The organism is Streptomyces sp. NPDC048441 (genome assembly GCF_043200235.1).
Lineage (GTDB): Bacteria > Actinomycetota > Actinomycetes > Streptomycetales > Streptomycetaceae > Streptomyces.
On sequence record NZ_JBICXM010000010.1, the window covers coordinates 238224 to 295190 of the forward strand.

At 69.2% G+C, this 56967-nt stretch carries 49 protein-coding genes, 1 tRNA gene and 1 pseudogene (1 of these 51 cut by a window edge); 29 read left to right on the plus strand and 22 right to left on the minus strand.

Going from position 1 to position 56967, the window contains the following annotated elements:
- Positions 1-39: the beginning of a dioxygenase gene (locus ACGFSB_RS25145; protein WP_393403349.1), read on the minus strand. Its footprint begins 744 nt before the window's first position; only the first 39 of its 783 coding nucleotides appear in the window; it begins with the start codon at positions 37-39; its stop codon lies off the left edge, out of view.
- A 119-nt stretch (positions 40-158) separates the two neighbouring features.
- Here ACGFSB_RS25145 and ACGFSB_RS25150 point away from each other — a divergent pair, with 119 nt between their 5' ends.
- Entirely contained in the window at positions 159-674 is a 516-nt protein-coding gene (locus ACGFSB_RS25150) for a MarR family winged helix-turn-helix transcriptional regulator (RefSeq protein ID WP_393403352.1), read from the plus strand.
- 20 nt (positions 675-694) lie between these two features.
- Here the strand turns inward: ACGFSB_RS25150 and ACGFSB_RS25155 are convergent, their stop codons facing one another.
- Together ACGFSB_RS25155 and ACGFSB_RS25160 are read right to left on the minus strand one after the other, a co-directional pair.
- On the minus strand, positions 695-2203 hold the full coding sequence (locus ACGFSB_RS25155; RefSeq protein ID WP_393403356.1) for an MFS transporter: 1509 nt from the start codon (positions 2201-2203) through the stop codon (positions 695-697).
- Positions 2204-2332: 129 nt separating this feature from the next.
- Positions 2333-2995 (minus strand): TetR/AcrR family transcriptional regulator, encoded by a 663-nt coding sequence (locus tag ACGFSB_RS25160; RefSeq protein ID WP_393403358.1) that lies wholly within the window; start codon positions 2993-2995, stop codon positions 2333-2335.
- Between the two features lie 370 nt (positions 2996-3365).
- On the opposite strand from ACGFSB_RS25160, the gene ACGFSB_RS25165 reads away from it, so the two are divergent.
- Positions 3366-4649, plus strand: coding sequence for a M6 family metalloprotease domain-containing protein (locus ACGFSB_RS25165; RefSeq protein WP_393403361.1), 1284 nt, complete (start codon positions 3366-3368; stop codon positions 4647-4649).
- A gap of 9 nt (positions 4650-4658) precedes the next feature.
- On the opposite strand, the gene rho is transcribed toward ACGFSB_RS25165, so the two are convergent.
- A complete protein-coding gene (gene rho, locus ACGFSB_RS25170; protein WP_393403364.1) occupies positions 4659-5885 on the minus strand; it encodes a transcription termination factor Rho in 1227 nt (408 codons plus the stop codon).
- 727 nt (positions 5886-6612) lie between these two features.
- Between rho and ACGFSB_RS25175 the strand changes: the two genes are divergently transcribed.
- From ACGFSB_RS25175 to ACGFSB_RS25210, 8 genes are all read left to right on the plus strand, one after another.
- Positions 6613-7206: a hypothetical protein gene (locus ACGFSB_RS25175; RefSeq protein ID WP_393403367.1), complete on the plus strand. Its 594-nt coding sequence runs from the start codon at positions 6613-6615 to the stop codon at positions 7204-7206.
- Between the two features lie 142 nt (positions 7207-7348).
- On the plus strand, positions 7349-8152 hold the full coding sequence (locus tag ACGFSB_RS25180; protein WP_393403369.1) for a 3-hydroxybutyrate dehydrogenase: 804 nt from the start codon (positions 7349-7351) through the stop codon (positions 8150-8152).
- Between the two features lie 80 nt (positions 8153-8232).
- Positions 8233-9669 carry an MFS transporter gene (locus ACGFSB_RS25185; protein WP_393403372.1) on the plus strand — a complete coding sequence of 479 codons (1437 nt, stop codon included), beginning with the start codon at positions 8233-8235 and terminating at the stop codon, positions 9667-9669.
- A 72-nt stretch (positions 9670-9741) separates the two neighbouring features.
- The gene (locus tag ACGFSB_RS25190) at positions 9742-11682 is read left to right on the plus strand and encodes a helix-turn-helix domain-containing protein (protein ID WP_393403375.1); all 1941 of its coding nucleotides are present in this window, start codon (positions 9742-9744) and stop codon (positions 11680-11682) included.
- A gap of 89 nt (positions 11683-11771) precedes the next feature.
- The gene (locus ACGFSB_RS25195) at positions 11772-11912 is read left to right on the plus strand and encodes a hypothetical protein (RefSeq protein ID WP_393403378.1); all 141 of its coding nucleotides are present in this window, start codon (positions 11772-11774) and stop codon (positions 11910-11912) included.
- Positions 11913-11929: 17 nt separating this feature from the next.
- Positions 11930-12319 carry an ArsR/SmtB family transcription factor gene (locus ACGFSB_RS25200; RefSeq protein ID WP_393403381.1) on the plus strand — a complete coding sequence of 130 codons (390 nt, stop codon included), beginning with the start codon at positions 11930-11932 and terminating at the stop codon, positions 12317-12319.
- Positions 12312-12974 carry an SRPBCC family protein gene (locus ACGFSB_RS25205; protein ID WP_393403384.1) on the plus strand — a complete coding sequence of 221 codons (663 nt, stop codon included), beginning with the start codon at positions 12312-12314 and terminating at the stop codon, positions 12972-12974. Before ACGFSB_RS25200 ends, ACGFSB_RS25205 begins: the two co-directional genes overlap by 8 nt.
- Before the next feature lie 116 nt (positions 12975-13090).
- Positions 13091-13163: transfer RNA gene (locus ACGFSB_RS25210), tRNA-Arg, on the plus strand.
- Between the two features lie 796 nt (positions 13164-13959).
- On the opposite strand, the gene ACGFSB_RS25215 is transcribed toward ACGFSB_RS25210, so the two are convergent.
- The 4 genes from ACGFSB_RS25215 to ACGFSB_RS25230 all read right to left on the minus strand — a co-directional run bounded on the left by ACGFSB_RS25215 (position 13960) and on the right by ACGFSB_RS25230 (position 16960).
- Entirely contained in the window at positions 13960-14244 is a 285-nt protein-coding gene (locus tag ACGFSB_RS25215) for a DUF6959 family protein (protein WP_393403386.1), read from the minus strand.
- Between the two features lie 191 nt (positions 14245-14435).
- Positions 14436-15125 carry a WbqC family protein gene (locus ACGFSB_RS25220; protein WP_393403533.1) on the minus strand — a complete coding sequence of 230 codons (690 nt, stop codon included), beginning with the start codon at positions 15123-15125 and terminating at the stop codon, positions 14436-14438.
- Between the two features lie 46 nt (positions 15126-15171).
- Complete coding sequence (locus ACGFSB_RS25225; RefSeq protein ID WP_393403388.1) at positions 15172-15840, minus strand: YdcF family protein; 669 nt, start codon at positions 15838-15840, stop codon at positions 15172-15174.
- A gap of 22 nt (positions 15841-15862) precedes the next feature.
- Positions 15863-16960: a helix-turn-helix domain-containing protein gene (locus tag ACGFSB_RS25230; RefSeq protein WP_393403391.1), complete on the minus strand. Its 1098-nt coding sequence runs from the start codon at positions 16958-16960 to the stop codon at positions 15863-15865.
- Positions 16961-17115: 155 nt separating this feature from the next.
- On the opposite strand from ACGFSB_RS25230, the gene ACGFSB_RS25235 reads away from it, so the two are divergent.
- From ACGFSB_RS25235 to ACGFSB_RS25255, 5 genes and pseudogenes are all read left to right on the plus strand, one after another.
- The gene (locus ACGFSB_RS25235) at positions 17116-17544 is read left to right on the plus strand and encodes a hypothetical protein (protein WP_393403394.1); all 429 of its coding nucleotides are present in this window, start codon (positions 17116-17118) and stop codon (positions 17542-17544) included.
- An 8-nt stretch (positions 17545-17552) separates the two neighbouring features.
- Positions 17553-17960 (plus strand): ATP-binding protein, encoded by a 408-nt coding sequence (locus ACGFSB_RS25240; protein WP_393403397.1) that lies wholly within the window; start codon positions 17553-17555, stop codon positions 17958-17960.
- Positions 17957-18559 (plus strand): hypothetical protein, encoded by a 603-nt coding sequence (locus ACGFSB_RS25245; RefSeq protein WP_393403399.1) that lies wholly within the window; start codon positions 17957-17959, stop codon positions 18557-18559. Before ACGFSB_RS25240 ends, ACGFSB_RS25245 begins: the two co-directional genes overlap by 4 nt.
- Positions 18489-19626 (plus strand): annotated as a pseudogene (locus ACGFSB_RS25250) (adenosylhomocysteinase). Before ACGFSB_RS25245 ends, ACGFSB_RS25250 begins: the two are co-directional and overlap by 71 nt.
- Before the next feature lie 5 nt (positions 19627-19631).
- A complete protein-coding gene (locus ACGFSB_RS25255) occupies positions 19632-20174 on the plus strand; it encodes an NUDIX hydrolase (protein ID WP_393403402.1) in 543 nt (180 codons plus the stop codon).
- 190 nt (positions 20175-20364) lie between these two features.
- Here ACGFSB_RS25255 and ACGFSB_RS25260 read toward each other — a convergent pair whose 3' ends face one another.
- A complete protein-coding gene (locus ACGFSB_RS25260) occupies positions 20365-20973 on the minus strand; it encodes a LysE family translocator (RefSeq protein WP_393403405.1) in 609 nt (202 codons plus the stop codon).
- A gap of 127 nt (positions 20974-21100) precedes the next feature.
- Positions 21101-21622 (minus strand): YbaK/EbsC family protein, encoded by a 522-nt coding sequence (locus tag ACGFSB_RS25265; RefSeq protein ID WP_393403407.1) that lies wholly within the window; start codon positions 21620-21622, stop codon positions 21101-21103.
- Between the two features lie 101 nt (positions 21623-21723).
- Between ACGFSB_RS25265 and ACGFSB_RS25270 the strand changes: the two genes are divergently transcribed.
- Positions 21724-22818: a DUF5937 family protein gene (locus ACGFSB_RS25270; RefSeq protein WP_393403536.1), complete on the plus strand. Its 1095-nt coding sequence runs from the start codon at positions 21724-21726 to the stop codon at positions 22816-22818.
- A gap of 336 nt (positions 22819-23154) precedes the next feature.
- On the opposite strand, the gene ACGFSB_RS25275 is transcribed toward ACGFSB_RS25270, so the two are convergent.
- A complete protein-coding gene (locus ACGFSB_RS25275; protein ID WP_393403410.1) occupies positions 23155-23559 on the minus strand; it encodes a MerR family transcriptional regulator in 405 nt (134 codons plus the stop codon).
- Positions 23560-23644: 85 nt separating this feature from the next.
- Here ACGFSB_RS25275 and ACGFSB_RS25280 point away from each other — a divergent pair, with 85 nt between their 5' ends.
- Positions 23645-24571, plus strand: coding sequence for an MBL fold metallo-hydrolase (locus ACGFSB_RS25280; RefSeq protein ID WP_393403413.1), 927 nt, complete (start codon positions 23645-23647; stop codon positions 24569-24571).
- 5 nt (positions 24572-24576) lie between these two features.
- On the opposite strand, the gene ACGFSB_RS25285 is transcribed toward ACGFSB_RS25280, so the two are convergent.
- On the minus strand, positions 24577-25386 hold the full coding sequence (locus tag ACGFSB_RS25285; protein ID WP_393403415.1) for a helix-turn-helix domain-containing protein: 810 nt from the start codon (positions 25384-25386) through the stop codon (positions 24577-24579).
- Positions 25387-25392: 6 nt separating this feature from the next.
- Between ACGFSB_RS25285 and ACGFSB_RS25290 the strand changes: the two genes are divergently transcribed.
- Positions 25393-25776 (plus strand): hypothetical protein, encoded by a 384-nt coding sequence (locus tag ACGFSB_RS25290; RefSeq protein ID WP_393403417.1) that lies wholly within the window; start codon positions 25393-25395, stop codon positions 25774-25776.
- Positions 25777-25850: 74 nt separating this feature from the next.
- Here the strand turns inward: ACGFSB_RS25290 and ACGFSB_RS25295 are convergent, their stop codons facing one another.
- The 3 genes from ACGFSB_RS25295 to ACGFSB_RS25305 all read right to left on the minus strand — a co-directional run bounded on the left by ACGFSB_RS25295 (position 25851) and on the right by ACGFSB_RS25305 (position 30921).
- Positions 25851-26567, minus strand: a complete 717-nt coding sequence (locus ACGFSB_RS25295) for a hypothetical protein (RefSeq protein ID WP_393403420.1) — start codon at positions 26565-26567, stop codon at positions 25851-25853.
- Positions 26568-27005: 438 nt separating this feature from the next.
- Positions 27006-28877: a protein kinase gene (locus ACGFSB_RS25300; protein WP_393403422.1), complete on the minus strand. Its 1872-nt coding sequence runs from the start codon at positions 28875-28877 to the stop codon at positions 27006-27008.
- Between the two features lie 85 nt (positions 28878-28962).
- The gene (locus ACGFSB_RS25305; RefSeq protein WP_393403425.1) at positions 28963-30921 is read right to left on the minus strand and encodes a P-loop ATPase, Sll1717 family; all 1959 of its coding nucleotides are present in this window, start codon (positions 30919-30921) and stop codon (positions 28963-28965) included.
- 502 nt (positions 30922-31423) lie between these two features.
- Between ACGFSB_RS25305 and ACGFSB_RS25310 the strand changes: the two genes are divergently transcribed.
- From ACGFSB_RS25310 to ACGFSB_RS25320, 3 genes are all read left to right on the plus strand, one after another.
- Positions 31424-32287 carry a calcium-binding protein gene (locus ACGFSB_RS25310; RefSeq protein ID WP_393403427.1) on the plus strand — a complete coding sequence of 288 codons (864 nt, stop codon included), beginning with the start codon at positions 31424-31426 and terminating at the stop codon, positions 32285-32287.
- A gap of 211 nt (positions 32288-32498) precedes the next feature.
- Complete coding sequence (locus tag ACGFSB_RS25315; RefSeq protein ID WP_393403429.1) at positions 32499-34517, plus strand: transglycosylase domain-containing protein; 2019 nt, start codon at positions 32499-32501, stop codon at positions 34515-34517.
- 28 nt (positions 34518-34545) lie between these two features.
- Positions 34546-35181, plus strand: a complete 636-nt coding sequence (locus tag ACGFSB_RS25320; protein WP_393403432.1) for a hypothetical protein — start codon at positions 34546-34548, stop codon at positions 35179-35181.
- On the opposite strand, the gene ACGFSB_RS25325 is transcribed toward ACGFSB_RS25320, so the two are convergent.
- Positions 35178-37040 carry a glycosyltransferase family 87 protein gene (locus ACGFSB_RS25325; RefSeq protein ID WP_393403435.1) on the minus strand — a complete coding sequence of 621 codons (1863 nt, stop codon included), beginning with the start codon at positions 37038-37040 and terminating at the stop codon, positions 35178-35180. The genes ACGFSB_RS25320 and ACGFSB_RS25325 overlap by 4 nt on opposite strands.
- Positions 37041-37274: 234 nt before the next feature.
- Complete coding sequence (locus ACGFSB_RS25330; RefSeq protein WP_393403438.1) at positions 37275-39380, minus strand: D-alanyl-D-alanine carboxypeptidase; 2106 nt, start codon at positions 39378-39380, stop codon at positions 37275-37277.
- Between the two features lie 674 nt (positions 39381-40054).
- On the opposite strand from ACGFSB_RS25330, the gene ACGFSB_RS25335 reads away from it, so the two are divergent.
- The 3 genes from ACGFSB_RS25335 to ACGFSB_RS25345 all read left to right on the plus strand — a co-directional run bounded on the left by ACGFSB_RS25335 (position 40055) and on the right by ACGFSB_RS25345 (position 42496).
- Positions 40055-40837: a GPP34 family phosphoprotein gene (locus tag ACGFSB_RS25335; protein ID WP_393403441.1), complete on the plus strand. Its 783-nt coding sequence runs from the start codon at positions 40055-40057 to the stop codon at positions 40835-40837.
- A gap of 372 nt (positions 40838-41209) precedes the next feature.
- Positions 41210-42067 (plus strand): helix-turn-helix domain-containing protein, encoded by an 858-nt coding sequence (locus tag ACGFSB_RS25340; protein WP_393403443.1) that lies wholly within the window; start codon positions 41210-41212, stop codon positions 42065-42067.
- Between the two features lie 219 nt (positions 42068-42286).
- Complete coding sequence (locus ACGFSB_RS25345) at positions 42287-42496, plus strand: DUF397 domain-containing protein (protein ID WP_393403445.1); 210 nt, start codon at positions 42287-42289, stop codon at positions 42494-42496.
- A gap of 190 nt (positions 42497-42686) precedes the next feature.
- On the opposite strand, the gene ACGFSB_RS25350 is transcribed toward ACGFSB_RS25345, so the two are convergent.
- Positions 42687-43574 carry a hypothetical protein gene (locus tag ACGFSB_RS25350; RefSeq protein ID WP_393403447.1) on the minus strand — a complete coding sequence of 296 codons (888 nt, stop codon included), beginning with the start codon at positions 43572-43574 and terminating at the stop codon, positions 42687-42689.
- Between the two features lie 90 nt (positions 43575-43664).
- Between ACGFSB_RS25350 and ACGFSB_RS25355 the strand changes: the two genes are divergently transcribed.
- Together ACGFSB_RS25355 and ACGFSB_RS25360 are read left to right on the plus strand one after the other, a co-directional pair.
- Positions 43665-44453, plus strand: coding sequence for an SDR family oxidoreductase (locus ACGFSB_RS25355; RefSeq protein ID WP_393403449.1), 789 nt, complete (start codon positions 43665-43667; stop codon positions 44451-44453).
- Positions 44454-44763: 310 nt separating this feature from the next.
- Complete coding sequence (locus ACGFSB_RS25360; RefSeq protein ID WP_393403453.1) at positions 44764-46350, plus strand: sodium:solute symporter family protein; 1587 nt, start codon at positions 44764-44766, stop codon at positions 46348-46350.
- An 85-nt stretch (positions 46351-46435) separates the two neighbouring features.
- Here the strand turns inward: ACGFSB_RS25360 and ACGFSB_RS25365 are convergent, their stop codons facing one another.
- Positions 46436-47554, minus strand: coding sequence for an ADP-ribosylglycohydrolase family protein (locus ACGFSB_RS25365; protein WP_393403455.1), 1119 nt, complete (start codon positions 47552-47554; stop codon positions 46436-46438).
- A 360-nt stretch (positions 47555-47914) separates the two neighbouring features.
- Here ACGFSB_RS25365 and ACGFSB_RS25370 point away from each other — a divergent pair, with 360 nt between their 5' ends.
- Positions 47915-49321, plus strand: a complete 1407-nt coding sequence (locus tag ACGFSB_RS25370; RefSeq protein ID WP_393403458.1) for an FG-GAP-like repeat-containing protein — start codon at positions 47915-47917, stop codon at positions 49319-49321.
- A 46-nt stretch (positions 49322-49367) separates the two neighbouring features.
- Here the strand turns inward: ACGFSB_RS25370 and ACGFSB_RS25375 are convergent, their stop codons facing one another.
- Together ACGFSB_RS25375 and ACGFSB_RS25380 are read right to left on the minus strand one after the other, a co-directional pair.
- Entirely contained in the window at positions 49368-52004 is a 2637-nt protein-coding gene (locus ACGFSB_RS25375; RefSeq protein WP_393403461.1) for a bifunctional FO biosynthesis protein CofGH, read from the minus strand.
- A gap of 36 nt (positions 52005-52040) precedes the next feature.
- Positions 52041-52943 (minus strand): TIGR03619 family F420-dependent LLM class oxidoreductase, encoded by a 903-nt coding sequence (locus tag ACGFSB_RS25380; protein ID WP_393403463.1) that lies wholly within the window; start codon positions 52941-52943, stop codon positions 52041-52043.
- 133 nt (positions 52944-53076) lie between these two features.
- Here ACGFSB_RS25380 and ACGFSB_RS25385 point away from each other — a divergent pair, with 133 nt between their 5' ends.
- Both ACGFSB_RS25385 and ACGFSB_RS25390 read left to right on the plus strand, forming a co-directional pair.
- Positions 53077-53499 carry an ankyrin repeat domain-containing protein gene (locus ACGFSB_RS25385; RefSeq protein WP_393403465.1) on the plus strand — a complete coding sequence of 141 codons (423 nt, stop codon included), beginning with the start codon at positions 53077-53079 and terminating at the stop codon, positions 53497-53499.
- A gap of 156 nt (positions 53500-53655) precedes the next feature.
- Entirely contained in the window at positions 53656-55197 is a 1542-nt protein-coding gene (locus ACGFSB_RS25390; protein ID WP_393403467.1) for a CehA/McbA family metallohydrolase, read from the plus strand.
- A 72-nt stretch (positions 55198-55269) separates the two neighbouring features.
- Here ACGFSB_RS25390 and ACGFSB_RS25395 read toward each other — a convergent pair whose 3' ends face one another.
- Positions 55270-56835, minus strand: coding sequence for an APC family permease (locus ACGFSB_RS25395; RefSeq protein WP_393403469.1), 1566 nt, complete (start codon positions 56833-56835; stop codon positions 55270-55272).
- Positions 56836-56967: the final 132 nt, after the last annotated feature.

Here is a 56967-nt window from a genome sequence, read left to right on the forward strand (position 1 = left end):
GAGGTACAGGGCGGGCATGCGCTCCTGGGTTCCGGTCATGACGGCGCCTCCGACGAAACGTTGATTGCTCGACTTGCTTTAACTCTCAAGTAGATCCGGTACACAAGGTACTCGCACTTTGTTTAATGTTCAAGGAAGGCTTGCGTACAGTGGACTACATGGACACGGCACCCACCTCTCCCCCGGACGGGGACCCGCGCTGGCTCGACGACGAGGAACAGCGCACCTGGCTCGCGTACCTGCACGCCACCACGCTCCTGGAGGATCACCTCGACCGCCAGTTGCAGCGCGACGCGGGGATGCCGCACATCTACTACGGCCTTCTCGTCCAGCTGTCCGTCGCCCCGCGCAGGAGGCTGCGGATGACCGAGCTCGCCAAGAACTCCAAGATCACCCGGTCCCGTCTGTCGCACGCCATCGCGCGCCTGGAGAAGAACAGCTGGGTGCGCCGCGAGGACTGCCCCTCCGACAAGCGCGGCCAGTTCGCGATCCTCACCGACGACGGCTACGAGGTGCTTCGCAGGACCGCGCCCGGCCATGTCACCGCCGTACGCCAGGCCCTCTTCGACCGGCTCAGCCCGGAACAGCAGAAGTCCCTCGGCGAGATCATGATGATCGTCGCCGAGGGACTTCAACCGAAGGAGGCGGGCGCGGACCTGCCCTGGCTCCGCTGAGCCTCTTCTGGATCAGGGGGTCAGTGCGCGACCACCGGGATCCGGACCTCGTCCTCCACACCCTCGGTGTCGCCCGAAGCGGCCGGAGTGCTGCTCGGCGCGCCGGTGGTGATGAGGGTGAAGGCGATCGCGGACGCGACCACCAGGATGCCGACCGCCCACCAGGTGGCAGCGGCGTAACCGTCCACCTGGGCCTGCGCCGCCAGGAGCTGCTTCGCGGCCGCGGTGTTGGCGCCCGCCGAGTGCGCTGCCACGTAGGCCGTCGTGGCGGAGGCGGCGATGGTGTTCAGGAGGGCCGTGCCGATCGCGCCACCGACCTGCTGCGAGGTGTTGACCATCGCGGAGGCGACACCGGCGTCACGCGGCTCGACACCGTGCGTGGCGAGCGACATGGCGGGCATGAACGCCGTACCCATGCCGAGGCCGAGCAGCAGCAGCGCCGGCAGGACCAGCGCCGCGTACGAGGAGCCGATCTCCATCTGGGTCAGGAGCAACATGCCGACCGCGGCGACCAGGAAGCCGGGACCCATCAGCAGGCGCGGCGCGACGCGCGTCATCAGGCGGGCGCCGATCTGCGTGGAGCCCGTGATCATGCCGACGATCATCGGCAGGAACGCGAAGCCGGTCTTCACCGGCGAGAAGCCCTGCACGATCTGCAGGTAGTAGGTGAGGAACAGGAACGTGCCGAACATCGCGATGACGGCGAGCCCCAGGGACAGGTAGACACCGCCACGGTTGCGCTCGGTCAGGACGCGCAGCGGCAGCAGCGGCGCCTTGACCTTGGACTCGGTGACCAGGAAGGCCCCGAGCAGCACCGCCGAGCCGACGAACATGCCGATCGTCAGCGCGTCCGACCAGCCGGCGGACTCGGCGCGGGTGAAGCCGTAGACCAGGGCGACCAGGCCCAGGGTGGACAGGAGCACACCGGGGATGTCGAGCGGGGAGCGGTTGCGGCCCTCGGCCGGCTCGCGGATCACGAAGTACGCGCCCGCGGCGGCGACGATCGCGAAGGGGACGTTGACGAAGAACGTCCAGCGCCAGTCCATGTACTCGGTGAGCAGACCGCCGAGAATGAAGCCCACGGCGCCACCGCCACCGGCGATCGCACCGTAGATGCCGAACGCCTTGGCGCGCTCCTTGCCGTCGGTGAACATCACCGCGAGCAGCGACAGCGCGGCCGGCGCGAGCAGCGCACCGAACACGCCTTGCAGGGCGCGGGCGCCGAGCATCATGGCCTCGCCGTTGGCCGCGCCACCGAGCACGGAGGCGACGGCGAAGCCGACCAGACCGACGAGGAAGGCGCGCTTGCGCCCCCACAGGTCGGCTATGCGGCCACCGAAGAGCAGCAGGCCACCGAAGGCCAGGGCGTAGGCCGTGATGACCCACTGGCGGTTGCCGTCCGAGATGCCCAGGTCCTGCTGGGCGGAGGGCAGCGCGATGTTCACGATGGTCGCGTCGAGCACGACCATGAGCTGCGCGAGCGCGATGAAGATCAGCGCTTTCCAGCGCCTGGGATCTGTTTCTGACATGGGAGTAGCCACCTAGCGATACGAGTGGTGAATAAACGACGAAAAGGACACGTGCTGCGTGCTGCGTGCTGCGTGCTGCGAAGTGAAATGGCGTGAAGTGAAATGACGTGAAGCGAGGTCGGGCGGGACTCAGGACTCCCGGAGGTCCTCCAAGGTCGCCGCCTCACCGGGCAGCTCGGAGCGGGCCGGCGCCATCAGGCCGTCGAGGAACAGCTGCAGATGACGGTGGACGAAGCGGTCCATGTTCAGGCACGCGGTGCCGGGCAGCGGCCTGGTGAGCTGGGAGAGGGCGACCATCAGGTCTCCGACGGCGATGTCGGTGCGCAGCTGCCCGGCCGCGCGCGCCCGTTGCATGAGCCCGTCGGTCACGGCTTCGAGCCGCTCACGGGCATCGACCAGATCCGGATGATCGGGGTCGAAGGCCGTCTGGAGCATCGGACACAGGGCACCGATGCGCTCGTCGGCGGATGCGTGCACGAACCGGCGCAGGGCGTCGAACGCGGCGCTCTTGTCGGCGTCGGCCGCCGCGATCGCCTCCTCGGCGTGTGCCGAGACGCGGTCGGTGACCAACAGGACGACCTGGTGGACCAGTTCGGAACGGTCGGCGAAGTGCCGGTAGACCGTGGCGTTGCCGACGCCCGCGCGGCGCGCGACCTCGTCGAGCGGCACATCGGGGCCGAACTCGACGAACATCTCGCGTGCGGCGGCGACGATCCGCTCCCGGTTGCGCAGGGCGTCGGCCCGCGGGCGGGTCACGCGGCGCTGCGCAGCGGTGGCGGTGGCGGTTTCCACGGCGGCACTCCTCAAGGGATGGGCGATGCAACGACTGAGCGATGCAAGGCACTGAGCGGTACAAGGACTGGCGATGCGGGGAATCACTCCCCGTTTCACTCGAACGTAGGTCTAAACGGGGAGACAGTCCCCGGATATTTCCCGCCACCCACATTTCTTCCTGTGACCTGGGCCACACCCACTCCGGCACTTTCTGACGGCGCCTCCTGACGCCTCCCTGACACCGCTCCCCTCCGCGGACACCGCTCCCCTCCGCGAGCGAGAAACCCACGATCGGTCGCACCCAGCGAGCGCCCTCGCCGCCCCCGACAGAGGGTGATCGAACAGGGTGCAGCCAGGACCGGCGGCTGCCGCGAAGGGAGGGCCACGCATGGAGCAGCCGACCTGGAGGCGGATACGCGGAGCCCGTCGTGGCGCGGCACTCGCCGTGTGCGCGGCTCTCGCCCTCACGGTCACGACATCGGCGAGCACCGGCCGCCTGATGGAGAAGTCCCCCACGGCGGCGGGCCCCGTGTCCCTGGCCCGTGCGACGACGCTCGGCCCATGCATGATCAGCGGCGCGATGGGCGTCCAGATGTCGGAGGGCGTGCCCACGTCGGCCGGATACTCCCGGTCCACCGGCACCGTCCGGGCCCTGAACCTCATGATCGACTTCTCCGACGCGCCGGGCGACGGCAGCGCGCTCGACCGTCTCTCGGAGTTCTTCCCGCAGACATCGGACTGGTTCCGCACCAGCTCCTACGGGCGTCTCGACTACCGCCCCGAGTCCCCGATCCCCGACTGGCTGCGGATGCCGAAGAGCTTCAAGGAGTACGGGATAGAGCGGGGCGCCCCCTTCGATCCCGGCTACCGCGAGCTGGTCAAGGACATCGTGGCGGCGGCCGACCCGGACGTGGACTTCCGGGAGTACGACCTGGTGAACATCCTCATCACGCCGAACGCGGGCCCTTCCGCGCTCGACACGGTCCTCTCGGTGACCTTCGCGGGCAACACCGAGGCCCCCGTCGCGGACGGCGTCCCCGTCTCCAACGCGTCGTTCGTCTACAGCCGCCAGGACGACGGCTCCGGCAGCTACCGCGAGAACGGCTATCGCGTACTCCCGCACGAGAACGGCCATGTCTTCGGCCTGCCCGACCTCTACACACAGGAGGGCGGCGGCGCGGTCGGCCACTGGGACATCATGAGCGAGGACTGGGGCGCCAATAACGACCTGCTCGCCTGGCACAAGTGGAAGCTGGGCTGGCTCGGCGACGACCAGGTCAGCTGCGCGTCGAACTCCGGCACGACCGAGCACACGCTGAGCCCGCTCGCCGGGCCCGGCGGCACCAAACTGGCCTTCGTCCCGCTCGACGCGAAGACGGGGTACGCCGTCGAGGTCCGCACCCGCGGCGGCAACGACGAGGCGGTCTGCAAGCCCGGCGTACTCATCTACCGCGTGGACGCCGAGGTCGACACGGGCCGCGGCCCGGTCACCGTCGCCGACTCCACGAAGGACAGCGGCGGCTGCACACGCCGGCCGAACGTCCACGCGGAACTCTCCGACGCGCCCTACGAGCCCGGCCAGACGTTCACGGACAAGAAGGCGGGCGTGCGCATCACGGTGGCGGGCATCGACGCGGAGGGGCGGTACAGAGTGAACGTCACTCGCCCGTAAGGCCACGCCTCAGCCGCCGTTGACCTTGGCGGAACCGGAACCGGAACCGGAGCCAGCGCCGGAGCCTGCGCCCGGCACGGTCTGCTGCACCTGGCGCAGGAAGGCGGCGTTGTCCGGGGTCTTGCGCAGGCGTTCGATGATCGCCTCCAGATTGCTCTGCGCGTCCCTGCCGTGCAGGGCGCGCCGCAGCCCGCGTACGGCGGTCAACTCATCGGCGGGGACGAGCAGTTCGTCACGGCGCGTGCCGGACGGGGTGACGTCGACGGCAGGGAACACCCGGCGCTCGGCCATGCCGCGGTCGAGGCGGAGCTCCATGTTGCCGGTGCCCTTGAGCTCTTCGAAGTAGTAGTCGTCGGCGCGCGACCCGGTCTCCACGAGCACGGTGGCGAGCATGGTCAGCGACCCGCCCTCCTCCGCGAGCCGCGCGGCACCGAAGAGCCGCTTCGGGCCCTGGATGGCGGCGGCGTCGACACCTCCGGAGAGGGTGCGGCCACCGCTGGACGCGGCGTTGTTGTAGGCGCGGCAGAGGCGCGTGAGGGAGTCGAAGAGCATGACGACGTCCCTGCCCTCCTCGGTGAGCCGCTTGGCGCGCTCGACGGCCAGTTCGGCCAGGGCGATGTGCTCCTTGGCGGGCCGGTCGAAGGTCGAGGCGAGCACTTCACCTCGTACGGAACGCTTCATGTCCGTGACTTCTTCGGGCCGTTCGTCGAGGAGTACGACCATGAGGTGCGCCTCGGGATGATTCGCGCTGACCGCTGCGGCGATCTGCTGGAGCAGTACGGTCTTGCCGGTGCGGGGCGGCGCGACGATGAGGCCGCGCTGGCCCTTGCCGACGGGGGCGACGAGGTCGATGAGCCGGGTCGCGACGCTGCCGCCACCGAGGCTGCCGCCGCCGACGCCCTGCGTTTCGAGACGGAGCCGCTCGCGGGGGTGCAGCGGGGTGAGCTCCCCGAACCGCGCCCGCCTGCGCAGGGCTTCGGCGGAGTGCCCGTTGACCCGCTCGACTCCGGTGAGGGTGCGGGCCTTGCCGCAGCTGCCCTGCACCATGTCGCCGGCCCGAAGGCCGAGTTGACGGATGAGGGCGGCGGGGACCTGCACGTCGTTGGGGGTGGGAAGGCAATCGCCGGTACGGAGATGGCCGTTGGAGTTGTGCCCCACGTCGAGGATGCCGGAGGCGGCGACGACGGGGGTGGCTGTGGTGGTGGACTTGTTTCGGGTGATGGTTGCGGTACTCATGATGGGGTCCTTTCGCGAACACGCGAACATGCGAATGACGGGCCCGGCGGAACGGTGTGATCACGTCCCGTACTACGGGCGGAGAAATGAACTGCAGCAAGGGGCTTCGGAGAACTACGGAAGAAGTTCGAAGCTTCGGAGCTACGTGAGCCTCAGCGAGGCGGAAGAAAGAAGATCGGCACCGGCGCCGCAGAAGGCGGCGTACACACGTGCTGTTCGCAAGGTAGCACAGCTTGCGGGGTGCCGGGCGTGACGTGGGTCACGGCGGCGGTGGCGGCCGGGGTGCCGGGAGCGGGGAGCGGGGACTCCGCCTGCCGAGTTCACGTCGGTGATTGCCGCGTAGCCTCGTGGAGTAGCGGCATAGGTACGGGGGGGCGCCGTACCCGGCGTGGACCTGAGAGGTGGACGCTTTACCCGAGGGCAATTCCCGGCCTACGAGTACGTCAAGTCGATGGAATGCGCCTCCTACCGCCCCCGGGCCACCCGGAGGCCTTGCCCGGAGGCCTCTGCCACGCCGGAGGAAGTGCGCTGCCACGCCTCGCTGATCCGCACGCAGATCAGCGATTACAAACCTCTGGTGAAGCCGAACTAATCTGCGGAACATATCCAGTTGGCCTGGAATCCCGTTTGCTTCGTGTGACACGCTCGGTCGCGTTCGTGGACGTACCGAACATGAATTCCCACCTTCCCCGCAATGCAAATCCAGGCCGACAGGAAATCAACTCCCGTGCGCAGAACTACCATTTCCGTGGCGGCCACTGCCGTCGCCGTACTCGCCCTCACCCTGAGCGGCTGCGGCAGCGACAGCGCCGGTGACAAGGGTGGCGACGCGAAGGCGGCAGGCACGTCCGAGCCCGGTGGCTCGGAGAGCGCGAAGCCGTCCACTTCCTCGCCCAAGTCGACGATCACGGCCAGCGCAGGCAAGACACGCGCCGCCACCACGAAGCCCCCCACCTCCACCCCGCGCCCGACCAAGGCGAACCCCTCCCCCGCCCGGACAAGCGCGGCCGCCCAGCCTCCCTCCCCGCGGACGCCCAGCGGCAACAGTGGTGTTCAGGGCACCTGGTACCACATTGCCCGTGGCTCCGCCGACGAGGTTCTGGTGCTGACCGTCAACGGGACTTCCGTCACCATGAAGGCGGGCGAGAAGTCCTGCTCCGGGAGCATCAGCGCCACCATGGCCATGAGCCTCAACTGCGGTGACGGCGACATGACCGCCACGGGAAAGGCCGTGGCCACCGGAAGCGGCACCGCCCAGAAGCTCGCCTGCACCTGGTCGGACGGCAGCACGGACCGCTTCGCCCGCACGAAGCCCGCGTAGCCCTTCCAGAGTCGCCAGCCCCCTAGCCCCTCCCCCAGGGTGCTCATGGGGGAGAGGCTGACCACGCGCACATAAAGCCGCCGCCCGTTATGTGCGTCCCACACATGGGAACGCCGCGCGCGGCGCCCTTACGTTTCCGGCCATGACGAGCAGCGTGAACGGAAGCCGCCCCGCCGGGACAGCCGGGACAGCCGGGACAGGCACCGACCTGACCGGACGTACCGCCATGGTCACCGGAGGCGGCAGCGGCATCGGGCGTGCCTGTGCCGTGGCGCTCGCCGCCGCCGGTGCCTTCGTCCATGTCGTCGACCTGGACGCCGAGTCGGCCAAGGCGGTCGCCACGGCGGTCGGCGGCGAACCTCACGCCGTGGACCTCGCCGACCCCGCCGCGCTCGAATCCCTGCCCACCCGCGCCGACGTCCTCGTCAACAGCGCCGGGCTCCAACACGTCGCCGCCATCGAGGAGTTCCCCCCGGAGCGCTTCGACCTGCTCCAGCGGGTCATGGTCACCGCCCCGTTCCTCCTCCTGCGCAGGACCCTGCCGCACATGTACGCCAACGGCTGGGGCCGCGTCGTGAACATCTCCAGCGTGCACGGCCTGCGGGCCAGCCCCTTCAAGTCCGCCTACGTCGCGGCCAAGCACGCCCTGGAGGGCCTGAGCAAGGTCACCGCCCTGGAGGGCGCCCCGCACGGCGTCACCAGCAACTGCCTCAGCCCCGGCTACACCCGCACCCCCCTCGTCGAGGACCAGATCAGCGCGCAGGCCGCTGCCCATGGAATCGCCCCCGAGCAGGTCCTCACCGACGTACTGCTACGGCGTTCCGCGGCCAAGCGCCTGATCGAGCCCGAGGAGATCGCCGCCGCCGCGCTCTGGCTCTGCGGCCCGCACAGCGGCTTCGTGACCGGCGCCTCGCTCCCCCTGGACGGCGGCTGGACCGCCAGCTGACCCCCGCGTTCCGCCCGCTTGAACCCACCCCGCATCCCGCCCGCTCCACACCACGTCCCCATCGAGAAACGGATCACGCCATGGCAGCCGCGACCCCACCGACCCCACGTCCCCCGGGCAAGGCCCCCGCCAAGCCGGGCATCGCCCGCATCATCAGCGCGAGCCTCATCGGCACCACCGTCGAGTGGTACGACTTCTTCCTCTACGGGTCCGCCGCCGCCCTGGTCTTCAACACCCTCTTCTTCCCCGACAGCGACCCCCTGGTCGGCACCCTCCTCTCCTTCCTCACCTACGCCGTCGGCTTCGCCGCCCGACCCATCGGCGGCGTCGTGTTCGGCCACTTCGGCGACAAGATCGGCCGCAAGAAGCTCCTTGTGCTCAGCCTGATGATGATGGGCGGCGCCACCTTCGCGATGGGCCTGCTGCCCACCCACGCCACCCTCGGCGTCGGCGCCCCGATCCTGCTCACGGTCCTCCGCCTGATCCAGGGCTTCGCGCTCGGCGGCGAGTGGGGCGGCGCCGTCCTGATCGTCTCCGAGCACGGTGACGACAAGAACCGCGGCTTCTGGGCCTCCTGGCCGCAGGCCGGCGCTCCCGGCGGCAACCTCCTGGCCACCGGCGTCCTCGCGCTCCTCGCCGCCGTCCAGTCCGACGAGGCGTTCCTCGCCTGGGGCTGGCGCATCCCGTTCCTGCTCTCCGGGGTGCTCGTGATCATCGGCCTGTGGATACGGATCTCGGTCTCGGAGTCGCCGCTGTTCCTGGAGGCGCAGGCTCGCGCGCAGGCAGCCGAGGCTTCGAGGGAAACCACCAAGGGGGAAACCACCAAGCAGGACGCCCCGGTCATCGAGGTCTTCCGGCACAACTGGCGCGGTGTCCTCACCGCCATCGGCACCCGGCTCGGCGAGAACGTCTCGTACTACATCCTCACGGCCTTCGTCCTCGTCTACGTCACCGTGCACCTAGAACTGCCCAAGAGCACCGCCCTGAACGCCGTACTCATCGGCTCCGCCGTGCACTTCGTGACGATCCCGCTGTGGGGCGCGCTCTCCGACCGCATCGGCCGCAGGCCCGTCACCCTGATCGGGTCGATCGGCATGGCGGCGTGGGCGTTCGCGTTCTTCGCGCTCCTCGACAGCGAGTCCTTCACCGTGATCACCCTCGCGGTCACGGTCGGCCTGCTCTTCCACGGTGCGATGTACGGGCCGCAGGCCGCCTTCATCTCCGAGATGTTCGATACGAAGGTCCGCTACTCCGGAGCCTCGATGGGCTCGCAGCTCGCGTCCATCATCGGCGGTGCGCTCGCCCCGATCATCGCGGTCGAGCTGCTCAAGGACTACGACTCCGCGACGCCGGTGGCGCTGTACGTCTGCGTGACGGTGGTGATCACGACGCTCACCGTCCTGGTGGCGAAGGAGACGCGGGGCCGTTCGCTCGCCCAGGAGCGGCATTCGACTCCCGAGGATTCCGCTCCCGAGGATTCCTCGACCACCACCCCCTCGGCGACAATCTCCTCCTGAACCGCACCACCAGCATGAGCACACGAGCAGTACGAGCAGCACGAGCACCCGCTCCCGGAGGCGACCCGTCCGATGCCAAGCTCCGCAGACGCCACCCACCGGGAGCAGGCGTGTACCGCTGCCGCTCTGCGCGAGCTGCTCGACCTGCTCGCCGAGGACGCGCCCGCCGAACAGTTCGCCGGTCCTGCCGCCGCTGCCCGCGCCGCCGGAGCGACCTCCACCGAGCTCACCGCGGTCGACGAGGCCACGCAGACCGCGCTGCGTGTGCGCCGCACCCTGAACCAGCACCAGCGCCGCGAGGCCGAGCTCACCGCGCTCTTCGACACGGCGGGCGACCTCGCGGCGCTGCGTGACCTGGACGCGGTGCTCCGCGCCATCGTGCACCGGGCCAAGCTGCTCCTGCGTACGGACGTCGCGTACCTCTCCCTCAACGACCCGGCCGCAGGCGACACTTACATGCGCGTCACGGACGGCTCGGTCTCCGCCGCGTTCCAGAATCTGCGCCTGGGCATGGGCGAGGGGCTCGGCGGTCTCGTCGCCCAGACGGCCCGTCCGTACGCCACCGGGGACTACGAGGTGGACCCCCGTTTCCAGCACACCACGCCCATCGACAGCGCCGTACTGGAGGAGGGTCTGCACGCCATCCTCGGCGTACCGCTGCGGCAGGGCACGCACGTCATCGGTGTCCTGTACGCCGCCGACCGCACCGCCCGCGCCTTCACCCCGGACGAGGGCGCGCTGCTCTCCTCGCTCGCCGACCACGCGGCGATCGCCATCGACAGCGCGCGCCGGATGGAGGAGACGAGGGCCGCGCTCGTCGACCTGAACGCGGCATCGCAGACCATCCGCGCGCACAGCGAGGCCATGCTCCGGGCCGAGGACGCGCACGACCGCCTGACCGATCTAGTGCTGCGCGGTGGCGACTTCACCGAGGTCGCCACCGCCATCGGCGCACTCCTTCGCGGCGGCACCCTCATCCACGACGCGGACGGCACCGAACTCGCCCGCGTGGACGCCGCCCCCCGCACACCCCCGGCCAAGGCCGTCGCCGCGTCACGCAGCAGCGGCCGGGCCGTGCCCCTCGACGGCACCTGGGTCTGCGCGGTCCTCGCGGGCCCGGAACTCCTCGGCAGCATCGCCCTCACCGACAGGTCCGACCTGGGCGAGGCCGATCGCCGCCTGTTCGAACGCGCGGGGGTGGTCACCGCACTGCTCCTCCTCCTGCGCCGCTCGGCGGCCGAGGCCGAGGACCGCGTACGCGGCGAACTCCTCGGCGACCTGCTCTCCCTCTCCGGCACCCCGGGCCGCCTCACCGCGCGGGCCCGCCGCCTCGACGTCGATCTGGCGCACCCCCACTCGGTGTTCGTCGCCCACAGCGAGGCGGCATCGCGCCGGCTCCTGCTCTCATCGGCCGCCCGCGCCGCCCGCACCCGCCACGGCCTGTCCGGCCTGCACCACGACCACGTGGTCCTGGTCCTCCCGGCCGACGACACCGGCTCGCGCGCCCGCGCACTCGCCGCCGAGCTCGGCCAGGCCGCGGGCGCCCCGGTCACGGTCGGCGCGGCGGGCCCGGCCACCGGACCCGCCGCCCTCGCCCAGGCCCACGCCGAAGCCTTGCGCTGCCTGTCCGCCCTGCGCGCGCTCGGCCACACCGGCCAGGGCGCGGACCTGCCCGACCTCGGCTTTCTCGGCGTACTCCTGGGCGACGACTCGAGCGACGGCACGAGCGACGGCACGAACCTGGACTCCTACGTACGCCGCACGCTGGGCCCCGTACTCGATTACGACACGAAGCGCGGCACCGAACTCATCCACACCCTGCGGGCCTACTTCGCCTGCGGAATGAGCCAGTCCAAGGCGAAGGACTCGCTCCACGTCCATGTGAACACGGTGGTCCAACGCCTGGACCGGATAGGGCACTTGCTCGGCCCCGACTGGCAGTCCCCGGAACACGCCCTGGAGATCCAGCTCGCCCTGCGCCTGCACGCGTACACCGGGGCGGGGGCGGACTGAGGACTGCTCCGGCAACCAATCCGCCCGGTGGTGGCGACTGCACTGCGCAACGCAGACGCACCCCACTATCGCCAGGGCGGATGAGGCACATGAGAGCAACCCGGCACGATTACGAGCACGCACACGCACCCGCACCCGCACCCGCACCCGCACCCGACCAGGACACCCTCCTCCTGGACACGGCGGCCAAGGACAAGCTGGGCCGGGCGTGTCAGCTCTGGCTTATATAAGCCAGAGCTGACATGCTATGTCGGTGCACGCATTCGATGTGTTGAGCGATCCGGTCCGGCGCCGCATCCTGGAACTGCTGGCGGAGGGCGAGCAGACCTCCGGGGCGGTGACCGCCGCGATCCGGGAGGAGTTCGCGATCTCCCAGCCGGCCGTGTCCATGCATCTGCGGGTCCTGCGCGAGAGCGGGTTCACTACGGTGCGCGCCGAGGGTGCGCGCCGCCTCTACACCGTCGACGCGGCACCGCTGCGCGAGGTGGACGCCTGGCTCGATCACTTCCGCGGCTTCTGGGAGCAGCGCCTTGACGCGCTCGGCACGGAACTCGCCAGGGGCAGGCGGGCCCGGCGGCCGGGCCCACGCACTGCCAGAGAAGAGAACGAGGACAACGAGGAGACCCCCGGTGGCTGACGTCGTCGACCAGATCAATGCCATGCACCGCAAGGTGCGGGACACCGAGACCCCCAAGGGCAAGGGCCGCAGCATCATCATGCGCCGCACCTACGACGCCGCGGTCCACGACGTCTGGGAGGCGTGCACGGACGCGGAGTGCCTAGGCCGCTGGTTCCTGCCTGTCACGGGCGAGATGAAGCTCGGCGGTCACTACCAGCTGGAGGGCAACGCGGGCGGTGAGGTACTGCGCTGCGAGCCGCCCCGGCTGCTGCGGGTCAGCTGGACCTTCGGGGAGCCGAAGGAGGGCGATCTCAGCGAGGTCGAGGTGCGCCTGACGCCAGAGGGCGAGGGCGAGGAGCGCACCCTCTTCGAGCTGGAGCACGTAGCGATCGCCGACGACCCGACGTTCTGGGACACCTACGGTCCCGGCGCCGCCGGTGTCGGCTGGGACCTGGGCCTCGTCAGCCTGGGGATGTACCTCACCGAAGGCGAAGCGTTCGATCGCGAGGCGACCCAGGCGTGGAGCGAGTCCGAGGAGGCGGGCAAGTTCATGGCCGCCAGCAGCGAGGCCTGGGGAAGGGCGAACGCAGCGTACGGCACGCCTGCCGGGACGGCCGCGGCGATGACGTCGGCCACGACGAACTTCTACGTGCCGCCGGCCGCCGAGTCCTGAGCCCTGAGTCATAAGCGCTGAGCCATAATCCCCGCGCCCGACTCCCGGCCCCGCACCGCCGCCCCACCCCGATCCGCTACCCTGTCTGAAACCGCCATCCGTGGCGGTACCGGTCCGCCTTCGTAGCTCAGGGGATAGAGCACCGCTCTCCTAAAGCGGGTGTCGCAGGTTCGAATCCTGCCGGGGGCACAAGATAAAAGGCCACCTACCGATCTTGGTAGGTGGCCTTTGACATCTAGATCTGACATCAACGGGGCTGGCTTCCGAAGCTGAGCATCCGTCTGCCGCACACTCAAAGGTCCAGTTCAGTCGACCTTCTTCCAGGTCTTGCACCCGCTGGACGTGAACGCCTTGTCGCCAGGCTCGATGGTGACGGTAGTGCGCCCTCTGGTGCTCTCATTAGCGATGATGTCGCCCGGTTCGCCGGACGCACTTCTCAATCTTGCCCAGTAGCAGTCCGTGATGAGCCCTCCCTGAGGCCCGTCCGTCCGGTATGTGCCGGGCTCGAGGTCCTTGCCGACTATGTGCGTACCGTCACCAGGCACCTCACCGGAACGCGGGCGCTGGGTGGTTTCGGACTGACCGTCCCGCGAGGCCCCTGTAGCAGTTGATGTCGCTGTGGCGGTCCCCGTCGCCGGAGTGTCTGCGGAGTTGTCGGCTACGACATATCCGGCCACGGCTCCAACTGCCAACCCCGCCACGGCAACCGTCACGTGCGTCAGGACGCCCCTGCTCAGCCTCCACCGCCGGAGTGGAGGAGGGGGGGGCGTCTCCCAGCCCTTCTCGCCGCAGGGGACCTCCCGGAGGCCCTGCTGGATCGTCGGCCTTCATGCCCTCAGCTTGCGCCTGCCCAACACCGTCCGCATCTCGCCCCCCGCGAGAGGAAATCGCCCTGCTCACAGCAAGTGAGCGCGGCCGCAGCACGGCAGACCCGCACGACAACCCCAGGTCAGCGCCCTAACCGTCCCCAGAATGAGGCAGTCCCTTAGTAACCCCTTAGCCGGGTTTGAACGCCCCGTGCATGACGAACGCGACAAGCGTCCCGCCGTGCAGGCTCGGCCCGGACCGCCTCGCCCAAGTTCCCTCCAGCGCACAGCTCGACCACCTCGGCTACATCGGTCTGCAGCGCATGGAGCGAGTCCCCCTGGATCACGACGCCAGGGAAGCGGCGACCAGGCAGGCGTACAACCGCGTCGTTCCCACCGTCGGTGAACAGCTCTACCTCTATCCGCTCCATCGGTGCATTTGACCTGACATCCACAGCGGACATCAACGACCTTGCATAGCCAGAGACTTAGGCACCCTCGACCGGAGCCCGAAGCCCCCAAGAAGCCCGGCACACCCACTGACCATGAGCTCCTAAAGCGAGTGTCGCACGTTCGAATCCTGCCGGGGGCACCGAGAAATACAGGGCCTATGCCGTCCGGCACGGATTGGGCAAACATCACTGCCTCGGTGGTGTCAGGCCGCGAACTCCAGTGCGTCATGGGCGAATGCAAGGGCCCGGAACCGTGCTGCCACAGCGTCCGGGCCCCGGGATGCTATGGCCCACAGGGCGCTGATCCGCCGTCCCGATGCCCACATCCCGGTGGTCGGCGACAGGAACGGGACGACGTCCACGCCCCGCTTGGTGAAGGAGGCGGGGTCGAGGTAGGTCATGCCGCCGGTTCCGCACAGATACGCGCGTGCGCGAGTGGTGGCGGCCAGATCGGCCAGCCGTTCGGATCTGCCTGTGCATGCGGGCAAGGTGCTGCTGGTGAGGATCTGGCCCTGCCAGCCGAGCAAGTCGAGCAACGCGTGGGTGGAGGCGGTGGCGACCGCTGCGGTCCGTCCCGTGTCGAAGGCGTCCCAGACTGGGCGGAGGGCCTGGTCCAGGACGGGCCAGTGGGCGCTGGCCCCGTACTGCTGACGCAGGATCGACGCCGTGCGGCGCCGGATGGCGGCCGGATCGACGATAACGGTGTCCCTGACGAGCGTGGGGCGACCGGACGGCCGGTGAGTGGGGATGGTCAACCAGCGGCACCGGTCGACGTCGTCGAGTGCGGCGAGGCGGGCACGGTGCTGGTAGTCGCGGCGGGTGAACTGGACGTCGTCCAGGACGATCCAGTGGTCCGCCGCGAACAGCTTGGCCAGCGTGGTCAGCCTGGGCAGGAGGTTGGGCTGGTGGATGGCGCACAGGCCACCCGGGGCGGGGAGTTCAGGAAGCGATGAGGCGGCTGGTGAAGCCGTCGCGGATGAGGGATTCGTACGCGGCATGCACGTCCTCCGGGACCTCCTGCTCGATGGCGAACCCGAGCTTCGGATACTCGATCACCCGCTGGAGGTCGCCGACGAGCATGTCCACCACGAGCTTCTCGTCGCCGATGCTCTTCAGGTAGTCGTCGAACTCCAGCGGTTCCGAGGCGCACACGATCTCGACCTCGGGCCACAGCTTGCGGGCGGTCGCGAACGACCGGCGTTCCATATAGGGCTTGGAGATCAGCAGCACCGTGGTCGGGGTGACGCCGGCGGCTGCAAGGACCACCCGGGAGAGCGTGATGTTCTGCCCGGTGTTCGCCGCGTTCGGCTCCAGCAGGATCGCGGAGGCAGGGACGCCGAGGTCGATGGCATGCTCGCGGAAGTGCACCGCCTCGCCGCGCGGGAAGACCCTGGCAGTGGTGGGGCTGTTGCCGCCGGTGAAGACCAGGACGGGGAAGAGGCTCGCGTGGTACAGCTCGGCGGTGCGGGTGGCGACGCCCAGATCGTGACTGCCCAGGCCGATCGCCACGTCGACGGGCCGGGCATCGTGGTGCATCTGGTGGTAGTCCCAGATCAACGTGGCCTGGTGCCACTGGTCTTCGGTGATGGCCTGCTGGTTGTCACTCACGCGTTCGTCTCCCTGGTCACCGTTACCGGGGCCCGGTCGGCCCCTCGCTGCTGGCCTTGACGCTCTCGATACTGCGCAGTTGGTGCACGAGTCCGTACTGCGCGGCCGTCTGTGCGGCCTGGTCGAGGACGCGGAGTCCATCATCCCGGGTCGCGTCGTCGGAGAGCAGGATGTGGCCGTGAGCGGTGTCCAGTCGTACGCGTTGCATCGGTGAGTCGGCGCTCCCGCTGCTGCGGGCGATGTCGATGAAGTGCAGGGCCTGGGTGAGGTCGCCGATGCCGCGGCGGGCGAGGGCGAGCTTCTGGTGGGCCACCGACCAGTCGTCGGGTTCGGTAAGGTCTTCGAATTCGCGGGTCGCGGCCTGCATGACGCGGGTCGCGTAGGCGTGGTTGCCGTCCTTGCTCAGCGCGGTTCCCACCCACAGACGGGCCCTTGCGCGGTCGCGGCGTGAGAGCCGGTCGTCGACGGCGAGGGTCTCGTAGTTGCGGGCGGCTGTCTCCAGTTTGCCGGACATCTCCGCGACGACCGCGAGGGACAGGTCGAGCTGGGCGACACGGCGGGGAATGTCGAGCTGGGCGAAGATCGAGCGAGCGCCCGCGTAGGAGGGATAGGCGGACAGCGGTCCGAGCACGGCACCCTGGTCGCGCTTGAGGTCGCCGAGGAGCGCGGTGGAGCGGGCGTAGAGGTACAAGCCCTTGTCGTCGAGCTCGGCGGCCTTGAAGCGGTTCAGCCATCTGCCCAACAGGCTGTCGGCGAAGGTGAAGTTCTGCCGGGACAGGGCGACGACGGTGCGGTCCAGGTCGTCGGTCCACGACTCGTACTCCCAGGCTCTGGGGCCGGAGGCCGTCACCCGGCGTCCGGCCGCCACCTGCGCGGGGCCGGCCATCTCCGACAGGAGCGTTTCGAACCGCAGGTGCACGGAGGCGTCCGCACGGCCGAGTGCGGTATCGAGGATGGCCTGGGTGTCGGGCCGGGGCTCGGTCGCGGACAGGAGCTTTTCCCACTTGGAGACGGTCGCGACGGCGAGACCGAGACGCTGGGCGAAAGCCCGCACGCTCATGCGCAGGGCCAGCCGCAAGGCTCTGGCTTCCCGGCCGGTCCAGTGGTGCACGGTCGCCACGCGTCGCTCCCTTCCATCGGCCATGGAAGCAGAAGCGTGCTGCCGGTGGGGCGGAAGTAGAGCGCAAGTGGAACAGCCGGTGATTCCCTGCGAGTTGAGCAGCGGCCACGCTCAAGAGGTCACCACTTCGTCGAGCCTCTTGGACGGTCGCAAGCATGGAACCCCTCACGGAGCATCGCCCGGTCAACGGCCCTGTCGTGTACGGCTTTCTGCGGCTGGTGCGGGTTTCAGTCGCCCGGCAGACGGCACTGCGCGGATCGCTGGTGGAGTACTGCCGTTCCCATGAACTGCAGCTCTCCGGCGTCTTCACGGACCGGTGCATGACGACCGATATCGACAGTGTCGCGTTCACGGGGCTGCTGGACGTGCTGGTCCTTCCGGACGTCTACGGCGTCGTCGCCCCGGCCCTCTCCCACCTGGGGCCAAAGCCCATAGCCGCCAAACGCGCACGCCACATCGAGGGGGCCGGAGCCCGTCTGCTGCTGGCTCGGCGACCCCGCACCACGCGTCCGTCCGCTTCCCGTTGCGAGCCCGCTCTCCGCCGCCGCCCGGGTCCCGTCCGTGTCCTGGGCGCCGAGTCATGAGGCATGCGATGTCCGAGTCGATCCAACAGTTCTTCGACGCCCGACCCGAATCAGTCGGCAAGGCAAGGGAGTTCGCCGTCCAGGCGCTGGACGGCTGGGGTCTGCGGGCCCGTGCCGAGGACATTCGACTGTGTGTGTCCGAGCTCGCCACGAATGCCATCGTCCACGGCGCCGCTCCGGGACACGGCTTCCTCGTCCGACTCGACTCCGACGACGACGTCGTACGCCTGGAAGTGCACGACAGCCGTCGCCAGCAGCCTGTCGTGCGTGAGCCGGCCGCAACGGATCTCTCAGGACGGGGCCTCACGCTGGTGGCCGCGCTCTCCGACGGGTGGGGAATGGAGGACCGTGCCCCGGCCGGGAAGATCGTCTGGTCCTGCTTCAAGGCCGCGGGCACGGGAGGGGCGGCAGCATGAGCGCCGTCCTCACCTCATCCAGCCCCGAACTCCGGCTGCTGGTCTCGCTCGCCGCCTGGACCTGGCCCGGCTCCGGACCGGACGGCCGCGAGATCGCCCACATCCTGATCACCCACAGCCCGGCCTTCGTCGTCCCCGGCACGGTCGACATGACCGCGACCCGCATGCGGCGTCTCGCCGACAGCCTCGGCGGGCTGGGAGAGGCCAGGGACCCGATCCCGGATGCCGGCCGGTGTCTGCAGATCGTCGTCGGCCAGGTGCTGCTGCACTTTCCGGGCGCCTCCCGCCGGTTACGGCTGCCGACCCGCCCCGACTGGACGGAACTGGTCGCCCGCACCGGTGAGGCCGTTCTCCTCCTCGGCCTTGATCCGCTGCCGCAGTCGGCCGACGCCGCCCGGTCGACGCTTTCCTGGACACGGCCCTGGTCGCCGATCGGCTGCTGTTCGGCCGCGCCCGTATTCGCTGACCTGCTGCAACTTCCCCGTACGGACCCGCTCCGGATGGGCGGATGGATGAGAGGGAACTGCCATGGAGACCTTCGAACGCGCTCGCCTGGACGCCTACTTCGCCCGGATCGCGGCCCAGTTCACCCCTGCTGAGCACACCGCGTCGTTCCTGATCACGCACCTGCTGGCCGAGCGCCCCGCGTTCGTCCGCGCGGTCGCCACGATGACCCGGCTCACCGCGGTGCTGCCCAAGCCGAAGTCCGTCAACGCCGCCGCCCGCCGCGAGGTCGAGCAGACCCATCCCGTCGACACACTCTCCCGCGAGCAGTTCACCGGCGCCGACTGCGCCCTGGACTACCTCGAATCCCGGGCCGCGGGCGAGACGGTGAGCCTGCTGGACGTAGGCGGCTACTTCGCACCCACGCTCGCCGATGTACACGGCCGCTTCACCGGCCGCCTCGCGGGAGTCGTCGAGGACACCGAGAACGGCCACCGCCGCTACGAGAACCTCGACAAACTGCCCTGCCCCGTCATCTCGGTCGCCCGCTCACCGCTGAAGGACCCCGAGGCCAATAGGAATTAAGAGGGGCCTGGTCGGCCAGTCCGTGGTCTTCTCCGCCGAGGCCGTCATGCGCGACCGCGGCGACATCCTCCACGGCCGCCCCGCCCTCGTGATCGGCTTCGGCAAGCTCGGCAGCTCCATCGCCCGCCTTCTGCACGCCAAGGGGGTCCAGGTCACCGTCTTCGACATCGACCCCGTGCGCCGTACCCAGGCTCTCTCCCAGGGCTTCACCGTCGCCCGCGACCGCGAAGCCGCCCTGACCGGCGCTGGTCTGGTCCTCTGCGCCACCGGTGCCGTCTCCCTGCGTGGCGAGGACTTCAGCCACCTCCGCAACGGCGCCTACGTCGCCACCGTCACCTCCAGCGAGGACGAACTCGACCTCGCCGGGCTCCCCGACGTCTACACCCGTACGCAGGTCGGCGAGCACGTCACCCGGTACCAGACCACCGGCCACTACTTCTATCTGGCGAACGGTGGCAATGCCGTCAACTTCCTCCACGGCGCCAGCGTTGGACCCTTCATCTTCCTGGTCCAGGCCGAGATCCTCGCCGCGATCAGGATGCTCACCTGCGGCGACCTCGCCCCCGGCATCCATGAGGTCCCCGCACCCGACCGCGAAGCCATCGCGGCGACCTGGCTCTCTTACTTCAACAGGTGATCACCATGGCCATCACGGCAGACCACATCCGCACCACCCTGACCGCCTACCTCGACCAGCACCCCGACGACAAAAGCGCCCTCGACGTCGTACGCGGCCTCCTCGACGACGGGGACGACCTCACCCATCGCGCGACCCTGCCCGGCCACACCACCGCCGGGGCGATCCTCGTCGACGCCGACCACCGCGTCCTGCACATCCACCACCTCGCCACCGGAAAGTGGCTCCTGCCGGGTGGCCATCTGGAACCCGCCGACGGCACCCTCCTGCAGGCCGCCGGGCGCGAACTCGCAGAGGAGACCGGCATCCAGCCCCATCTCGTCACTCCGCACGGCGAGACACCGCTCCACATCGACGTGCACCCCATCGACGCCAACTCCGCCAAGAACGAACCCGCCCACCAGCACTTCGACTTCCGCTTCCTCTTCCGCACCACCGCCGTCATCGGCAAGCTCCAGACCGAAGAGGTCTCCGACGCCGCCTGGCGCGACATCACCGAGGTCGCCGACCCCCAGCTCCGGCAGCGCATCTCCGACGCTCTTCGCTGACCCGCACCAAAAGGCCGCCCTCGCGTCCGCACGTTGAGCACACGCGAGGGCAGCCCTCGGCAAAAGAGCGACCTGATGCCTCCGACGAGAAGGAGCGCGCGTCCTTCCTGGCCGCACGCCGAGCGGCGATCGTGGCGGCCGTGCAGCGCTTGTTCCCCGCAGCGGCGGACTAGGGGCGCCCGTAGGCCGGTCAGTGGCGGGTGGCGGCGACGGTGACGCCGAGGCCGATCATCGAAAGGCGGCGGTCCGATCCGGCGAACCATGCACGGGCGGCCGAGGCGCCCAGGCCCCACACGGTGTCGCAGAGCAGTCCGACGGCTGCGGGGACCAGACCCAGAATCATCATCTGAAGCGGGACGCCACCCGCGTCGTCGTTCACGAACTGCGGCAGCACCGCCGCGAAGAAGACCAGGCCCTTGGGGTTGGTGACGCCGACCAGCAGCCCGTCCACGACGGTCCGTAGATCACTCCGCTTCCCGCTCTCCCGGTCCGTAATGTCCGCGCGCAGCTGGTCGCGATGCCGGATCGCCTGGACGCCGAGATAGACGAGGTAGGCGGCGCCGACGAGTTTCACCACGGTGAGCACCTGGGGTGCGCTCTGGACCACAGAGCCCAGGCCGAGGGCCACGATGACGACCAAGGCGTAGCAGCCGAGCAGGTTGCCCAGCACCGTGGCGAGCGCGGTGCGGCGGCCGTGCGCGAGGGCGCGGCCGATGACGAACAGGACGCTCGGCCCAGGGACCGCGATCACCACGAAACACATCGCCGCGAACGCCACAAGGTTCGACGTGGACACCATGAGCGGGTGGCGCCTTTCCAGAGGATGGGATGAGGGCTACGCGGTGAATGCCGTACGGCGTCCGCGCGAGGGCAAGGGGAGCGGGCGGACAGCTTCCGCCCGCCCGCGCCCAAGAGGGTGTCGGGCGTTATCGGCGCAGCTGGGTCACGTGCGCACGCGGGAGCCTGGCGAGCACAGCCGGCTCTACTTGGAGGGTGCGGTCAGCGGATCCAGCACCGCAGAAGACCGGCTGCCCCACCTCGATGACCGCAGTGTCGATCCAGCACGGCACACCGGGCCGGTGGCTGACTGGCGGGATGCCCCCGGGAACCAGTCCCTCCGCGCCGAGCGCCTCGGCATCGGTGGCGCGCAGCTGCGAACGGCTGGCGCCAACGGCGGCCGCGAGGCGCGCGAAGTCGATACGGTCCTCCGCGCGCAGAGCCACGAGCAGAAGCGGGGTGTCCGCGGTGGTGAAGGCAAGCGTCTTGACCGCCTGCGACCAGGGGAAAGGCAGCGCCTGACGCTCGGCGACGCTGTGTGCGGGCGCGTGCTCGTGGACCGTATACGCGCCCCCGTCCGCGTCGAGCACGGACCGCCAAGCAGCCTCGCCCGTGCTCGTACGGAACCCGCCGCCTTCGTCAGGCGAGAGGTCTTGACGATCGATGTCCATCGGGCTGCCCAAGGTTCGGTGGCGGAGGGGTCTGCTCGTGAGCCTGAAGGACCCGGCGAGATCTGATCAACTGATTGTGAAATCCTGCAATCGTGATCACGATGCGCTTCGGCGACAGCGCCGAGGAAGACCTCGCCTTCTCCGTCTCCCCGCTGCTCGAAGCGGCCCACTCCTGGCACGTACTCACCGACCCCGGACATCACGCCCTGCACGTGCCATGGGTGCGGCGCTGCCGCCGCCTGCCCGCCGCGGTACGCCGCCAACTCCGCGAGCACAGTTTCGTCGTCGCCGACTACATCCCAGCCTTCTTCGAGAGCGGGGCAGGCGACCTGGAGGCGGACTTCGCCGGACAGATCACGGCGGTGCGGGCGCTGCCGCCCGAACAGCTGGCCGCCGAGCTCGCCCAGACCCTCGTCGACACCACCCGCTACGACGGGCCCGCGCTGGTCGAGGACGCCGCCACCCGGGACGCCGCCCTCACCGAACTTCGGCAGTCGGACCCCGAGCAGGCCACGCGGCTCGGCGCCATCCTCACCGACCCGCTCCCGGCTCTGGACGGCGTGCTCACCACGCTGGAGGACTACTGGGACGTGGCCTTCGCCGACGAATGGGAACGCATCGAACCCGCCCTGTACCAGGCGATCACGGCGGCAGGCCAACGCATCGCCCACCAAGGCGTCTTCCCCATGCTCCGCACCCTGGTCCCGCAGATCCGCATCGACCCCGCCCAGCGCACGCTGCGCCTGGACCGCCCGCACGACCACGACATCACCGTCACCCGCGTCCGCCCCGTCACGCTCACCGCCAGCCACTACGTCTGGCCCCACGTACGCGTCACCTGCGACGCCCCCTGGCCTCTTCGCATCACCTACCCCGCACTCCCCCTCACGCCAGCCGCCGCACCCCGCCCCACCAGCCAGGCCGACCTCCTCACCGCACTCCGCGCGTTGGCCGCCGCCCCGCGCCTGCAGATCATCACCCACCTCGCCGCACAGAACCGCAGTACCCAGGAACTGGCCACTCTCCTCGGCCTGTCCCCCTCGGTGGTCTCCCGCCACCTCAAGGAGCTGACTCAGGCAGGGCTGACCACCACCCGCCGGGACGGCTACTACGTCCTCTACTCCCTCGACCACACCCGCCTCGACCAGATCTCGGCAGCCCTCACCGGACTTACCGCCCCGCCCCCATCCCTGTGATGCAGGCGGGTCGCGCCCACTCGGGGCAAAGAGGTCAGCCACCACCACGAACCACAATTGACTGACAACCCGTCAGGAAGTTGCCCTGGCAGAACGCGTCCAGCACACATGGGGCCGGGAAACCCCGCGAACACGTGAGAACCACAGAGGGGAGTTTTCCGGGCCAGGTCTGCCGCGGCCGACGTTTGCGCAGGTCACGGCCTTGATCAGGGAAAACTCCTAAAGCGCGTGTCGCAGGTTCGAGTCCTTTCGGCAACCCCCAACGACTCCACAGACGCGAAGAAGCGCGAGTTCACCACGGCCGTGCCGCATGCACGCGTCCTCACGCTGAATCAATCACTGGGCGATCGCTGACCGCGCGCCCCGCTCCACCAGGGCGGAGCACTCCGGGCAGTCGGAGATGACCGGGTGTACGCAGCGCACCAGGTGGGCCAGGAAGCGGTCAGCCAGTTCGAGGTTCGCGATGTGTTCGGCGATCCGGGTGCGCTTCGCGTTGACCAGGCCGATGCGGTCGGACCGTTCTCCCGCGGCGAGTTCACCGATCTCGGCGAGTGAGAGACCGGCCCGCTGGCCGATCTGGATGAGGTGGGCCTGGCCGATGCTCTGGCTGTCGTAGACGCGATGCCCTGAGGGAAGCCGGTGTGGGGTGAGCACTCCGATGTCCTCCCAGTGTCGGAGGACATGGGTGGCCACCCCGAGCAGGGCGGCCGCATCGCCGATCTTCAACTCCGCTGCGGACATCGCGCTCCTTTACTTCAGGTCGACCTGAAGTTATACCGTCCGGCCATCGAACGCACCACCCGAACGCGAGAGGGACGACGTAGCCGTGTCTGACGCCGTGAAATCACCGACGCTGGCCGCATGTTGCGGCGCCGTCGCAAGCCTGGCAACGGGTCTTGTCCGTCCCCGACGCCCCGACCAGCGGTTTCTGCGCGGCTTGACCGACGCGGGGCTGCCGGACACGGCGGTGTCGGTCACCGTGTCCGCGCTGCGACAGGTGCCACGTTCCGTGCCCACCGCCCTGATCGTGGAGGGGCTGCGGCAGCCGCGGCGTATCGAGAATTCGCTGCTGTCGTTCGTGATCACCCACCCGGAAGCGACGTTCATCGTGGACCCGAGTGTCTGCCTGGATGTCGGCAGTCGCGCGGTTGCCGACTTGCCGGCGTTCCTACGGGTCGCGGTGCGTCCCCCGGCCGACACCGTCGCCACCGTCACCGCGCTGCGTGAGCGGCCGGGTTCCGGTGGTCTGGATTTCGCGCTGCCGACGCACACTCATTGGGACCATGTGTGCGGGCTCCTCGATCTTCCCGAACTGCCGGTACATCTGCACGGCCGCGAACATGACTGGGTCATGCAAGGCTCGATCGCACCCGTGGGTGGCGTCCGCGAGGCCCTGCGCGGCCGGGGCATTGTCCGGTACGAACTGGACGGCCCGCCGGTCCTCACGTTCGCCGCCAGCCACGACCTCTTCGGCGACGGTTCCGTCGTACTCGTCGACCTCGCAGGACACACCCCTGGCAGCGTCGGAGTTCTGGCGCACACGGCAACGGGCTGGGTGCTGCTCGCAGGCGACGCTGCCTGGCACACCGCCCAGATCGACCTCATCCGGCAAAAGGCCGGATTCCCCGGTGAGTTGGCCGACGATGACCGGCACGAGACCTTTCTGACGCTGCACCGCCTGCACGCCGTCAAGGACCGAGTCACGATCATCCCTACGCACGACCACCACGCGGCCCAGCAGCTGCCGACCTGACCTGATCACTTGAAGGAGGCGGGCGTACGCCCGATGAAGTCCCGCGCAGTGCGGGTGAGATGGGCCTGGTCGGCGAAGCCTGCGGTGGCCGCGGCCAGGGCGGCAGTCGAATTCGACAGGTCGGCGATCGCGGCGCGGAGCCGGCCCCATCGGCGCAAGCGAGTGAGCGCGATGCCCACGTCCTGCCGGACCAGGGCGCGCAGCCGAGGGGCCGACAGGCCGATCTCGTTGGCGATGGTGGAGATGGAGGAGGGGATGGAGGAGGAGGGGATGGAGGAGGTGGAGGAGGAGGTGGAGGAGGAGGCAATGGCTTCGGTGGGCGGGGCCGGGGCGTGCCGCGTGCACAGGTCTACAGCGTGGGCGACTCTCGGATCGAGCGGGGCAGGGCACCCGGCGAGTGTCCGCAGCTCGGCGTATCCGGCGGCCAGGTCCGCGTCGGTGCCGGGGCCGTCGACATCGGTGGTGCCGAGCGCGGCGAGCAAACGGCGGACCTCGCCTGCATCGAGCGGTATCGACCCTGGGCAGGACGGCAGCAGCCAGGGGTCGATGAACAGGGCGGTGTAGGGCGAGGTCACCGCGCAGGTGTGGGCAAGCTGGGGCGGAACGATCAGGCCGGGCGCCGTCACCATGGGCCTTCCCGGCTGGCGGAGTTGGGCGCAGCCGCCGATCGGCAGCACGGCTTTCCACGCGGGCAGCCGGTGTTGTGCGACGCGGAGCGGGTGGGACTCGGCGAACATCGTCGCTTCGGGGCCGGAGGCGAAGACGATGCGGCGATCGTTTTGTTCAAGTGCCCAGGCACGAGGTGAACGGATCATCGTGCCATGCACGCTATCGCTATCGCCATCGCTGCCGTCGCCTTGGCAATGTTCCTGGTCGTCACGGGGGTCATGCATTTCCTGGCGCCTGGTTACTTCCACATGCTTATACCCCCATGGCTCCGCCGGGGGCGGCTCCTCGTGGCCGTCAGTGGGGCGGCGGAGGTCGTGGTGGGTTCGCTGGTCCTTGTTCCGTGCAGCAGGCAAGTCGGGAGCTGGGCCGCCGCCGTCCTGATCACCTGTTACCTGGTGTCCCACGTGGACGCACTGCGCCGCGCGCGGCCGGACCGGCCCCGGCTCCTTGACCGGCCGGCCGGTGCGGTGGCCCGGCTGGTGGTGAACGTCCTGTACATCGCCTGGGCGGTCGCAGTGGCCAGATCCGCGACCTGACGCGACCTGACGCCGGTGCGCGGCGACCCGTTGTCCTAGGTGGTGCCGAAGCCGCCCGCGGCGGTACCTCGTGCTCAGGCGCGGATGCGGACTCCATGGCGGGTACGCATCCGGTGCAGTTCCCACAGGGCCACCGCGGTGACCGACACCGGGCCGCCGAGGACCGAGCACCACTGAGCGGCCGGGGGCCCGTGCGGCAGTCCGCCGTCGAGCGCGACGCTGAAGAGCGTCAGCTCCCAGACGAGTACGACGGTGAGCGCGGCCGGGAGCGCGGCGTGCACATGGGATGTGTTGAAGGCATAGCGGGCGGCGTAGGCGGAGGCGAAGAAGAGGAAGGGCAGGAGCCAGACGATGCCGATGAGCAGGGCGAGCGCCACCAGGCCGTTCACCATCGTGCCGTAGTTCTGCTTCAGGAGAACCGCGCTGCCTGCCAGTACGAGGCCCACGCCCACCAGGATGCCGACGTACCAGCCCACGGCCTTGAGCGGCGCGCGCAGTCGGGAGCGGAGCACGCGTCGCTGTGCGGCGGGCGCGTAGCGGATGAAGCCGAGGACGACCAGCGGGCCGGTGAAGATGAGCAGCAGCGGGGCCATGAGCACCTTCACCACGCCGTCGTTGGCGGCGCCGCTCCAGCCCTCGTCCGCGCCGTAGACGTAGATCAGGAGGAGGGTCGCGACCCCGCCGAGGATCGCTCGCCACAGCTGTACCCGCGTCACGAGCCGGTCCTCGACACGGCCTGCGCCAGGCTGGTTGAAGATCGCCTCTGCGCGGCGGCGGGCGGAACGGATCACCGGGATGACCGGCGAGACGAGGAAGAGCGCGCAGCCGTAGCGCTGCCGTCGGACCGGCTGAGGCCTGTACGGCTGGGGTTGGGGCTGAGGGTAAGGGTTCGGGTTCAGATGTGGGTTCAGATGTGGGTTGGGGTGTGGGTACGGACTTGGTGGTGGCGGGCCGTACGGGTCCGGGGCACCGCCACCCGGTGGCTGGCCGTTTCCCGGCCCCCAGCCCTGATATCCCCCGTGTGCCACGGTTCCCCCTCGCCTCCTGCGCCACTTCTGAGCGCGCGCAGTTTACTGGCTGGAACTGGACGGCGTCACCGGTGCCGAGATGCCGAGACAGGCCCCTCTCCCAAAGCCAGGTGGCGATTCTCCCCAAGCCAGGTGGCGATGGCTCAGCGTCTGCCCCGTCACGCGGGCGGAGGCGGCGCTATGCCGTCAGCGGGAGCGGCGCTATGCCGACATCCCCGCATCGCTCGTTCCACCGTCATTTTTTTTCCACGATGGGCTCTCGAACGACTCCAACGCTTCCAACACGTCCTGGACCCGCGAGACTTCGGCATTCACATCCTCCCTCTTCCGCAGCACGATCTCGAGCTCGCGCCTGCCCTCCTCGAGCGTGCGCTCGGCCTCGCGGGTCGCCTCCGCCTTGACCTCCCCGGCCTCCCTGATCATCGCTGACCTCTTCTGTTCGGCTTCCTTCAGGAGCCCCTCGGCCTTCCTTACGGCGCTGATACGCACCTTCCCAGCCTCGGAGCTGGCTTCCGAGACGATGTCCCGGGAAGTCGCCCTCGCTTCCGCCAGCTGCTCTTCGGCGGCCTTGACGAGTGCGTCGCAGCGTTCGCCCGCCGTCTTCATCGCATCGGCGGCCTCGCGGCGGGCCCGCTCATGCAGTTCCTCGATCTCCGACTCGACGCGATCGCGCATCGCCACGGCACGCTCCCGGATCGCGGCGGCTTCCTTACGTTCGCCGGCGACCCTCTCGGCATCCTCGCGGGAACGGTCCAGGGTTTCCTCGGCCAGCGTGCGCAGCCTCGTCGCCCGCTCGATGGCCTCCTCACGGACCCTCTCGCTGTCCGTCGTGGCGGCCTGGCGCAACTCGTCGGCGTCCGCCTTGGCCTTCGCCAGCAGCTCCTCGGCGGACTTGGCCGCCTCCTCGATCTGCTGGACGGCCTCGCGCCTGGCCTCACCACGGATGCGCTCGCCCTGGGCGACCGCGTCGGCGCTCGGTTGCCCGGCCTCGGGGTGCGGCCGGTCCGCCTCGGCCCCGGCGATGATCTTCTGGGCCTCGGCATGTGCCCGGTGCAGCAGATACTCGGATTCGCCACGGCTTCGGTCGGCTTCCTCGCGTACGGACGCGCTGTGCCGTTCCGTCGACACCCAGATCTGCCACGCCCTCTCCAGGACTCGCCCGGCGAGTGGATCGATAAGCCCCAACTGGGTTACGTCCAGAGGATTTTCCTCAGGCAGAGTGACCACGTGATCGACCAGCAGCGTGCTCAGGGTGGCGTACACGGTGGCAGCGTCCGCCGGGCGGTCCTCCGGCCGTTTGGCGAGCAGGCTCATGATGAGGTCGCTCAGTGAGCGAGGGAGGCCCGGGGTCCGGTCGCTCGGCGCCACCGGTGTCTTGTCCACCTGCATCCGGAGAACCGCCAGTGGACTGGTGGCGGTGAAGGGCGGCTCGCCGGTCACCGCGTGGTAGAGAAGGCAGCCCAGAGAGTAGAGGTCGCTGCGGTGACCCACCTCCCGGTCGCCCTCGGCCTGTTCCGGAGACATGTACGGCGGAGAGCCCATCAGGGCACCAGTGGCGGTGAGTTCATGGATGGTCAGCGTGTCACCGATGAACTTGGCGACCCCGAAGTCGAGGACCTTGATCGTGCCTTCGGGGGTGAGCAGGACATTGGCAGGCTTGATGTCCCGGTGGATCACACCTCGGCTGTGCGCGACATGGAGTGCCTGGGCGATCTGCCTGGCCCACCCGACGGCAGTCGGCCAAGGGGGCCGCTCGGACTCCTGGAGCTTCCGACGGAGGGAGACACCCGGAACGAGTTCCATCACGACATAAAGTGTCCGGCGCCCGCCGACCAGTTCCTCACCGTGGTCGTGAACCGTGACGATGTTCTGGTGGGAGAGTCGCCCCGCCAGATGCACTTCGCGTTGGAATCTGGCTTGTGTATCACCCTCTTCCACACGCAACGCCTGGACGAGTTTGACCGCCACGTCCCGCCGCATCCGCGCGTCCTTGGCTGACCACACCTCACCCATCGCGCCCGAGCCAAGACGCTCGCTGATACGAAACCGCTCGGCAAGCAGTACGCCCCGCACCCATTCCCTCCATCACCGGGACCGGGCCGCCGTGGTGCGACAGCCTGTCCAGGAACCGCTTCAGTATCCGTCGCGACCGAGCGGTTCAGGTACCCGCCGAGTCGCCCGAACTCCCATATGAGCCGCCCGCCAATCGGCGCAGGCCCCGGACCACTTCCTCGATGCGATGAGCGACGTCCTCGGCGCCCACCGCGCGCCCCGCGCCGACCGCGCCATCGAGGCCGCTGTCCAGCAGTTGCCCTGCAAGGCCGGTGAAGTAATGGGCGACTGTGAGGAGATGATCGTCGACGTCGACGAACCGTCCTGCCGTGACCATGCCGTTGACGTCGCGCAGCACACGTTCCACCTGCTCGGTGATCTCGTTCCTGACCTCGTGTGTCACCCCCGTCGCTCGGCCGACCTGGTCCAGAATGGAGTGACACGATCGGATGAGTTCACGTAGCAGTCGGACGTCACGGGTGACCGCTGTGGTGCCCGAAGCCGCGGGGCTGATGTTGCCCGTGACGATGCGGGTGCCCGCCGACAACGGCTCGTAAGGCCGCAGGTCGATCGCGCTGGTCGCCCCGAGCGCCTCGCGAAAGCACGGGTGGACGTGGAATTCCATCTCGTGCGGCTGCACCGGGAGGCCGTCGCCGCCGGCGAACACCACGTCGTTCCCCCGCCGCACTCCGAGGAATCCCACGCCGTACATGGCATCGATGACCCCTGCGGGGGTCAGCGCGTCGACGTACGCGGGGAACAGCCGGTGGAGCGTCTCGGCCGCTGCCTCGAAACGGGCACCGAGAGCGGCCCGCGTCACCACGTATCCGGTGTTCTGGAACAGCGGAAAGAGCCGCTTGAGGAAAGGATGCGCGACCAGATACTCCATGGCCAGGTCGTTGAGCTTCCAGTCGGAGAACTGCTGGTTCGCCAGGAGGACGTCCTCCTCCGTGATCCGGTCCCGGCCGTTCAACAGCCAGGCCCTTTCCTGACACAGGTTGAGAAACTGGATGGCGTCCCGGGGCCGTGGCAGACAACGGCTGAAGAGGTACTTCGCGGTCTCCTCGCCCCGCACGGTCTCCGGGAAGATCTCCTGCCACAGCTCCTCCGCGCTCAGTGCCTCGCCGACGGATGCCCTCGCACGAGCCAGGGCGAGGTCCCGCAGGGACTGTTCCGTCCAGACGATGCGAAGTTCGTCACCGTGGAACTTGTCCCCCTCCCCGAACGACAGCGAGTCGTAGATGTCGGAGCGCAGAAACAGGAGCGGCCGTACGGCTCCCCCGTAGAGGCCGGCGGCATGTTTCGCCGCCAGCAGCAGTCCGATCACCATCGAGTTGCTGTCGGATTCCGCGGACCACACCTGCTCCAGCTGATCGACCATCAGCAGCAGCGGTCCATGCGTGCCGTCGCAGCTCAGATCGGCGAGGGCCCTCGCCACTCCCTGCTCGACGACATCCAACTGCCGGACAGCCCGTGCCCCTTCCGATGCGGGCTGAGCCAGGTCCACGCCCGCCTTGACTCCGAACGCCTCCAGGGAGAGGGACGTCTGGAGGCCCCTCGCTCCTTGCGCCAGCCGAGCTCCCAGCTGCCCACCGGACAGTGCGGACTGTCCGGACTGCCCTGACAGTCCGGACAGTTCGTCGTTCTGCTTCAGAAAGCGGGCCAGTGCCTTGATCGAGCCGGGCTTGCCGCCGTGCTCGTCCTTGGCGTGCGCCATCAGGTGGCGGGCTGTGTGCACGGCGAATACGTACCGCCAGATCAGTGCCTTCGCCGAGTCGCCCGGCAGCCCCTGCAGCTCGAACCGGCGGAGTTCCTCCCCCGCCGTCTCGTCGGGGGTGACGAGAACCCTCCGGTGAGGGTGCGGGCCGTCCGCCATCAACTGCATACAGATGGCGCTCTTCCCGGACCCTTTGCGCCCGATGATCAGCATCTTCCGCCCGGTCACCGCACCGCGGTACGCCGCTGTGGGCAGGAATGCCCCGCGCAACAGGAGCCCATCGGTCACGTCCCGTTCTGCGTCCTCGCGCCCGAAGTACAGCTCCGCGAGCAGCGGCCCGTCAGCCATTCCCGTCAGCCATTCCCGTCCCCCCGATGTCATCCTGTCGCTCCGCACGGGTCTGCAGGGCACACCGTAGCCGTTTGGGCCTGCCGCGGGCTCGGAACTCCCTTCGCGTACGCGCTAATTGGGTACCACGACCGTCACGGTCGTCACGGGCGTCAACACCCGTCCGTGAGGACCGACGACGGTCGCCATGGGCAACGCGCCACTACGGCACGGCGCTGGAATCCACTGCCCGGCCCGCCCTCATGAATTTCAGCCGAATAGCACCTTACGAGGAATTGTCTAACGGCGGATGAGCGGTCAACCCATCGCCGGTCAGAAGGTGTTGGCGACGCCGCTGCCAGGAATTCCGGAAGTACGCCGACGCACCCCCTTCTGAATCCGACCACAACCAACCCCGAACCCCGGCAGTCATACCTAGTTGCAAGGACCACATACGCATCGTGGAGGTTATGCAATGCCCTCTCGACTCATTAGCCGCCGGGTTTTCCGTACTGCGGCGGCGGTGACGCTCGCTCTCGGTGCCGGGGCTGCCGCTCCGTTCCTCATGGCCGGTACCGCCGGTGCCGCCACCGCGTCGGCCACCGCCGCGTTCAGTCCTACCGATCACGCGATCCTCTACACCGCAGCCTCCGGCCAGACCAACAGGGCGGCCGTCACCGCGTCGATATCCACCGGGTCCGAAAAGATCACCTACGTGATCGATGACGCCGTTCCCGTCAGCGCGGGAGACGGCTGCTCCTACCCCGACGCCGCCGACCGCACCAAGGTCTCCTGCACGGTCGCCACCCTGGAGAGCCAGGACCCTTACGCCACCTTGAAGTTGGTCCTCGGCGACGGCGACGACACCTTCGCCTACGACAACGCCACCGACCAGACCTACTACTTCGCCTCGGCGGACCTGGGCGGCGGCAAGGACACCGCGACCCAGACCGGCGGCGTCGACGGCAACAACGTCCTGGGAGGGGCGGGCGACGACAATCTCTCCGTGGGGGAGACCGGGGTCGTGCTCGGCGGTGACGGCAAGGACACGATCCACGCCGCCGCCGGCAGCATCGCGCAGGGCGGCATCGGCAACGACACCATCTACTCGGACGGCGACGACAGCTCCGTCGACGGCGGGGCGGGCGACGACGTGATCCGGGGCGGCGCCGAGAGGCAGAACCTGTCCGGCGAAGACGGCAACGACACCATCTACGGCGGCGCCGGCGACGACTTCATGTACGGCGGCAAGGGCAACGACATCCTGTACGGCAACAGCGGCAACGACACGGTCTACGGGAACAGCGGCGACGACAAGCTGTACGGCGGCTCCGGCACGGACACCCTCTCCGGCGGCCCCGGCACCGACACCGTCCACCAGGACTGACACGCAACACCCCCTGGACAGGAACAGACCAGGAAAAGACCAGGACCAGACCAGGGACCCAGCAGGACCCAGCAGGGACCCAGCAGGGACCCAGCAGGACCAGAGTACGAAGCCCTCTCGGAGTCGAGCTTGCTCCGAGGGGGCCCTCTGTTACGACCCCCTAATACGCCCCCGGCCAACCGCCGCCCCCGTCACCGCCCTCTCCCCCACCATGGGGACACACACTCAAGGGAAGCCGGCGCGCAAGCCCAGGAACCCACGCGCCCGGAAGGCCAGCGCAGCCGCAGCCCGCAAGCCACGCCGCCGCCTCGTCGACTACCCCCGCCACGGCAGACAAGGCCTCCGGCGCTGGCTCCCCTCCTGGCGGCAGTGGAGCGGCTCCCTCACGCTCGTCCTCACCGCCCTCACCTGCCTCTTCGCCCTCGTGTACGCCTCCGTCGACATCCCCGACGAGAACGCCACCGCCCAGCGCGAGGCCAACGTCTACTACTGGGCCGACGGCACCCAGATGGTGAGCACCGGTGAGGTGAACCGGCAGAACGTACGGCTCTCGGAGATTCCCGATGCCGTCGAGCACGCCGTCATCGCCGCCGAGAACGACACCTTCTACAGCGACTCCGGCGTCTCGCCCAAGGGCCTCGCCCGCGCCGCGGTCAACATGGTCCGCGGCCAGGAGACCCAGGGCGGCTCCACCATCACCCAGCAGTACGTGAAGAACACCTACCTCTCCCAGGACCAGACGGTCACGCGGAAGGTCAAGGAGTTCGTCATCGCGCTGAAGGTGGACCGGAAGAAGAGCAAGCGCGAGATCCTCCAGGGATATCTCAACACCAGTTGGTTCGGGCGTGGCGCCTATGGGATCGAAGCCGCCGCACACGCCTATTACGGGATTCCGGCAAGGAAGTTGAATCCCAGCCAAGGGGCCGCTCTCGCAGCCCTGCTGAAAGGCGCGGAGCAGTACGACCCCAGCGTGAGTGCCAACAATCACCGGCGCTCGTACGCCCGTTGGAAGTGGATTCTCGACCGGCAGGTCAAGGCGGGGCTCATGGACCAGCACGAACGCGCGAAGTACCGCGCATTCCCCGAACCCCACAAGCAGTCCCGGACCACCAGCCTCAGCGGGCAGACCGGATATCTCGTCGACGTCGCGAACAAGTACGTCAAGCAGCACACCTCCCTCACCGACAAGGACCTCGCCCACGGCGGCTACAAGATCCACACCACCTTCGACAAGGACAAGGTGCGGCAGCTGGAGAGCGCCGTCGGGCGCGTGCGCGACATCGATCCGAAGAAGCGCGCCGCCGACAAGGGTGTGCAGGTGGGCGCCGCCTCCGTACGTCCGCGCGACGGCGCCATCGTCGCCCTGTACGGCGGAGCCGACGCCACCGAGCACTTCACCAACAACGCCGACACGTCCGGCGTCCCCGTCGGATCCGCCTTCAAGCCCTTCGTCCTTGCCTCCGCCCTGGAGAACGGGATCCGCACGAAGTCCGTACGCGGCACACGGTGGCAGCCCGCTTCGTCCGCGAGCTTCTACGCCGACGACGGCATCCTGCGGGGCACGGGCGCCGCCGCTCCCGCCGATGTCGCCCCTCACACCGAGGTCGCCGCGGGCCGCCCGGGAAGCACCGCGCACCCCACCCTGGGCCAGGCCATGGCGAAGGGCGGCAACGCCACCTACGTACGCCTCGGCAAAGACGTCGGATGGGAGCGGGTCCGGCGCACCGCCGTCTCCTCCGGGCTGCTCGAAGGGAGCATGGCCCGCCTGGACGAGACCTTTCCCATCGGTACGTCGACCCCGAGCGCGATCCGCATGGCCGCCGCCTACGGCACCTTCACCAACCGCGGCCTCCGCCACGACCCTTACTCGGTGACCAAAGTCGTCAAGGACGACAAGAACATCGGCGGCCTCGCACGGCCCGGTTCGCGCCGCGCGATGGACCCGGACGTGGCCGACGAGGTCGCCGGCGCCATGCGCGGCGTCGGCAAGTCCGCCGGTCTCTCCGCCGCCGCCGGTCGCACCGGCGACCAGGACCGCCTCAGGTCGGCGTGGTTCACCGGAGCCGCCGACCAGTTGTCGACCGCCGTGACGCTGTTCCGCACCGGTCCGGGCCAGCCGCAGCTGCTGCCCCTGTCGGGGGTGGGCGGGAAGCACTCACGGCACGGGAACGAGTTCCCCGTCCGGATCTGGCGGGATTACATGAACTCCGGCGCGGGGAACGGTAGTTAAAGCTCCCCCAGGCTGTCATCGTGCCGAGATGTATCCCTACGGGCCACCGCCCGGCCCGCCGCCGCGCATCGACACGCGGCAACTGCGCCCGCGGCGGCGGTGGTTCGTCGTCGCGGGAGTGATCGCGGCGGTGTGCGTGGGCATCGGCATCGCCAGCTTCGTCCTGACGCTGACCTCCGCGGTGGACTCCGTGGACGACGGCAAGGCGTTCACGAGCGGGCAGTCCGTCACGCTGCGGATCGGGCCCGACGACGACGCCGCCATCTACGTACACGGCCCGTTCGTCACCCGCGCGCACTGCGAGATCGCCTCCGGGCCCCCCGACTCCGCGCCGCGCGTGACCACGCCCGACAGCAGTTTCACCGTGACCAGGGGCAGCGTCGAGTGGGAGCGGGTGTTCGTCATCAAGACGGACACGGCCGCCGACTACCGCGTCCTGTGCGACGACCCACGCGGTGCCCTCACCTTCGCCCCCGGCGACGACGCCGACTTCGCGTCCTTCGTCGGCGGCATCCTCGTCACCGTCGTCGTCCCGCTCGTCGGCCTCCTGGCCGCCACCGGCGTCGCGATCATCGTCGGAGTACGCCGCGGCAGACACCGCCGGTGGCTCGAGGCACAGGCCTATTACGGCTACCGAGGTCCGCCCGCCCGCAACAGCCGCTAGCGCCCGCTCTCCCGCAGTTCCTCCGGGCACGGCGTGCCGCGCGGCAGTTGGTAGGGCGCGCCGAGGCGGTAGACGCCGGGGCCCGGGGCGATCAGCTCCGTCCACTCGTCGCCCTCCGCGTCCTCCTTGGCCTCCATCAGGCAGCCGTTGAGGTTGTCGAAACGCTTGGGGATGTTCTCGTCGTTCTCCCGCAGGCGCTTGGACTCCTCGGTCTCCTTCGGCCGCTCGACGCCCTTGCCGTCCGCGTCGACGATGCTGAGCCACGGCGAGTACGGGACGCGGATCAGGACGCGGCCCGCCTTCTTCACCTCGATCGTCATCCCGCCCGCCTCGGCCCGGTCGACGACCGCGGGCGGATCGGCGAGCTGGGTCGGGTCGGTGACCTCGTACAGCTGCCAGTTGGAGTCCACCCATACCTGCTTCAGATACGGCATACCCTTCTCGATCAGCTGGGCCTCGCGCTTGCCGCCGTCGCCGTCGGGCTCCCCGTTGGGCAGGACCACGTAATGCACGGACCAGCGCTGGAGCCACTCGTGGTAGTTCGCCGAGTTGAGGGTGTCGTCGTAGAAGAGGGGGTTGCGCTCCATGTCCGCCTGGCGGTTCCAGCCGCGGGCGAGGTTCACGTACGGGGCGAGCGCGGAGGCCTCGCGGTGGCTCCGGGCCGGGACCACCTCGACGCGGCCCTTCTCGGCGCCCACCTCCTGCAATTCGTTCACCAGCGGCGCGAGCTCGCGCGTCCAGGAGGCCTGGGGCGTCGTGTGGATTATGTCGTCGACCGCCTTGAAACCGACCCAGCCGACGAAGCCGACGAGCGCCACGACGATCACGTACCACTTGCGGGTCTTCGGCACGGCGAACGGCAGCGCGGCGAGCAGCGCGACGGCCGCGAAAGACATCGCGAGGCGGGTGATGTTGGAGCCGATCTGCGAGCTGATCAGCCAGACGCCGAGCACGAAGGCCGCGTACACGGCGGTGGTGATCCGCACGGTCTTCCACTGCTTCGGTACGACGTAGAAGACGAATCCGGAGTAGAGCAGCGGCAGCGAGGCCGACCCGAACGACATCGGCTGCGTACCGGAGAACGGGAAAGCCCACGCGGAGATGCCCACGACGACCGCGGGCGCGATCCCGAGCGCGTACGCCCCGGGGTAGCGCTTGCTGAGGAACAGTGCGACGGCGACCATGCCCACGAAGAGGCCCGCCACCGGGCTGCCCATGGTCGCGAGCGCGGCGAACGGCGCCGCCACCAGCGCCTTCGCCCACCGCTTGTAGCGCCAGCGATAGGGCCAGCAGAAGACTGCGGCGACCGCCATCAGCGCGAACATCTGGCCGAGGCCGTACGTCACGCGGCCCGACACCGCGTTGCAGAACAGCGCGAAGACACCCGCGAACGCGGGCCCCAGCGGCTGCTTCACCACACGGCTGCGGACCAGGATCATCGTGAGCATCGCCGCGGAGATCGTTCCGGCGATCATCATCGTGGTCCGGACGCCGAGCACCGACATCAGATACGGCGAGACGACGCTGTACGACACCGGGTGCATCCCGCCGTACCAGGCGAGGTTGTACGCGGAGTCGGGGTGCCGTCCGACGAACTCGGCCCAGGCGTCCTGCGCGGCGAGGTCGCCGCCGCTGTTGGCGAAGATGAAGAACCACAGGATGTGCAGGACGGCCGCGGTGACGGTGGTGATGGTCACGGGGTGCCGCAGGAACCGCATCCACTTGGATTCCTGTTCGGGTGCGACAGGGTCGGCGCGGCGCTGGGCGGGCAGCTTTATTCGCGCACCGGTGCGGGTGCCGCCACCGGTGCCGGAATCAGGTTCGGCGTCGTCGGCTCGCGTCGGCTCCGCTGTGGCCACTTGCGGCACTCCCCGTGTCGTTCTGTCCGTCCGTCCGGGGTAGCGCCAGGGGGTCCGTCCCGGAACACCCTGTCGCTCTGGACCCGGCGTACTGCCCCCCGAGCTTGTGACGCTAGCACGCACGGCGCGGAGGGAGCCGGGGGCGGGGCTCCCTCCACGCGGGTTCAGCCGACTGTCGGCCGACTGTCGGCTGACTGCCTGTCGTACGTGCTGTTGTACGTGCTGTCGTACGCCTCAGCCGACGCGCTGCAGCTTTGCGCCGAAGCCCGGTTCTGTGAGGTCCTTCTGTAGTGCCACGGGCACCTCGACGGCGCCCTCCTTGCCGTCGCCGACGCTCAGTACGCCGACCTTGGTTCCGGCCTTCGCCGAGTGAGGGATGGTTTCGCCACCGTCCTCGCCGAGCTTCAGCTTCACCGTCAGGCCCGGCCAGCCCGCCGCGGTGACGTCCTTGGTGGCGACGACCGGGGTCGTACCGCCGAGACCGTCGTCGACCTCGCCGACCACATCGCCCTTCTTCACGATCGTCTTGGCGGTGAGGGCGCCCTGCCCGGCCTCGATGAGCTTGCGGGTGACCCCGGTGACCTCGTCGATGTTGGCCGTGCCGTTCTGCCCGTACTGGCCGAGGGCAGCACCGATGATCGTGCGGGTCTCGCCGCCGATCTTCTTCTCCGCGGCGAAGAGGATGTTGCCGCCCGCCGCGGTGGTGGTGCCGGTCTTGATGCCGATGGCGACCGTCGGGACGAGCCCGAAGAAGTTGTTCTGCTTGTCGCCGTTGAGGTCCTTGTAGCTCGGCTGGCGGGAGATCTCGTTGAAGACCGGGTTCTCCATCGCGGCCCGGCCCAGCTTCACCAGGTCCGCGGCGGTCGAGACGGTCGTCTTGTCGAGGCCGCTCGGGTCCGTGTAGTGGGTGTCCTTCATGCCGAGTTCCTTGGCCGTCTTGTTCATCTTCGCGACGAACTCGTCCTCGGAATCGCTCTTGGTGTCCCAGCGGGCGAGCAGCTTGGCGATGTTGTTCGCGGACGGCAGCATCACCGCTTGCAGCGCCTCGTACTCCCTGATCTTCTGCCCCTCGGTCACCTTGACGACCGACTCGTTCTCCGCCTTGCCCGTCTCGTAGTGCTTCTGCGCCGCGGCGTCGACCGGGATGTTCGGGCCGTCGTCGCCACCCTTCTTCAGCGGATGGTCACGCAGGATGAGGTAGACCGTCATGACCTTGGCGATGCTGGCGATCGGCACGGGCTTCTGCTTGCCCGACGTACCGAACGAGCCGATGCCGTTGACGTCCATCGCGGCCTGTCCCTGGCCCGGCCACGGCATGGACGGCTTGCCCCCCTCGAAGGAGGCGGTCTCCTGGGCGGTGAGCGTCAGGGTGGGCGTCGGCAGCGGACGCACAGCCTGTACGACCGCAAAGACGATCACTAGGAGCAGCACCAGCGGCGTCCAGACCTTGACCCGCCGCACAGTGGTGCGGACCCGGGTCTCTGGCGGCGGCGGGGTGTTGGTCAGCTCGGCGAGCAGGTCCAGCGGCGGCCTGGGGGGAAGGGGCTGCTGGGTGGTGCGTTCTGGTCCTACGCTGCCCGGCTTTTCGGGCGTAGGCGCCTTGTCGGGCGTGGGCGCCTTGGCCGGGGGGAGCGGGGTGCTGCTGACGCTGCCGCTGCTGGAGGGCGCGTTGTCCAGGGGCTTGAGTGCTACGAACTTGCTGGTGCGCTCGGCTTCGGCCTCGGACTTTGCGGCGGGCTTTGCTTCCGGCTTTGCTTCCGGCTTTGCTTCCGGCTTTGCTTCCGGCTTCGCGGGGGTCTTGCCTTCGGCCTTCTTGGCCGGGGGCTTGTGGTCGCCCAGCTTGAGCATGGTGGTCGGCTGGTCGACGGCCTTGGGGGGCAGCGCCTTGAAGACGGCGGTCGCCTGGTCCACGCCGCCGGTGCCGGTGCCGGTGGGCGATGCGGGGGTCTTGTCATCGGCGTCGGCGGGCTCCGGGCCATCGGAGTCCTCGGAGTCCTCCGAGGTGTCGCTCTCGGCGTCAGCGGTGGCGCTCTCCTCGTCGGCGTCGTCATCAGCGACGTCCGCCTCAGGCTCCGCATCGCTGTCGGAGTCGGGTGCCTCGGCCTCGACATCAGCCTCAGCATCGCTGCCGGAGCCGACCTCGGCGTCAGCCGCGTCGGAGGAGCTCTCCTCGTCGGCGTCGTCATCAGCGACGTCCGCCTCAGGCTCCGCATCGCTGTCGGAGTCGGGTGTCTCGGCCTCGACATCAGCCTCAGCATCGCTGCCGGAGTCGACCTCGGCGTCAGCCGCGTCGGAGGAGCTGTCCTCGTCAGCGGTGTCCGCCTCAGCATCGGACGACACGGCATCGTCGGAGGCAGCCGCAGGCTCAGCCTCAGCCTCAGCCTCAGACCCAACCCCAGGCTCAGCCTCGGGCTCAGACCCTTCCTCCGACCCCTCAGGGGCCTCCTCCGCCGTGGCCACCCATGCCGCCACCGCGGCACGCAGCCGCGCGTCGCCGTTCCCCTCGGCAGCCTCAGAGGGTTCAGAGGGTTCAGAGGCCGCGGACGCTTCGGACGCTTCGGGAGCTTCAGAGCCCTCCGAGGTCTCGTCCTCGCCCTCCCCGCCGTCCACCGCGCCCCGCGTCGAGAAGACCGCCGTCGCCTGGTCCTCCCGCGCCGCGGGAACCTCGCGGGCCACCGCTAGCCGCGGGTCCACCCGCGAGTCGCGTTCCTCCGGCGCCGGCACAGGCGGTTCTGCCTCAGTCGGTTTCCCCGACGACTTCCGCTGCTTCGACCTGTCGGGGGTCTCGCCCGCCACCGATGCCTCCTCGTACGCCATGCCGCTCGCGTTGCCGTTGCGCCAAACATGGCCGGACCCGCTGTCCGAACCATGTACCAGTGTCCTGTGTGAGGGCTTAACCCCCGTGGTAGACGAGAACGACATACCTACTGGTTCCCGTACTTACCGGTCACGCACTCTCGACAGACCAATGTGAGAGGGGTCACCCTGTCATTCATCCACGCGGGGAGGCATGGATGGGCAAGAGCCGCAGAACGATTCCGGAGGAGCTTCTGTTGCTCGCTTTGGACCCGACCACGGGTACCACAGCGCAGCCGCAGTCGCTCGACCTCGGTCTGGCCGGAGCACAGCTAGTGGAGCTGGCGCTGGCCGGACGTATAGCCCCTGACGGGGATCGTATCGCCGTGGTGATGCCACGGCCGACCGGAGATCCGACTCTGGACTCCGCACTGGAACTGCTGCGCAGGCGCGGCAGCCCGGTTCGGGCGGTCCACTGGATTGGCGGGCCCCGACTGGGGCTGCGCCAGATTTACCTCGCGCACCTGGAGCGGTGCGGCATGGTTCATGCCGTATCGGGCCAGATGTGCGGAGTGCTGCCGACGACTCGCTACCAAGCGACGGACACGGCAATCAGCCGGGACATCAGGTCCCGACTGGACAGTGCGATCCGCACCGGCGTACCTCCGGACCCGCGGACCGCGGCGCTCGCCGCCCTCGCTCACGCAGTGGGACTCGGCAAGCACCTGTACCCCGGCAACGAGGGGCGTTCATCGCGCTCCCGTCTCCGGGACCTGATCAGGCACGACCCGATGGGCGGCCTCGTGGCGCACGCCGTGATGGACGTCCAGAACGGTGTGGCCGCTCAGCCACGCCGCAGCCCGGCCCCAGCGGGTCCGGGTGGACCGGGTGGTCCTGGCGGACCGAGCGGTGGCCGACAACCGGCCAGGACCGCACCGGAACCCGGCAGGGTTCCGATGCAGCCGCACCGCGGATCCATGGCACGTGCCGTGGCCCACTGAGTCCAGTCGGAACGAACAAGTCATAACCAGCACAACTCACAACGCACAACGCACCGCCCGCCGCTGGCCGGCAACAGCAAACGCCGCACCGCAGTCCCCCAGACCCGGTTCGGGAGCCGCTGGGCCGCGCGGGGCACTGGCACCGGACCGTCCGGACGACGACACCGGTACCTCCGCCCCGCGCGGCCGCATCAACCCGGCGCCGCACAGCCGGACCGCACCCCCACAGAGCAGTCCTCACGTCCGCCTTCGCATCGCGTTTCACTTCGCACTTCACATCGGCTGTTTCCCAGCGGTGCGCGACGCGTTGGTGGCACTCTGCTGAACAGCAGATACGTAAAGTAGAGGCATGTAGCCGGAGGTGCACGTCCCGTGGCGTCCAATGTCAATCCCACTGTCAGGCGACGCCGGTTGGGCCAGGAGCTGCGCAGGCTCCGAGAGCTCAAGGGCATGACGGCCGAGGAAGTCGCCGAGCGCCTGCTGGTCTCGCAGTCGAAGATCAGCCGCCTCGAGAACGGCCGCCGCTCCATCAGTCAGCGCGACGTACGCGATCTGTGCGGGGTCTACGAGGTGGAGGACCACCGGATCGTCGACTCGCTCATGCAAATGGCCAAGGACTCCCGCCAGCAGGGCTGGTGGCACTCCTTCGGCGACATCCCGTACAGCGTCTACATCGGTCTGGAGACGGACGCCGCGTCCCTGCGCGTGTACGACCCGCAGGTCGTCCCCGGCCTGCTCCAGACCCGTCCGTACGCGGAAGCCCTGATCACCGGCGCGCTCCCGGAGACCACGCCGACCGACATCGAGAAGCGCGTCCAGGTCCGCCTGCGCCGCCAGGAGCGCATCGTCGCGCCGGAGAATCCGCTGCGCCTGTGGACCGTCCTCGACGAGTCCGCGCTGCGTCGCGTGGTCGGCTCGCGGCATCTGATGCGCGACCAGCTCGAGCATCTCGTGGAGCAGTCCCAACTGCCGCACGTGACCGTTCAGGTGATCCCCTTCGAGATGGGCGCACACCCCGGCCTCAACGGTCAGTACGCGATTCTCGAGTTTCCGGACGCGGCGGACTCCAGCGTCGTCTATATCGAGGGGGTCACGAGCGATCTCTATCTGGAGAAGGCGAACGACGTCCAGCAGTACAGCGTGATGTATGAGCATCTTCGGGCACAGGCCCTGAATGTGGATCAATCACGCCAACTCATCGCGGACATCGCGAAAGAGTACGCGCGCTAGGACGTATGCCTGCCCCCCCGGGCGCGAAGGTGCCGCACGGTACACCTATCCCGCATCGGGGCGGAAGGCCCTCCTGGAATATGCCATCCGGTCGAGTGAACGCTCTCTTCACTCAGCGATGTTGGCGAGTAGCGTCATTCACGCCAACGAGCAACATCGGTTGGCGCAGCCGCTCTTGTGCGGTGACCGTACTCACCAACTGGGCAAACCGGAGTGACCATGGCAATTCATCAGGGTGTGACACATACGTGGATCAAATCCTCGTATTCCACGGGGAACGGCGCGTGCGTAGAGGTCAAGTCACCGATCTCCGCGGCGATTTCGGTCCGCGACTCGAAGGTCGTCGAGGGCCCCGTCCTCGCCTTCCCCGCCGCTTCGTGGCGCGCGTTCGTATCCGAGGTCGGCCGGGAGACTTCACTCCTCGACTGATACGCGCCACATCACAGGAGCACCACAGGAAGCACCGCAGGATCAGTGAGAGATCAACAACCGCATACGCACCACCGATTGAGCCCTCTCGACTGGCCCGCCGTCCCGGCCGAGGGGGCTCGGCTTCGCCCCACGGAATACACCACTGCATACACCGCTGCATACACCGCTGACGGAATACACCACTGCGCTACCGCAGCTGATCCACGTACGTATCCGTCCCCGGCACCGTGGGAATGAACGGCGCCACCAGCTCCACCCGCCCGAGCCCGGACTCCGCCACCGCCTCGGTGCGCGCGGCGAAGTGCTCCTGCCAGCACTCCCGCGGGTCGGCTTGCAGGAACCAGAGCAGCGTCAGCCGCGTGTCGACGCCCTCGACCTGCTTCACGTACGTCATCCGGTCCCCCGGCAGCGGAGTGGGCCGGAAGATCGTCACCATCGCGGCCGGCGACCCCGCGAGGGCTCGCGGCAGCTGCTCGGCCCGCAGCGACTCCAGCAACTCCGCTCGCTGCTCCCCCGATTCGGCGTCGATGACTTCGAGGACCAGGCCCTGGTAGGGATGGTCGAGCGCGTGGAAGTCGCGTGGCCCCGCCGCGCCGTCCCGGTAGACGGTGGCCTCGTGGTCCTGGAAGGCCGTGAACACGTGCGTGCGGTCCTGGTAGACGCGGCCATCACGGTTGAGGCGCTTGTTGATGCCGACGGTCCACTTCATGTGCTCGTCGTAGCGGCCTTCGGTGACCCAGTACGTGGAGAGGTAGCAGCCCGCGGTCACCGGCTGGGCGACGGCTGACTTCTCGGGCCCGCGCAGGAGTTGGAGCTCCCGCGGTGCGACCCAGCGGCGGCCCGCGTACATCCAGGGCATCGCCATCGCGCCGGCGTAGTAGTGGTCGTCCTCGTACCAGCGGTTGTACGCGTACTCGTGGCCCGGATGCGGCTCGACCATGGTGATCAGGGCGTGCCCCGGGTGCACGCCGTAGGGCCCGACGGCAGCAAGATCGCCGTACACCTCACTGCGGGTGCTTTCGCGCGTGCTCTCGCGGCTGCCGTCGCCCGTGCTCTCGCGGTTGTCGTCGCTCACGCCTCTCCCCCTCCTCCCTCTTCCTTCCTCCGGTGGACGCCCATACTCTGACGCCCCGTCAGCAAAACTGCCAGAGCCGGGAGGCGTTCCATGCCGTCGCTCCTCGAAGGAAAGACCGTCGTCGTGTCGGGGGTCGGCGCGGGCCTCGGCCATCAGGTGGCGGCCGCTGTCGTACGTGACGGGGGACGCGCGGTGCTCGGCGCGCGCACGGAGGCGAACCTCGCCAAGTCGGCCGCCGAGATCGACCCCGATGGCACGCGGACGGCGTACCGCGCCACCGACATCACCGACGAGGCCCAGTGCGAAGCCCTTGCGGCCCTGGCGCGCGAGCGATTCGGCGGGATCGACGCGGTGGTCCATGTGGCCGCCTGGGACAGCTACTTCGGAGGCGTGCAGGACGCGGACTTCGCGACCTGGCAGCAGGTGATCGACGTGAACCTCCTCGGCACGCTCCGGATGACCCGGGCCTGCCTGCCCGCGCTCAAGGAGCGGGGCGGTTCGGTGGTGTTCATCGGCACGCAGTCGGCCATCGCATCACCCTCCCAGGTGCGACAGGCGGCGTACGCGGCGTCGAAGGGCGCGCTGACCTCGGCGATGTACTCCCTCGCCCACGAGGTCGGCCCGGACCGGATCCGGGTCAACACGGTCCTCCCCGGCTGGATGTGGGGCCCGCCTGTCGAGGCATACGTCCAGTTCACCGCGCACACCGAGAAGGTGCCGGAGGAGGAGGTACGCGATCGCCTCGCGGCGCGGATGGCGCTGCCCGAGCTCGCCACGGACGGGGACGTGGCGGACGCGGCGGTGTTCCTGGCTTCGGACCGGGCGCGGGCGATCACGGGGCAGTCGCTGCTGGTGAACGCGGGGGAGCTGATGCGGTAGGCGTGGTCGGCGGCAAGTTGGCGCCGGAACGGACAACGGCTGTACGGGACTTGCACCTTAGTCCCGTACAGCCGTTTTTGTGTGCTTTCCGGGCCCCGGCCGTCGATCGTTCGGGATCAAGGATGTGAACAGAGGTCAGTAAACAGAACGATTTTACTTCCTCTTGACCTCACGGGCGGTTGTCCGCGACGCACCCCCGAACCCACCATGAGCGGGCACTTCAAGGCCGCCCACGTCCCGTATGTCACGAAACTGGCGAAGTGCACGGCATTTCTGCGCAGTTCACAAGGCGGACCCCTGGAGGGGGCACATGAACAGTCTCGACTGGGCCGTGCTCATCGGCTACTTCGGCGTGATGGTCGCGATCGGCGTCTGGTCCCACAAGCGGGTGGACAACGTCAGCGACTTCTTCACCGCGGGCGGCAAGATGCCCTGGTGGCTGTCCGGCATCTCGCACCACATGTCCGGCTACAGCGCGGTGATGTTCACCGGGTACGCGGGCATCGCGTACACCTACGGCGTCACGTCCTTCATCACCTGGTCGTTCCCGATCGCGCTCGGCATCGCCATCGGCTCGAAGCTCTTCGCGCCCCGCATCAACCGGCTGCGGTCACGGCTGCACGTGGCATCGCCGCTCGAATACCTGAAGAACCGCTACAACCTGAAGACGCAGCAGGCCCTCGCCTGGTCCGGAATGCTCCTGAAGATCGTGGACGTGGCCGCCAAGTGGGCCGCCATCTCCACCCTGCTCTCCGTCTTCACCGGCATCTCGATCAACCAGGGCATCCTGATCACCGGCGTGATCACCGCCATCTACTGCACCATCGGCGGTCTGTGGGCCGACGCGCTCACCGAGCTCGGGCAGTTCATCATCCAGCTCCTGGCCGGTGTGGCGATGTTCATCGCCGTGGTGGCCAAACTGGGCGACCACGGCGGCTTCTTCGGGGTCTGGGACGAGCCGGAACTGGCAGGCCACGGGAAACCGCTCGTCGGCCCGTACGGAACGATCTTCCTGCTCGCCTTCCTCTTCATCAAGCTCTTCGAGTACAACGGCGGGATGCTCAACCAGGCCCAGCGCTACATGGCCACGACAAGCCCCCGCGATGCCGCGCGCTCGGCCCGGCTCTCGGCGATCCTGTGGCTGGTGTGGCCGGTCGTCCTCTTCTTCCCCATGTGGATGTCCCCGCTCCTGGTGAACGCGCAGAAGCCCGACGGCTCCGACTCGTACGCCCTGATGACCGAACAGCTGCTGCCACACGGCCTGTTGGGCCTCGTCATCGTCGGCTTCTTCTCGCACACGATGGCCATGTGCTCGTCCGACGCGAACGCGATCGCCGCGGTCTTCACCCGGGACGTGGCACCGGTGGTGTCCAAGGCGGCCAGGGGCTGGAACGACCGCAAGGGCCTGATCGCCGCACGCCTGACGACGGTGATCTTCCTCGGCCTCTCCATGGCGGTGGCCACGCAGGTCAACTCCCCCGCGTTCAAGGACATCATCACGGTCGTCATCAAGTGGGTGGCGGGTCTGATGGGCCCGATCGCGATCCCGATGATGCTGGGTCTGCTGCGTACGTTCCGGAAATCCGGGCCGACCGCCGCGCTGACCAGCTGGTCGATGGGTCTGCTCGCCTTCTGGCTGGTCAACTACCCGATCAACTGGAACGTCGAGGGCGGGGTGCCCCTGGAGTACCAGGTCTCGATCCCGCTGGCGGTCTCGCTGATCCTGTACATCGCGGTCGGTTACATCAAGCCGGAGGACACTCCGGAGCGGGACGCGATCATCGAGAAGATCAACACCGATGACGACGGCTCCGCCGGGGGTGCGGTGGCCGTACCCGGCCCGGCAGAGGGGCAGGACGAGGTGCTTGGCTCGGCCCCCCAGCGACCGCTGCCGTAAAACATCACCGGCTTCGCCGAGTTCGTCCTCAAACGCCGGACAGGCTGGATATTTCCAGCCTGTCCGGCGTCTGTTGCGACTACGACTACGCCCGCGGATACCTCGCCAGCCACCCCGGCGACGACACCGCGGGACCGTGCAGCGCGGGACCCTGCGTCATCTCCATCGCGAAGTCGTCCGCGAGCTCAAGGATCGTGGCCCGCCCCTCCAGCTCGGTGAGCCACCCCGGAGGCAGCGCGGTCTCCCCGTGCAGGGCGCCGAGCAGGGCCCCGCAGAGCGCACCGCACGCGGCGGACGCGCCGCCGTGATTGACGGCGAGCCGGAGGCCGTGCCGGATGTCCTCCCCCACGAGGGCGCAGTACACGGCCCCGGCGAGCACTCCCTCGGCGGAACCCTCCCCCACCAGCTCCTCCACGCGGGAGGGCGCGGGCATTCCCTGCCGGACAGCCCCGAGCGCGTGCTTCAACGCATCGCTGACGGGCTGATGTCCGGGTCGCGCCGCGAGCAGGGCGAGCGCCCGCTGAATGGCACCGTCGAGGGATTCCCCACGGGCGAGACCGTGCACGAGGACGGTGTGCGCACCGGCGGCGAGATAGGCGGACGGATGCCCGTGGGTCTGTACCGCGCACTCGACGGCCAGCTGGAGCACGAGCTGCGGCTCCCAGCCGACCAGGAGACCGAACGGAGCGGACCTGGTCAAGGCCTCGGCTCCCCGCTCCTCGGGGTTCCTGGGGGCGTCAAGCGTCCCCATATTCTGGTCGCCGAGCCCCACCAGGCAGGCCCGAGCGGGCGAGCGCCGCGAGTACAACCACTCCTCGCGCGCGAGCCACCCGTCCTCCTTGCGCCGCTCGTCGGGCCCCCAGTCGCTCTGGGTGGCCGCCCAGCGCCGATAGGCGCGGTGCAGATCGGTGGGCGGATGCCAGGCCCCGGTGTCGCGCCGCACCTGGGCGCGTATAAGTCCGTCGACGGTGAAGAGGGTGAGCTGAGTGGATGCGGTGACAGCACCGCGCCGCCCGTGCGCGGGAGCGGGCTCGGTGAGACCTTCGGCGCCGTGTTCCTCGCGTATCGCGTCGAGGCTCAGCTCGTCGACGGGCGCGCCGAGCGCGTCGCCGACGGCGGCCCCGAGGAGCGTGCCGCGGACCCGGCTGCGGAAGTCCTGCTGCTCGGCGCGGCCCCAGACTCCGGTAGCTGCTGCGGTGCTCACGGCACCTCCTCTCCTGGCTCTCCCCACGCATGTCTGCGCACGTCTGCGCAGCACTGTAATCGACCGGGAACGGTCGGTTCGGAGGCGGCGAGATATCTGAGGAGTCACCCTTTGAGACCACTTTTGACCGGCCTTCACCAGGCCTCTACTGCCTCTACTGCCTCTACTCCGTCTACTGCGTCTACTGCCTCTACTGCGTCGGAATCGCCCCCAGCCCCCGCATCCGGCCCGCTGACGGGAAACGGCAGACTCCGTAACGGAAATGTCCGGGCGCCGTAACGATGAACCTGCGGTGTACAACCACTTGCCCAAGGCGCCTGTCTCCTCTTGTGTCACAGAAGTTTCCCCACAGGAGGACAAGTGCGTCGCTCACTCATAGCCGCCGTCGCGGTGACCGCGCTCGCGACCCCGTTCGCTGTCGTGGCCGCCACGGCAGGCTCCGCCACCGCGGCACCCGTCGCCGCGAGCAAGCCCGTGACCGACTTCAACCATGACGGATACGCCGACCTCGCCGTCTCCGCGTCCCGCGGTGCCGTCGACGGCACGGTCGGCGCGGGCTACGTCTCCATCGTGTACGGATCGGCGTCCGGCGCCGACACCGCGCACGCCAAGCAGATCAACGCCAACACCGCCGGCGTGCCCGGCGCCCCCGAGGAGAACGCCGGCTTCGGTGCGTCCACCGAGGCCGGCGACTTCGACGGCGACGGATACACCGACCTCGCCGTGAACAACGGCTCCTCCGACGCGGTGCTCTGGGGTTCCGCGGACGGCCTGACCCAGGGCTCCGAGTTGACGGGCAAGTACGTGCAGGCCCTGAAGGCCGGCGACTTCAACGGGGACGGCAAGGCCGACCTCGTCGCCAACTCCATGTCCAAGATGGAGGTGCGCTACGGCCCGTTCACCCGCGACGGGAAGCCCGCCTCCACCTCGTCCGTCGAGAACGGCGACGACGGCCCCCAGGACCTCATGGTCGGCGACGTGACCGGCGACGGCGCCGACGACCTCGTCACGGGCCACGCCATGGAGGAGATGCAGCACTCCTCGCGCCTGTGGAAGGGCAGCAAGGACGGCCTCTCCAAGACGTCGACGCCGACCAAGAAGTTCACGACGAACGGCGTCATCGCCGACGTGAACAAGGACGGGTACGGCGACCTCGTGGCCCACGAGGTCGACGAGGTGTCCGAGACTCAGGTGTACGACGCGGGCGCGATCCGGGTCATCTACGGCTCCGCCTCCGGCTTCTCCACCCGCACCGCGAAGATCGACCAGGACACCGCGGGCGTCCCCGGCGCCAGCGAGGCGGCGGAGATCAACGGGCCCGAGCGGGGCGACCAGTTCGGCTACTCCCTGTCCGCGGGCGACGTCACCGGTGACGGCTACTCGGACATCGTTGTCGGCGTGCCCGGCGAGAACCTCGGCAACGTCGCGGACACCGGTGCGATCGTGCTGCTCAAGGGCGGCGCGAACGGCCTGACCGGCACCGGCGCCCAGGCCTTCAACCAGGACACGGCAGCCGTCCCCGGCGTCTCGGAGAAGGGCGACAACTTCGGTGAGTCGGTCCAGCTCACCGACGTGAACAAGGACGGCCGCGCCGACCTGACCGTGGGTGTGCCCCAGGAAGACGGCACGACCAAGGACTCCGGCGCCGCCTGGCTGTTCCGTGGCACCGGGACGGGCCTGACGACGACCGGCATCACGTCGTTCAGCCCGTCCTCCCTCGGCACCCCGGAGGCAGGGGCCCGCTTCGGCGAGGACATCACCGGCTGACCCCTCCTCCCCTCCTCCACCAGAGGCCGCAGGCCCCCGAAGGCCTCTAGTCGAGAACCGGGAGCAGCTCCGGGAGGTGGCCGTCCGAAGCGGCGGCCACCTCCTGGCGTTCCAGCGGCACCTCTCCGTACAGCGTCGTCCGCGGTTTCGCCGGGCGCCCCGCCTCCTCCGCGATCGCGATGAGGTCCTTGACCGAGCGGTACGAGCCGTAACTGGAGCCCGCCATCCGGGAGATGGTCTCCTCCATGAGCGTGCCGCCCAGGTCGTTCGCGCCCGAGCACAGCATCTCCGCCGCACCCTCCGTGCCCAGCTTCACCCAGCTCGTCTGGATGTTCGGGATGTGGGGGTGGAGGAGGAGGCGGGCCATCGCCACCACCGCGCGGTTGTCGCGGGTCGTCGGTCCTGGGCGTGCGATGCCCGCCAGGTACACCGGCGCGTTCGTGTGGATGAACGGGAGTGTGACGAACTCCGTGAAGCCCTCGACTCCCTTGGACAGCGCGTCCTGCTGCATCGCTGCCAGCGTGCGGAAGTGGCCCAGCCAGTGCCTGGGCTGGTCCACATGCCCGTACATCATCGTCGAGGACGAGCGGATGCCCAGCTCGTGGGCCGTCCTGACCACCTCGATCCATGTCGCCGTCGGCAGCTTGCCCTTCGTCAGGACCCAGCGCACCTCGTCGTCGAGGATCTCCGCCGCCGTGCCGGGGATCGAATCCAGGCCCGCCTCCTTCGCGGCGCTGAGCCAGTCCCGTATCGAAAGGCCGGTCCGCGTCGCGCCGTTCACCACCTCCATCGGCGAGAAGGCGTGCACATGCATACCGGGCACGCGCTCCTTCACCGCACGCGCGATGTCGAAGTACGCGCTGCCGGGCAGGTCCGGGTGGATGCCGCCCTGCATACACACCTCGGTGGCACCGACCTCCCACGCCTGAGCCGCCCGGTCCGCGACCTGGTCCAGGGAGAGGGTGTAGGCGTCCGCGTCGGTCCTGCGCTGGGCGAAGGCGCAGAAGCGGCAGCCGGTGTAGCAGACGTTCGTGAAGTTGATGTTCCGCGTGACGATGTACGTGACGTCGTCGCCGACCATCGACTTGCGTACGTCGTCCGCGATGCCGCACAGCGCGTCCAGCGCGGGCCCGTCCGCGTGCAGCAGGGCCAGCGCCTCCGCGTCCGTCAGGCGCGTCGGGTCGTCGGCCGCGGTCGCGAGGGCCGCCCGGACGTCACCGTCGACCCGGGACGGCACCATGCCGGGCGCGGCCTGCTCCCGCAGGGCCTCCCAGTCGCCGTACACCTCGTCGAAGTCGTCCCGGCGGTCCGATGTGCGGCCCGTCGTGTCGATCGTGCGGTGCAGGTCCGTGCGGCCGGAGGACGAAGCCACGTAGCCCTCGTCCGGCTCCTGCCAGGGCAGTCCGCTCGGGCGTGCGTCCTCGTTCGCCAGGCCCGTCTCCGGGTCGACGAGCGCGCGCACGTGCGGGAGCAGGCGCGGGTCGAGCCAGGGTTCGCCCCGCTCGATGAACTCCGGGTAGATCGTGAGCCGTTCGCGGAGCGTGAAGCCCGCGTCGGCGGTCCTGGCGGCCAGCTCGTCGATGTGCGGCCAGGGGCGCTCGGGGTTCACGTGATCGGGGGTGAGCGGGGATACGCCTCCCCAGTCGTCGATGCCCGCGCCGATCAGGAGGGCGTACTCGGCGTCCACCAGGTTCGGTGGGGCCTGGATGCGTGCGCTCGGGCCGAGGATGTGCCGGGCCACCGCGATGCACGCGGCGAGTTCCTCCAGCTCGGCGTCCGGCATACCGCGCATGGCCGTGTCCGGCTTGGCGCGGAAGTTCTGGACGATGACTTCCTGGATGCCGTGGTACGAACGCTGGGTCGACCGGAGGCGGAAGAGTGCGTCCGCCCGCTCCTCGTACGTCTCGCCGATTCCGATCAGGACGCCGGTGGTGAAGGGGACGTTCGAACGCCCCGCGTCCTCAAGGACCCGCAGTCTGACGGCGGGCTCCTTGTCGGGCGAACCGTGGTGCGGACCGCCCGGCTCGCTCCACAGCCGCGTCGCCGTCGTCTCCAGCATCATGCCCATGGAGGGCGCTACGGGCTTGAGGCGTTGCAGGTCGGTCCACGTCATGACACCCGGGTTGAGGTGCGGGAGCAGGCCCGTCTCCTCCAGGACGCGGATCGCCATCGCGCGGACGTACGCGAGGGTGTCGTCGTACCCCTCCGCCTCCAGCCACTCCCGCGCCTCGGGCCAGCGGTCCTCCGGCCGGTCGCCGAGCGTGAACAGGGCTTCCTTGCAGCCCATTTCGGCCCCGCGCCGCGCGATGTCGACGACCTCGTCGGGCGACAGGAACATCCCGTGCCCCTCGCGCCGCAGCTTGCCGGGGACGGTCACGAAGGTGCAGTAGTGGCACTTGTCGCGGCACAGCCGCGTCAGCGGGATGAAGACCTTCTTCGAGTACGTGATGACGCCGGGCCGCCCCACGGCCGCGAGCCCCGCATCACGCACCCGCGCCGCCGAAGCGGCGACATCCTTGAGGTCGTCGCCGCGCGCCTGGAGCAGCACGGCGGCCTCGGCGGTGTCGAGCGCGACGCCGTCCCTGGCGCGTTTGAGGGCGCGGCGCATGGCGTTGGCGGTGGGTCGGGCCGGCGCGGGGGCCGACTCCTGATGGCCTGGGTCCTGCGGCGCGCTGTTGGTCATGACTCCGAGCATACGAGCGAGCGCCGACAGAAACAGCTACAGGTCAGTGCGGGTTCCGGTCAGCGCCGACGCGACAGGTGTGAGGTGCACATATCGCTGGAATCCGTCCAGGGTCCGCAGCACCTCCGCCTCCCCGCGCGCGGGAAGCTGCACGATGACCTCGTCGACGCCGAGCTCTTCGTAGTGGGCGAGCTTGCCCTCGGTCGGCTCGACGGCGGAGAGCGCGACGTACAGGTCGGCGGGTTCCCGCCCCGCGTCCGCCCACGCCTTTCTCAGCACCGGCAGCGCGTCGCGAAGCCCGCCGCCGCCGATCGGCAGCCAGCCGTCGGCGTACTCCGCGATCTGCGCGAACAGTCTGGGGCCTGCTGCCCCGCCGATGAGGGTGCGGGGGCCGTACAGGGGGCCTCCCTCGCGCGGGCGTGGCGCGCGCACCGGTTTGGGGTGGGCCTCGCTGGCCCGGACACTCCCGAACTCCCCCTCGTACGCCGTCGGCTCATCGGCCCACAGGGCCCGCATGACCGCCATCCGGTCCCGCACGAGCGCCCGCCGCGTGCGCCACTCGACGCCGTGGTCGGCGGCTTCCTCCTTGTTCCAGCCGTAGCCGATGCCGAGGGTGAAGCGGCCGCCTGAGAGATGGTCGAGGGTCGCGATCTGCTTGGCGAGGTCGATGGGGTCGTGCTGCCCGACCAGCGTGATGTTCGTGCCGAGCCCGATCCTGCTGGTGACCGCGGCGGCCTGGGCGAGGGCCACCAGGGGGTTGAGCATCCGGGCGCACTCGGGCGGGAGTTCACCGCCGGGGTACGGGGTTTCGCGCGATACGGGGATGTGGGAGTGCTCGGGGAGATGGAGCCCGGCGAAACCTCGCTGCTCCAGTTCCCGGGCCAGGCGGGTGGGGGTGATGGTCTCGTCGGTGAGGTAGAGGGTGGCGGCAACTCGCATGGCTGGCCTCCGGTCGTATTCGTACGAGAACGGGGCTCACTTACTAGCCGCCTGTGCCGCAGGAGTCCATGCCTCAGGAGTCCATGCCTCATGCGCCCATGCCTCATGCGCCCGCCGAACTACCCTCCCCCTCATGAGCAGACGACGCCGCAAGAAGATGACGAAGAAACTGGTCCTGGCGGCGGAGCTCGGCCGTACCGCCCAGGCGAAGGCATTGCTGCGGGCGGGCGCCGACCCCCGTACCTCCGACCCCGACGGCACGACCCCGCTGTACGGCGCCTCCGTCCACGGCACGGCACCCCTCGTCAGGGCCCTCCTTGAGGCGGGCGCCGACCCCGATACGGAGAGCGGTCACGGCGACCAGGGCACGCCGCTGTGCGCGGCCGCGTGCTGGGGTCATACCGACGCGGTCCGCGAGCTCCTCGCCCACGGCGCCGACCCGAACCTCCGCGAGGACCACGGCACGGGGAACTCCCCGCTGTCCTGGGCCACGCAGGGGGCGCACGAGGAGACGGCCGCCGTGCTCCGTGCGGCGGGCGCGAGCGTGCGCGCCTGAGACGGGCGTGGCCGCGCGCGCCCTGCCCCGCGACGCCTGACCGACACCGCGCGTAAGTCTGTCAATTGCCTTCCCTTGCCGGGAAGTTCGCGGCTGAATACCAGGGTTGCCCATCAGTCCCATCCGACACCCTCCGACACCCTGGGGAGCCGACACATGTGCGAGGACGAACACCGCCCGGCCAGACCGCTCGACACACCCCTGAACCGGCGTGGTCTGCTCGTGACGGGAGCCGCCGCCGCGCTTACGTTGAACAGCGTGAGCTTCGCGAGCGCCTCGGGGCGTGCATCCGGAAGTGGCGACGAGACCAAGGTGGTGCGCGGAACGCTGCCCACCGGGTCCCCCGACTTCGTGTACCTGCCGGTCGAAGTCCCGGACGGCGTACGCGAGATCCACGTCGCGTACACCTACGAGAAGGTGACCGTCCCGGCGGGCACCCAGGGCAACGCCCTCGACATCGGTGTCTTCGACCAGCGCGGCACGGCGCTCGGCGGCAAGGGCTTCCGGGGCTGGTCGGGCGGCGCGCGCACGGAGTTCTTCATCCGCGCCGACGACGCCACGCCCGGCTACCTCCCCGGCCCGGTCGGCCCAGGCACCTGGCACATCGCGCTCGGCCCCTACACCGTCGCCCCCGACGGCCTCCCCTACGAGGTCACGATCACGCTCAAGTACGGGGCGCCCGGCAGGACGCCACGGCCCGTCTACCCGCCGGACCGGGCGAAGGGGCGGGGCCGCGCCTGGTACCGCGGCGACTGCCATCTGCACTCCTGGTATTCGGACGGCAGGCGCACCCCGGCCGAGATCGCGGCACTCGCGCGCGCGGCGGGGCTCGACTTCATGAACACCTCCGACCACAACACGCACTCCGCGCACGCCCATTGGGCCGACCAGGCCGGTGACGACCTGCTCATCATGCTGGGCGAGGAGATCACCACGCGCAACGGCCACGTGGTCGCCCTCGGCACGGACCCCGGCACATTCATCGACTGGCGGTACCGCGCCCGCGACAACCGCTTCGGCAAGTACGCGCGGGAGATCCGCGACCGCGGCGGCCTCGTCGTCCCCGCCCACCCGCACGCCACCTGCGTCGGCTGCAACTGGAAGTTCGGCTTCGGCGAGGCGGACGCGGTGGAGGTGTGGAACGGCGCGTACACCCCGGACGACGAGGTGTCCCTCGCCGACTGGGACGGCACGCTGGTCGCCGCCGTGCGCGGCGGAAAGCCGTGGATCCCGGCCATGGGCAACAGCGACGCCCACCGCGACCCCGACCCCGTCGGCTCACCGCAGACGGTCGTCCTCGCCGACGACCTGACCCGCGAGGCCATCCAGGCGGGCATCCGCGCGGGCCACAGCTATGTCGCCGAATCCAAGAGCGTCGCGCTCACGTTCACGGCGACCGGCGGCAAGGGCAAGCAGGCGGGCATCGGAGAGCGGCTGTACGTCGAGCAGGACGCCCCGGTGACGGTCCGCCTGGACGTCACGGGCGCCCCCGGCTGCACGATCCGCCTCGTGACGGACCAGGGCGTCCTCTTCACGGGCCCGGAGATCCCGGCCTCCGGTGCCGGTACGGCGGAGTGGCGGACGACCGCTTCGTACGCGGCGTACGTACGGGCGGAGGTCCGTCACAAGCCGGTGGTGACGGGTCTTCCCGGCCCGCTTGCGGCGTTCACGAACCCGGTGTTCCTGGGGCGGCATTAGCGGTACGGCGACCGGCTGACCCTCGCGGCGCCCTCGCGGCGGGCGAGGGTCAGTCCTCGCGGCGGGCGAGGGTCAGTCCTCGACCACCAGCGCCGGAGTGTCCCGCCGCAGGACCTCGCCCCGGAAGAACGCCGGGCTCTTGCGGCCCATCACCAGCATGATCACCACGCCGAGCAGCAGCAGGCCCACGCCGATCACGAAGACCGAGCCGACGCCGAAGACGGAGGAGCCGCTGCCGTAGGCGGGGTTCCACATGTCGATCAGGGTCTTGGCGAAGACGCCCGTCAGGAGGACGCCGCCGAGGACCGGGAGCAGGGCCTTGAAGACGAAGCCCCGGACGGAGCTGAAGAGCTCATGGCGGAAGTACCAGGTGCAGGCGAAGGCGGTCAGCGCGTAGTAGAAGCAGATCATGAGGCCGAGCGCGTAGATCGTGTCGACCAGGACGTGCTCGGAGACCAGCGTCATGACCGTGTAGAAGACGGCGGTCGCGACGCCCGCGGTGACCGTGGCGCGGCCCGGCGTCTTGAAGCGCGGGTGGACGCGTGCGAAGGACGGCGGCAGTGCCTCGTACGAGGCCATGGCCAGGACCGTGCGGGCCACCGGGATGAACGTCGTCTGAAGGCTCGCGGCAGCCGACGCGAGGACGGCGACGAAGAGCAGGACGCCGAGGGTCGGGCCCATCACGGGGCCCGCGAGGACGGCGAAGACGTTGTCGGAGGTGTCGGGGTTGGCCAGACCGAGGCCCTTGGTCCCGGCGCCCACCACCATCTGCGCGGCGACAGCCGTGGCGAGGTAGGAGCCGACCAGGACGACCATCGCGATGAGCGCGGCGCGGCCGGGGGTCTTGTCGCTGCCGGTCGTCTCCTCATTGGCGGCCAGGCATGCGTCCCAGCCCCAGTAGATGAAGATCGCGAGCGAGAGGCCCGCGGTGAAGGAGGAGAACGACTTCACGGCGAACGGATTCAGCCACGACCAGGAGAAGTCCTGCGAGAGCGGGAATTCCGCGCTGCCCGCCTTCTGGAAAGCCATCACCACGAAGACCGCGAGGACGACCAGTTGCAGCCCCACCAGGGCGTACTGCACGCCCTTCGTGGCCGTCATCCCCCGATAGCTGATCGCCGTCGCGGCAGCGATCAGGGCGAGGCAGGTGAGGATGTGGACGGCTTTGTTGTCGTCCAGGGCCGCCACAGAGTCGTTGCTCGTGATCTCGCCCGCCAGGAGCCAGAAGTACGAGGTCGCGACGCCCGCCAGGTTCGACAGGACGATGATCGTGGCGATGACCAGGCCCCAGCCGCACATCCAGCCGATCCGCGGCCCGAAGGCCTTGACCGTCCAGGTGAACGAGGTGCCGCAGTCCGGCATGGCCTTGTTGAGCTCGCGGTAGGCGAAGGCCACCAGGAGCATCGGCAGGAAGCCCGCGATGAAGACCGCGGGCATGGCGAGGCCGACCTCGCCGGCTGTGGAGCCGAGGGTCGACGTCAGGCAGTAGACGGGGGCGACGGTGGAGATGCCGATGACGGCGCTGCCCATGAGGCCGACGGAGTTCCCGCCGAGGCCTTTGGCGCGTACGCCCCCGTCGGGGGCGCCGCTTACCGTGTCTCCGGCCTGGGGCTGGGGCCGTACGTCCAACTGGGTCATGAACAGGACGTTAAGGGCTGCGGTTTCCACATACGGATGGTCAGCATCCGGATCTTGTGGCTTGCAATCGATGGGTGAATCGGGACAGGCGCCATTGATTATTTGCCTGCTGAACCGAATTGATTACCCATT

Excerpts from the sequence above, each read along its gene's own strand:
- ACGFSB_RS25150 (WP_393403352.1), top strand. The coding sequence starts at position 159 with ATGGACACGGCACCCACCTCTCCCCCGGACGGGGACCCGCGCTGGCTC.
- ACGFSB_RS25305 (WP_393403425.1), bottom strand. The coding sequence starts at position 30,921 with ATGGCTGACGGGCCGCTGCTCGCGGAGCTGTACTTCGGGCGCGAGGAC.
- ACGFSB_RS25315 (WP_393403429.1), top strand. The coding sequence starts at position 32,499 with ATGGGGACACACACTCAAGGGAAGCCGGCGCGCAAGCCCAGGAACCCA.
- ACGFSB_RS25345 (WP_393403445.1), top strand. The coding sequence starts at position 42,287 with ATGGCAATTCATCAGGGTGTGACACATACGTGGATCAAATCCTCGTAT.
- ACGFSB_RS25335 (WP_393403441.1), top strand. The coding sequence starts at position 40,055 with ATGGGCAAGAGCCGCAGAACGATTCCGGAGGAGCTTCTGTTGCTCGCT.
- ACGFSB_RS25385 (WP_393403465.1), top strand. The coding sequence starts at position 53,077 with ATGAGCAGACGACGCCGCAAGAAGATGACGAAGAAACTGGTCCTGGCG.
- ACGFSB_RS25355 (WP_393403449.1), top strand. The coding sequence starts at position 43,665 with ATGCCGTCGCTCCTCGAAGGAAAGACCGTCGTCGTGTCGGGGGTCGGC.
- ACGFSB_RS25270 (WP_393403536.1), top strand. The coding sequence starts at position 21,724 with ATGCGCTTCGGCGACAGCGCCGAGGAAGACCTCGCCTTCTCCGTCTCC.
- ACGFSB_RS25215 (WP_393403386.1), bottom strand. The coding sequence starts at position 14,244 with ATGTCCGCTGTGGATGTCAGGTCAAATGCACCGATGGAGCGGATAGAG.
- ACGFSB_RS25265 (WP_393403407.1), bottom strand. The coding sequence starts at position 21,622 with ATGGACATCGATCGTCAAGACCTCTCGCCTGACGAAGGCGGCGGGTTC.
- ACGFSB_RS25180 (WP_393403369.1), top strand. The coding sequence starts at position 7,349 with ATGACGAGCAGCGTGAACGGAAGCCGCCCCGCCGGGACAGCCGGGACA.
- ACGFSB_RS25195 (WP_393403378.1), top strand. The coding sequence starts at position 11,772 with ATGAGAGCAACCCGGCACGATTACGAGCACGCACACGCACCCGCACCC.
- ACGFSB_RS25240 (WP_393403397.1), top strand. The coding sequence starts at position 17,553 with ATGTCCGAGTCGATCCAACAGTTCTTCGACGCCCGACCCGAATCAGTC.
- rho (WP_393403364.1), bottom strand. The coding sequence starts at position 5,885 with ATGAGTACCGCAACCATCACCCGAAACAAGTCCACCACCACAGCCACC.
- ACGFSB_RS25190 (WP_393403375.1), top strand. The coding sequence starts at position 9,742 with ATGCCAAGCTCCGCAGACGCCACCCACCGGGAGCAGGCGTGTACCGCT.
- ACGFSB_RS25235 (WP_393403394.1), top strand. The coding sequence starts at position 17,116 with ATGGAACCCCTCACGGAGCATCGCCCGGTCAACGGCCCTGTCGTGTAC.
- ACGFSB_RS25245 (WP_393403399.1), top strand. The coding sequence starts at position 17,957 with ATGAGCGCCGTCCTCACCTCATCCAGCCCCGAACTCCGGCTGCTGGTC.
- ACGFSB_RS25285 (WP_393403415.1), bottom strand. The coding sequence starts at position 25,386 with ATGATCCGTTCACCTCGTGCCTGGGCACTTGAACAAAACGATCGCCGC.
- ACGFSB_RS25275 (WP_393403410.1), bottom strand. The coding sequence starts at position 23,559 with ATGTCCGCAGCGGAGTTGAAGATCGGCGATGCGGCCGCCCTGCTCGGG.
- ACGFSB_RS25165 (WP_393403361.1), top strand. The coding sequence starts at position 3,366 with ATGGAGCAGCCGACCTGGAGGCGGATACGCGGAGCCCGTCGTGGCGCG.
- ACGFSB_RS25395 (WP_393403469.1), bottom strand. The coding sequence starts at position 56,835 with ATGACCCAGTTGGACGTACGGCCCCAGCCCCAGGCCGGAGACACGGTA.
- ACGFSB_RS25255 (WP_393403402.1), top strand. The coding sequence starts at position 19,632 with ATGGCCATCACGGCAGACCACATCCGCACCACCCTGACCGCCTACCTC.
- ACGFSB_RS25375 (WP_393403461.1), bottom strand. The coding sequence starts at position 52,004 with ATGACCAACAGCGCGCCGCAGGACCCAGGCCATCAGGAGTCGGCCCCC.
- ACGFSB_RS25320 (WP_393403432.1), top strand. The coding sequence starts at position 34,546 with ATGTATCCCTACGGGCCACCGCCCGGCCCGCCGCCGCGCATCGACACG.
- ACGFSB_RS25290 (WP_393403417.1), top strand. The coding sequence starts at position 25,393 with ATGCACGCTATCGCTATCGCCATCGCTGCCGTCGCCTTGGCAATGTTC.
- ACGFSB_RS25260 (WP_393403405.1), bottom strand. The coding sequence starts at position 20,973 with ATGGTGTCCACGTCGAACCTTGTGGCGTTCGCGGCGATGTGTTTCGTG.
- ACGFSB_RS25185 (WP_393403372.1), top strand. The coding sequence starts at position 8,233 with ATGGCAGCCGCGACCCCACCGACCCCACGTCCCCCGGGCAAGGCCCCC.
- ACGFSB_RS25390 (WP_393403467.1), top strand. The coding sequence starts at position 53,656 with ATGTGCGAGGACGAACACCGCCCGGCCAGACCGCTCGACACACCCCTG.
- ACGFSB_RS25200 (WP_393403381.1), top strand. The coding sequence starts at position 11,930 with ATGTCGGTGCACGCATTCGATGTGTTGAGCGATCCGGTCCGGCGCCGC.
- ACGFSB_RS25360 (WP_393403453.1), top strand. The coding sequence starts at position 44,764 with ATGAACAGTCTCGACTGGGCCGTGCTCATCGGCTACTTCGGCGTGATG.
- ACGFSB_RS25380 (WP_393403463.1), bottom strand. The coding sequence starts at position 52,943 with ATGCGAGTTGCCGCCACCCTCTACCTCACCGACGAGACCATCACCCCC.
- ACGFSB_RS25155 (WP_393403356.1), bottom strand. The coding sequence starts at position 2,203 with ATGTCAGAAACAGATCCCAGGCGCTGGAAAGCGCTGATCTTCATCGCG.